Annotated in this window: 47 protein-coding genes and 1 riboswitch; of the genes, 17 read left to right on the top strand and 30 right to left on the bottom strand. The window is 65.6% G+C overall.

The genetic code is table 11. From position 1 onward, the window contains the following. Positions 1–29: 29 nt before the first annotated feature. Both ileS and ACXJMY_RS32300 read right to left on the bottom strand, forming a co-directional pair. The gene (gene ileS, locus ACXJMY_RS32305) at positions 30–3,044 is read right to left on the bottom strand and encodes an isoleucine--tRNA ligase (protein ID WP_456623393.1); all 3,015 of its coding nucleotides are present in this window, start codon (positions 3,042–3,044) and stop codon (positions 30–32) included. Between the two features lie 202 nt (positions 3,045–3,246). Continuing rightward, a complete protein-coding gene (locus tag ACXJMY_RS32300; RefSeq protein ID WP_456623392.1) occupies positions 3,247–4,218 on the bottom strand; it encodes a bifunctional riboflavin kinase/FAD synthetase in 972 nt (323 codons plus the stop codon). A gap of 230 nt (positions 4,219–4,448) precedes the next feature. Between ACXJMY_RS32300 and ACXJMY_RS32295 the strand changes: the two genes are divergently transcribed. Then, complete coding sequence (locus ACXJMY_RS32295) at positions 4,449–4,844, top strand: response regulator (RefSeq protein ID WP_027551917.1); 396 nt, start codon at positions 4,449–4,451, stop codon at positions 4,842–4,844. A 174-nt stretch (positions 4,845–5,018) separates the two neighbouring features. Here the strand turns inward: ACXJMY_RS32295 and ACXJMY_RS32290 are convergent, their stop codons facing one another. The 3 genes from ACXJMY_RS32290 to ACXJMY_RS32280 form a co-directional block, all read right to left on the bottom strand. After that, positions 5,019–5,873, bottom strand: a complete 855-nt coding sequence (locus ACXJMY_RS32290; protein WP_456623391.1) for a TIGR01459 family HAD-type hydrolase — start codon at positions 5,871–5,873, stop codon at positions 5,019–5,021. A 15-nt stretch (positions 5,874–5,888) separates the two neighbouring features. Next, positions 5,889–7,337, bottom strand: coding sequence for an EAL domain-containing protein (locus ACXJMY_RS32285; RefSeq protein ID WP_456623390.1), 1,449 nt, complete (start codon positions 7,335–7,337; stop codon positions 5,889–5,891). A 143-nt stretch (positions 7,338–7,480) separates the two neighbouring features. Beyond that, the gene (locus tag ACXJMY_RS32280) at positions 7,481–9,043 is read right to left on the bottom strand and encodes a winged helix-turn-helix domain-containing tetratricopeptide repeat protein (RefSeq protein ID WP_456623389.1); all 1,563 of its coding nucleotides are present in this window, start codon (positions 9,041–9,043) and stop codon (positions 7,481–7,483) included. Between the two features lie 120 nt (positions 9,044–9,163). On the opposite strand from ACXJMY_RS32280, the gene ACXJMY_RS32275 reads away from it, so the two are divergent. Continuing rightward, positions 9,164–10,003 (top strand): class I SAM-dependent methyltransferase, encoded by an 840-nt coding sequence (locus tag ACXJMY_RS32275; protein ID WP_456623388.1) that lies wholly within the window; start codon positions 9,164–9,166, stop codon positions 10,001–10,003. Here the strand turns inward: ACXJMY_RS32275 and ACXJMY_RS32270 are convergent. From ACXJMY_RS32270 to uvrC, 7 genes are all read right to left on the bottom strand, one after another. Continuing rightward, positions 9,990–11,180, bottom strand: coding sequence for a YihY/virulence factor BrkB family protein (locus ACXJMY_RS32270; protein WP_456623387.1), 1,191 nt, complete (start codon positions 11,178–11,180; stop codon positions 9,990–9,992). The two genes, ACXJMY_RS32275 and ACXJMY_RS32270, sit on opposite strands and share 14 nt — an antisense overlap. Then, a complete protein-coding gene (locus tag ACXJMY_RS32265; RefSeq protein ID WP_456623386.1) occupies positions 11,181–11,780 on the bottom strand; it encodes a phage holin family protein in 600 nt (199 codons plus the stop codon). It abuts the gene before it with no gap. Positions 11,781–11,944: 164 nt separating this feature from the next. Beyond that, positions 11,945–12,904: a 50S ribosomal protein L3 N(5)-glutamine methyltransferase gene (gene prmB, locus ACXJMY_RS32260; RefSeq protein WP_456623385.1), complete on the bottom strand. Its 960-nt coding sequence runs from the start codon at positions 12,902–12,904 to the stop codon at positions 11,945–11,947. Further along, positions 12,904–13,371, bottom strand: coding sequence for a molybdenum cofactor biosynthesis protein MoaE (locus tag ACXJMY_RS32255; RefSeq protein ID WP_456623384.1), 468 nt, complete (start codon positions 13,369–13,371; stop codon positions 12,904–12,906). Before ACXJMY_RS32255 ends, prmB begins: the two co-directional genes overlap by 1 nt. A gap of 4 nt (positions 13,372–13,375) precedes the next feature. Next, positions 13,376–13,627 (bottom strand): molybdopterin converting factor subunit 1, encoded by a 252-nt coding sequence (gene moaD, locus ACXJMY_RS32250; protein ID WP_456623383.1) that lies wholly within the window; start codon positions 13,625–13,627, stop codon positions 13,376–13,378. Beyond that, complete coding sequence (gene pgsA / locus ACXJMY_RS32245; RefSeq protein WP_212484245.1) at positions 13,624–14,241, bottom strand: CDP-diacylglycerol--glycerol-3-phosphate 3-phosphatidyltransferase; 618 nt, start codon at positions 14,239–14,241, stop codon at positions 13,624–13,626. The genes moaD and pgsA overlap by 4 nt, the downstream gene beginning before the upstream one ends. A gap of 98 nt (positions 14,242–14,339) precedes the next feature. Beyond that, positions 14,340–16,403: an excinuclease ABC subunit UvrC gene (uvrC, locus tag ACXJMY_RS32240; protein WP_456623382.1), complete on the bottom strand. Its 2,064-nt coding sequence runs from the start codon at positions 16,401–16,403 to the stop codon at positions 14,340–14,342. 249 nt (positions 16,404–16,652) lie between these two features. On the opposite strand from uvrC, the gene ACXJMY_RS32235 reads away from it, so the two are divergent. Then, positions 16,653–17,276: an outer membrane protein gene (locus tag ACXJMY_RS32235; RefSeq protein WP_456623381.1), complete on the top strand. Its 624-nt coding sequence runs from the start codon at positions 16,653–16,655 to the stop codon at positions 17,274–17,276. Between the two features lie 75 nt (positions 17,277–17,351). On the opposite strand, the gene ACXJMY_RS32230 is transcribed toward ACXJMY_RS32235, so the two are convergent. The 4 genes from ACXJMY_RS32230 to ACXJMY_RS32215 form a co-directional block, all read right to left on the bottom strand. After that, a complete protein-coding gene (locus ACXJMY_RS32230; protein ID WP_008544396.1) occupies positions 17,352–17,567 on the bottom strand; it encodes a cold-shock protein in 216 nt (71 codons plus the stop codon). A gap of 251 nt (positions 17,568–17,818) precedes the next feature. Further along, the gene (locus ACXJMY_RS32225; RefSeq protein WP_456623380.1) at positions 17,819–18,679 is read right to left on the bottom strand and encodes a 23S rRNA (adenine(2030)-N(6))-methyltransferase RlmJ; all 861 of its coding nucleotides are present in this window, start codon (positions 18,677–18,679) and stop codon (positions 17,819–17,821) included. A 151-nt stretch (positions 18,680–18,830) separates the two neighbouring features. Beyond that, entirely contained in the window at positions 18,831–19,523 is a 693-nt protein-coding gene (locus ACXJMY_RS32220) for a ribonuclease T2 family protein (protein ID WP_456623379.1), read from the bottom strand. A 120-nt stretch (positions 19,524–19,643) separates the two neighbouring features. Next, entirely contained in the window at positions 19,644–20,108 is a 465-nt protein-coding gene (locus ACXJMY_RS32215) for a hypothetical protein (RefSeq protein WP_456623378.1), read from the bottom strand. A 182-nt stretch (positions 20,109–20,290) separates the two neighbouring features. On the opposite strand from ACXJMY_RS32215, the gene ACXJMY_RS32210 reads away from it, so the two are divergent. Then, positions 20,291–20,596, top strand: coding sequence for a hypothetical protein (locus tag ACXJMY_RS32210; protein WP_456623377.1), 306 nt, complete (start codon positions 20,291–20,293; stop codon positions 20,594–20,596). A gap of 55 nt (positions 20,597–20,651) precedes the next feature. Next, positions 20,652–21,182, top strand: a complete 531-nt coding sequence (locus tag ACXJMY_RS32205; RefSeq protein ID WP_456623376.1) for a DUF3617 domain-containing protein — start codon at positions 20,652–20,654, stop codon at positions 21,180–21,182. A gap of 208 nt (positions 21,183–21,390) precedes the next feature. Here ACXJMY_RS32205 and ACXJMY_RS32200 read toward each other — a convergent pair whose 3' ends face one another. The 3 genes from ACXJMY_RS32200 to ACXJMY_RS32190 are packed head-to-tail and all read right to left on the bottom strand — an operon-like array spanning position 21,391 to position 24,075. Then, positions 21,391–22,779, bottom strand: a complete 1,389-nt coding sequence (locus ACXJMY_RS32200; protein WP_456623375.1) for an ATP-binding protein — start codon at positions 22,777–22,779, stop codon at positions 21,391–21,393. Between the two features lie 25 nt (positions 22,780–22,804). Then, the gene (locus ACXJMY_RS32195) at positions 22,805–23,536 is read right to left on the bottom strand and encodes a response regulator (RefSeq protein WP_456623374.1); all 732 of its coding nucleotides are present in this window, start codon (positions 23,534–23,536) and stop codon (positions 22,805–22,807) included. After that, positions 23,533–24,075 (bottom strand): MarR family winged helix-turn-helix transcriptional regulator, encoded by a 543-nt coding sequence (locus ACXJMY_RS32190; RefSeq protein ID WP_456623373.1) that lies wholly within the window; start codon positions 24,073–24,075, stop codon positions 23,533–23,535. Before ACXJMY_RS32190 ends, ACXJMY_RS32195 begins: the two co-directional genes overlap by 4 nt. Before the next feature lie 338 nt (positions 24,076–24,413). Between ACXJMY_RS32190 and ACXJMY_RS32185 the strand changes: the two genes are divergently transcribed. From ACXJMY_RS32185 to ACXJMY_RS32165, 5 genes are all read left to right on the top strand, one after another. Further along, the gene (locus tag ACXJMY_RS32185) at positions 24,414–25,496 is read left to right on the top strand and encodes a branched-chain amino acid aminotransferase (protein ID WP_456623372.1); all 1,083 of its coding nucleotides are present in this window, start codon (positions 24,414–24,416) and stop codon (positions 25,494–25,496) included. A gap of 238 nt (positions 25,497–25,734) precedes the next feature. Further along, positions 25,735–26,259, top strand: coding sequence for a YegJ family protein (locus ACXJMY_RS32180; protein WP_456623371.1), 525 nt, complete (start codon positions 25,735–25,737; stop codon positions 26,257–26,259). 204 nt (positions 26,260–26,463) lie between these two features. After that, a complete protein-coding gene (gene hisS, locus ACXJMY_RS32175) occupies positions 26,464–27,984 on the top strand; it encodes a histidine--tRNA ligase (RefSeq protein WP_456623370.1) in 1,521 nt (506 codons plus the stop codon). A 55-nt stretch (positions 27,985–28,039) separates the two neighbouring features. Further along, positions 28,040–28,306, top strand: coding sequence for a tautomerase family protein (locus ACXJMY_RS32170; RefSeq protein WP_456623369.1), 267 nt, complete (start codon positions 28,040–28,042; stop codon positions 28,304–28,306). A gap of 161 nt (positions 28,307–28,467) precedes the next feature. Beyond that, a complete protein-coding gene (locus tag ACXJMY_RS32165; protein ID WP_456623368.1) occupies positions 28,468–28,872 on the top strand; it encodes a thioesterase family protein in 405 nt (134 codons plus the stop codon). Positions 28,873–28,977: 105 nt separating this feature from the next. Here the strand turns inward: ACXJMY_RS32165 and proC are convergent, their stop codons facing one another. Both proC and ACXJMY_RS32155 read right to left on the bottom strand, forming a co-directional pair. Then, positions 28,978–29,805: a pyrroline-5-carboxylate reductase gene (gene proC, locus ACXJMY_RS32160; RefSeq protein ID WP_456623367.1), complete on the bottom strand. Its 828-nt coding sequence runs from the start codon at positions 29,803–29,805 to the stop codon at positions 28,978–28,980. A gap of 212 nt (positions 29,806–30,017) precedes the next feature. After that, a complete protein-coding gene (locus ACXJMY_RS32155) occupies positions 30,018–30,518 on the bottom strand; it encodes a YbjN domain-containing protein (RefSeq protein WP_456623366.1) in 501 nt (166 codons plus the stop codon). A gap of 445 nt (positions 30,519–30,963) precedes the next feature. Next, positions 30,964–31,136: riboswitch (FMN riboswitch) on the top strand. A gap of 77 nt (positions 31,137–31,213) precedes the next feature. On the opposite strand from ACXJMY_RS32155, the gene ACXJMY_RS32150 reads away from it, so the two are divergent. Beyond that, positions 31,214–31,771 (top strand): 6,7-dimethyl-8-ribityllumazine synthase, encoded by a 558-nt coding sequence (locus ACXJMY_RS32150; protein WP_456623365.1) that lies wholly within the window; start codon positions 31,214–31,216, stop codon positions 31,769–31,771. Between the two features lie 90 nt (positions 31,772–31,861). Here the strand turns inward: ACXJMY_RS32150 and ACXJMY_RS32145 are convergent, their stop codons facing one another. The 8 genes from ACXJMY_RS32145 to ACXJMY_RS32110 all read right to left on the bottom strand — a co-directional run bounded on the left by ACXJMY_RS32145 (position 31,862) and on the right by ACXJMY_RS32110 (position 39,522). Further along, positions 31,862–32,896: a D-alanine--D-alanine ligase family protein gene (locus tag ACXJMY_RS32145; RefSeq protein WP_456623364.1), complete on the bottom strand. Its 1,035-nt coding sequence runs from the start codon at positions 32,894–32,896 to the stop codon at positions 31,862–31,864. After that, entirely contained in the window at positions 32,893–33,921 is a 1,029-nt protein-coding gene (locus ACXJMY_RS32140) for a putative zinc-binding metallopeptidase (RefSeq protein WP_456623363.1), read from the bottom strand. Before ACXJMY_RS32140 ends, ACXJMY_RS32145 begins: the two co-directional genes overlap by 4 nt. 174 nt (positions 33,922–34,095) lie before the next feature. Further along, positions 34,096–35,049: a ribose-phosphate pyrophosphokinase gene (locus ACXJMY_RS32135; protein WP_456623362.1), complete on the bottom strand. Its 954-nt coding sequence runs from the start codon at positions 35,047–35,049 to the stop codon at positions 34,096–34,098. 193 nt (positions 35,050–35,242) lie between these two features. Continuing rightward, on the bottom strand, positions 35,243–35,857 hold the full coding sequence (locus tag ACXJMY_RS32130; RefSeq protein ID WP_456623361.1) for a hypothetical protein: 615 nt from the start codon (positions 35,855–35,857) through the stop codon (positions 35,243–35,245). 165 nt (positions 35,858–36,022) lie between these two features. After that, positions 36,023–36,790 carry a peptidoglycan editing factor PgeF gene (gene pgeF / locus ACXJMY_RS32125; protein ID WP_456623360.1) on the bottom strand — a complete coding sequence of 256 codons (768 nt, stop codon included), beginning with the start codon at positions 36,788–36,790 and terminating at the stop codon, positions 36,023–36,025. Further along, entirely contained in the window at positions 36,787–37,905 is a 1,119-nt protein-coding gene (locus ACXJMY_RS32120) for a class I SAM-dependent methyltransferase (RefSeq protein ID WP_456623359.1), read from the bottom strand. Before ACXJMY_RS32120 ends, pgeF begins: the two co-directional genes overlap by 4 nt. 21 nt (positions 37,906–37,926) lie before the next feature. After that, the gene (lgt, locus tag ACXJMY_RS32115; protein WP_456623358.1) at positions 37,927–38,772 is read right to left on the bottom strand and encodes a prolipoprotein diacylglyceryl transferase; all 846 of its coding nucleotides are present in this window, start codon (positions 38,770–38,772) and stop codon (positions 37,927–37,929) included. Positions 38,773–38,787: 15 nt separating this feature from the next. Then, on the bottom strand, positions 38,788–39,522 hold the full coding sequence (locus ACXJMY_RS32110) for a dienelactone hydrolase family protein (RefSeq protein WP_456623357.1): 735 nt from the start codon (positions 39,520–39,522) through the stop codon (positions 38,788–38,790). Between the two features lie 172 nt (positions 39,523–39,694). Between ACXJMY_RS32110 and ACXJMY_RS32105 the strand changes: the two genes are divergently transcribed. The 4 genes from ACXJMY_RS32105 (at position 39,695) to ychF (ending at position 42,835) form a co-directional block, all read left to right on the top strand. Further along, positions 39,695–39,946, top strand: coding sequence for an accessory factor UbiK family protein (locus ACXJMY_RS32105; protein ID WP_456623356.1), 252 nt, complete (start codon positions 39,695–39,697; stop codon positions 39,944–39,946). Between the two features lie 251 nt (positions 39,947–40,197). Continuing rightward, positions 40,198–40,920 carry a 50S ribosomal protein L25/general stress protein Ctc gene (locus tag ACXJMY_RS32100; protein WP_456623355.1) on the top strand — a complete coding sequence of 241 codons (723 nt, stop codon included), beginning with the start codon at positions 40,198–40,200 and terminating at the stop codon, positions 40,918–40,920. A 58-nt stretch (positions 40,921–40,978) separates the two neighbouring features. Next, positions 40,979–41,590: an aminoacyl-tRNA hydrolase gene (gene pth, locus ACXJMY_RS32095; RefSeq protein WP_456623354.1), complete on the top strand. Its 612-nt coding sequence runs from the start codon at positions 40,979–40,981 to the stop codon at positions 41,588–41,590. Positions 41,591–41,737: 147 nt separating this feature from the next. Next, the gene (gene ychF, locus ACXJMY_RS32090; RefSeq protein WP_456623353.1) at positions 41,738–42,835 is read left to right on the top strand and encodes a redox-regulated ATPase YchF; all 1,098 of its coding nucleotides are present in this window, start codon (positions 41,738–41,740) and stop codon (positions 42,833–42,835) included. 94 nt (positions 42,836–42,929) lie between these two features. On the opposite strand, the gene ACXJMY_RS32085 is transcribed toward ychF, so the two are convergent. Continuing rightward, on the bottom strand, positions 42,930–43,223 hold the full coding sequence (locus tag ACXJMY_RS32085; protein ID WP_456623352.1) for a DUF4282 domain-containing protein: 294 nt from the start codon (positions 43,221–43,223) through the stop codon (positions 42,930–42,932). A gap of 157 nt (positions 43,224–43,380) precedes the next feature. Here ACXJMY_RS32085 and ACXJMY_RS32080 point away from each other — a divergent pair, with 157 nt between their 5' ends. Further along, complete coding sequence (locus ACXJMY_RS32080) at positions 43,381–43,833, top strand: MaoC family dehydratase (RefSeq protein WP_456623351.1); 453 nt, start codon at positions 43,381–43,383, stop codon at positions 43,831–43,833. Then, on the top strand, positions 43,833–44,315 hold the full coding sequence (locus ACXJMY_RS32075; protein ID WP_456623350.1) for a MaoC family dehydratase: 483 nt from the start codon (positions 43,833–43,835) through the stop codon (positions 44,313–44,315). Before ACXJMY_RS32080 ends, ACXJMY_RS32075 begins: the two co-directional genes overlap by 1 nt. Positions 44,316–44,388 lie beyond the last annotated feature (73 nt).

Below are 44,388 nucleotides of genomic sequence, written 5' to 3'. Positions count from 1 at the left end.
GTCCCGGCCTTCGCCGGGACGACACAAAATCAGACCCCCACCCCCAGCGCCTTCCATTCGCGCAGCGCCTTGGCATCGCGCGGGGTGACGTCGGGGTACTCAGGGTCTTCGCCGACCGTCGGCGAAATCTTCCAGGAGCGGGCGCATTTGGTGCCGACTGCTTTCTCCACCACGACCGCCACACCGGGCACGGCATCGAGACGGAACGCAGCCGCAGGCGCCTCACTCTCGCGCACCTCGTAGTTCGACGTGATGCAGATTTCGGCGAGATCGACGTCGAACAGCGTCGCCAGCATGTCGCGGTCAGCGATATAGATGACCGGCGAGGCCTCGAGCGACGAGCCGATGTTCTTGGCGGCGCGTTCGAGCTCCAGCGCCCCGGTGACGACGCGGCGGACGTTGCGGATTGCCTCCCACTTCGCGGCGAGCTTGTCATCGCGCAGCTTGTCGAGATCCTCCGGAAACAGCGTCAGATGCACCGAGGGCTCGGCATCGGGCCGGTACATCCGCCAGGCCTCATCCGTGGTGAAGCTCAGGATCGGCGCCAGCCATTTCAGGATCGAATTGCACAGCAGGTCGATCGTCGTCAGCGCCGCCTTGCGCGTCGGCGAGGACGGCGGATCGCAATACAGCGTGTCCTTGCGGATGTCGAAATAGAACGCGGAGAGCTCGCTGTTCAGGAAGGCGGACAGGGTCGCGACCACGGTCTTGTAGTCGAACTCCTGATAGGCCTCGCGGATCGTGCCGGCGCGGACCGCGAGCTCGTGCAGCATCAGCCGCTCGAGTTCCGGCATGTCGGCGTGCGCGACCGCCTCGGCCGGCTTGTAATGATGCAACGTTCCGAGCATCCAGCGCACGGTGTTGCGCAGCTTGCGATAGGTCTCGATGGTGTTCTTCAGGATCTCCGGGCCGATGCGCTGGTCGTCGGCATAGTCGGTGGCGCAGACCCACAGGCGCAGGATGTCCGCGCCCGAATCCTTGATCACCTTCTGCGGCTCGACGGTGTTGCCGATCGACTTCGACATCTTGCGGCCGTTCTCGTCGAGCGTGAAGCCGTGGGTCAGCACGATGTCGTAGGGCGCGCGGCCGCGCGTGCCGGCGCTTTCCAGCAGCGAGGAATGAAACCAGCCGCGATGCTGGTCGCTGCCTTCGAGATACATCACGGTGTCGCTGCCGCCGTCGACCTTGCGGACGATGTTGCCGAGCTGCGGGAAGTTCTGCCGATCCTCGAGCACGAAGGCGTGCGTGGATCCGGAATCGAACCAGACGTCGCAGATGTCGTCGACCTTCTTCCAGTCCTCGTTCGCGCGGGACCCGAGGAAGCGCTCGCGGGCGCCCTGCATGTACCAGGCGTCGGCGCCTTCCTCCATGAAGGCCTCCGTGATGCGCTGGTTGACGATCTCGTCTTGCAGGATCTCGGCCGAGCCGTCGCTCTTCTCGCGCACGAACACGGCAATCGGCACGCCCCAGGCGCGCTGGCGCGAGATCACCCAGTCCGGACGGTTGGCGATCATGCCGTTGATGCGGTTCTCGCCCGACGGCGGCACCCATTGCGTGACCGAGATCGCATGCAGCGCGCGGGCGCGCAGCGTGTCGCCCTTCTTCGCGTGGCCATCCTCGCTGATTTCCTTGTCCATCGCGATGAACCATTGCGGCGTGTTGCGGAAGATCACCGGCTTCTTCGAGCGCCAGGAATGCGGATACTGGTGCTTGAGGCGGCCGCGCGCCAGCAGCTTGCCGGCCTCGATCAGCGCCTTGATCACGGCCTCGTTGGCATCGCCCTTCTCGCCCTTGTCGGTGAGCACGCGCTTGCCGGTGAAGCCAGGGGCCTGTGCGGTGAAGGCGCCGTTCTCGTCGACGGTATAGGGGATGGCGGTCGAGATGCCGCGCGCATCCAGCTCGCGGGTATTGGCCGTCCAGACGTCGAAGTCCTCGCGGCCGTGGCTCGGCGCGGTGTGCACGAAGCCGGTGCCGGTATCGTCGGTGACATGCTCACCGGCGAGCAGCGGCACGGTAAACTCATAACCGCCGCCAAAACCGCGCAACGGATGGGCGCATTCCACAGCGTCAAGCGTATCGGCCGGGATATCGCGCACCTTCTTATAGGCCGTGACGCGCGCCTGCTTGAACACGCCTTCGGCGAGCGCATCGGCGAGGATCAGCAGATCGCCATTCTTTGCCCAATTGTCTGATGGTGCATCGGTGACCTCAAACAGACCGTACGCGATTTTCGGCGAGAAGCTGATGGCGCGGTTGCCGGGCAGCGTCCAGGGCGTGGTGGTCCAGATCACGACCGAGGCATTGGCGAGCGCGCCATGCGCGGGCGACGTGACCGGGAATTTCACCCACACCATGTCGGAGGTGTAGTCCTCGTACTCAACCTCCGCCTCCGCGAGCGCGGTCTTCTCGACCACGCTCCACATCACCGGCTTGGAGCCGCGATACAGCGTGCCGTTGGCGGCGAACTTCATCAGCTCGCGGGCGATCTGCGCTTCGGCGGGATAGCTCATCGTCTGATAGGGATGATCCCAGTCGCCGATGATGCCGAGCCGCTTGAATTCCTCGCGCTGCACGTTGATCCAGTGCGTCGCATAGGCGCGGCACTCTTTCCGGAACGCCACCATCGCGGCGGAGTCGCGGAAATCGGGCTTCTGCTTGCCCTTGGAGCGGTAGTTCTCCTCCTCGATCTTCCATTCGATCGGCAGGCCGTGGCAGTCCCAGCCGGGCACGTAGTTGGAGTCGAAGCCGAGCATCTGCTGGCTCTTGGTCACGACGTCCTTGAGGATCTTGTTCAGCGCGTGCCCGATATGGATGTTGCCGTTGGCGTAGGGCGGGCCGTCATGCAGCACGAATTTGGCGCGGCCTTGGGCTTCCTGGCGCAGCTTGTCGTAGAGGCCGATGTCGTTCCAGTATTTCAGGATCTCCGGCTCGCGCTGCGGCAGGCCGGCGCGCATCGGGAACTCCGTCTGCGGCAGGAACAGGGTTTTCGAATAGTCTTTGGCGTCGGACTTTTGGGCGTCGGACTTTTGCGGCTTTTCGGACATGAGGCTGACTGGCTCGGAAGGGCGCGGGAAAAGATGGCGATGCGGAATCGCGGGGTGGAACGACAACATCCCGGTCTTGCGCCGAGCCGAAGGCTCAGGCGGAAGCCGGGCCGCTAATCCCTATGATGCGCCGCGCAAACATGGGCTCTCCATAGCAGCCGGGCCGGGGAAGCGCAAAGCCCGGCGGGCCGGTCTGGGGCCCTCAATCGATCGCCCCTAGCCTCGGAAACGCATCCGGCGCGGCCGCCAGCATGGCGCGGGCGCGGGCGGAATCGTCGTCCATCTGGCGGATCAGGGCCTCCAGGCTGTCGAATTTCAGCTCCTCGCGGATGAAGCCGATGAAGGCGCAGTCGAGCGCCTGCCCGTAAAGGTCGCCCTTGAAGTCGAACAGGAAGATTTCCAGGAGCGGGGCGCCATTGTCGAAAGTCGGGCGCCGGCCGAAGCTGGCCACCCCGTCGAGGCGCTCCGTGCCGCGGCCGACCCGTACCGCATAGATACCGTGCTTCAACCCACAATTGGCATCCAGCCGGATGTTGGCGGTGGGATAGCCGAGGTCGCGGCCGCGCTTTTCGCCGTGGATCACCTCGCCGGTGATGAACCAGGGCCCGCCCAGCATGGCGGTGGCCTCGTCGAGTTGGCCCTCGGCGAGTGCGATCCGGATGGCGCTGGAGGAGACCGGCCGCTCGTCGATATCGACATGCGGCTGCACGTCGACCTCGATGCCGAGCCGGGGCGCCTCGTTGACCAGGAGGCTCGGCGAGCCGACCCGTCCCTTGCCGAAATGAAAGTCGTAGCCGACCGCAATGCCGCTCACCCCGAGGCGCCCGATCAGCTCATGGTAAATGAAATCTTGCGCGGTGGTCCCGGCGCGGGCCTTGTCGAAGGTCATGACCACGGTGCCGGCAAGCCCGGTGCCGGCCAGGAGCCGCAGCTTGGCAGGCTCGTCCGTCAGGCGGAATTGCGGGGTGTTGGGGCTGAAAAACCGGCGCGGATGCGGCTCGAAGGTCAACGCCAGTGCAGGGCGGCCATGCGCGCGGCCCATTTCCAGGGCTGCGGCGATCACCGCCCGGTGGCCGAGATGAACGCCGTCGAAATTGCCCATGGCGACTACGGCCCCCCTCAGGATCGCGGAATCCGGCGTGGTGTCGCGGATAACGGTAAAATGCGGGGCCATCAGGGGAATTCTCGAGCCGGGCAGGACGGGCCGGGACCGTGGCTTGACCGGCCGGATGAAGTCAAGCGGGGGGATGCGACCGCATTGAACACGATTTCAATCCTGCCAGGGTCGCCCCAGTTAACGGGCTGTTTAACGCCTTGGTGCTAGTCCTTGCATGTGGAACCGCCGGGCTCCGTCCCGGCCGGTCCGATCGTAATATTCCTGGGTTTGCGTTTGGGGGAGTCGAGATGGCGGTTGATTTGTCGATGCCGGTTCTGGTGGTGGACGACTACAGCACCATGATCCGTATCATCAGGAATCTGCTGAAGCAGCTTGGCTTTGATAACATCGACGATGCCAGCGATGGCTCGGCGGCGCTCAACAAGATGCGCGGCAAGAAATATGGGCTCGTGATCTCCGACTGGAACATGGAGCCGATGACGGGCTACGATCTGCTGCGCGAAGTGCGCGCCGATCCCAACCTCGCCACCACGCCCTTCATCATGATCACGGCGGAATCCAAGACCGAGAACGTGATCGCCGCCAAGAAGGCCGGTGTGAACAACTACATCGTAAAGCCGTTCAACGCGGCGACGCTGAAGACCAAGATCGAGGCGGTCTTCCCGGACATGGCGAGCGCGTAAAGCGCGCTCTTCGCCGGACAACAATCTTCCATTGGGATCGTCATGCCCGGGCTTGTCCCGGGCGTCTGGCGTTATCCGCCGTCGTTCCGGGGCAGTGCGTCAGCACTGAACCCGGAATCTCGAGATTCCGGGTTCGATGCTTCGCATCGCCCCGGAATGACGGAAACTAGAAAATCACCACTTCAATTCGCGCATCAGCGCCTTCGGCGGGTGGCCGAACAATTCCGTCACGGAAGCCGGATCGAGCTGGTCGAGGCCCTCGAACTCCTCGGAATGGATGCCGCGGGTGACGAACAGGCAGTCGATGCCGAATTCGCGCGCGCCGGTGAGGTCGGTGCGGACGGAATCGCCGATCGCCAGCACCTTCTTCCGATCGATCTGGTGGCCCTGGCGTTCGCCGGCCAGCGCCATCGCGCGCTCGTAGATCGGCCGGTGCGGCTTGCCGTAGAAGATCACCTCGCCGCCGAGCTCGCGATAGAGCTCCGCGATCGCGCCGGCGCAGTAGATCAGGCGGTCGCCACGCTCCACCACGATATCGGGATTGGCGCAGACCAGCGTCAGCTTGCGCTCGCGGGCCTTCAGCATCATGCCGCGATAATCTTCCGCCGTCTCGGTCTCGTCGTCATAGAGGCCGGTGCAGACGATGTAGTCGGCCTCTTCCAGCGGCGCGGTCTTGGCATCGAGGCCGCGATAGATCGAGTTGTCGCGCTCGGGGCCGAGCCAGAACATTTTTCGTCCGGGGTGCTCGGCGACATAGAGCCGCGTCAGATCGCCGGAGGAGACGATCGCGTCATAGGTCTCGTCGGCGACACCGAGCTTGCGCAATTGCCGCTGTACCGAGTCGGCCGGGCGCGGCGCGTTGGTGATCAGGATCACCGTACCGCCGCGGCTGCGATAGGTGTGCAGCGCCTCGCAGGCCTCGGGGAAGGATTCCAGGCCGTTATGGACCACGCCCCAGATATCGCTGAGCACGACGTCGACGCCGCCCACGAGCTCGCGCAGGCTTTCGGCGAAATGCAGCGTGGTCATGACGCGCGCGGCCGATCAGATGCGGCGCGCAAGCGCCGCGCTGCCGGTGATGCGCTGGGGCGGAGGCGCGGCAGACGTCGCGCCTGAGCTTTGTGTACCGGAGCCATTGGTTCCCTGAGTGTCCTGAGCCTGGGTGGGCGAGGCCCCGCCGGTAGCAGACGCCCCCTCCGGCCGCAATGGCCGGGGCGGCGCGAACAGAAAGCCCTGGCCGAACCGCACGTCATAGTCGAGCAGGTCGACCACCGCGCGCTCGCCCTCGATCCGCTCGGCGATCAGGTCGATGCCGAAGCGGCCGAGCAGGTCCGACAGGTCGGACGGGTGGATGTCGGAGGTCGAGGCCTGCCTGGGGTCGAGCAGCAGGGAGGCGGGGACCTTGATGAAGCGCACGCCGCGGTCGGCGAGCTCGCGCGGCTCGATCCTGAGGTCCGTGACATGGTCGATCGAGAAGCGGAAACCGCGCTGGGCGAGGGCTGCGAGGTTCTCGGTCTCGGCCGGGCCGAGATTGCGGAAGGTCGATTGCTTGAATTCCAGCACCAGCGACGGCGCCAGCGCCCGGTTGGCTTCGAGGAAATCGAGGCACTGCGCGAAGGTGGTGGAGTTGCCGAGCGTGGAGGCGGCGACGTTGCAGAACACGCCGACATCCTTGTTGCGCACCATCAGCCGGCGCAGCACCTGCACACAGCGCAGCATCACCATGTTGTCGATGCGCCCGATCAGCCCGGAGGCCTCGGCGATGCTGATGAAGTCCTCGGCGACGATCAGCTGGTCGCGTTCGTCGCGCACCCGCGTCATCGCCTCGTAGAAGCGCACCTTGCGCTGCGGCAGCGTCACCATCGGCTGGAGGAAGATGTCGATGCGGTTCTCGTCGATGGCGTTGCGCAGCGTGGCCAGCAACTGGGTCTGGTTGCGCCCGCCGGGGGCCTGGACCAGCGGCGGCGCGGGCCGCGGTACTGCCGGCCGCGGGGGCGGCGCAACCGGCCGCTCCTCGACCGCCGCGATCAGGTCGAGCGTCGGCTCCGGTTCCGGCCTGGCGACCGGAGCGGGAGAAGGCGGGGTGCCGTCAGCCAGCAGGTCCTCGTGGGCGGACACGGTGGCGGCGAGCTGCCTCACCAGCCCGCCGAGCTCGTTGATCTCGCCGACCACCGACTGGATCCGGTCGGAGTTGGTCGAATTGGAGGAGACGATGCGCCCTTCCACCGCCGCGAGCCGGCGGCCGAACTCGGCCACCTGGCGGGCGAGGTCGGCGGTGCCGCGCGACAGATCGGCGATCTGGCCGCCGACGTCGCTGCGGTCGCGCAGCCGCATCGACACCGCGTTGTAGAGGATCAGGAAGGTCAGCGCGGTCAGCGCCACGATCGCGGATTYGGTTCCGCTGATGCCTGCGACCGAGTAGAGGACTAGCCCGAGCGAGGCCGCGACCAGAACCATGCAGATGGCGATGAAGATCGTCGAAATGCGAATCATGCCGCGCGTTACGCCTCAAGTGCTGGACTGCCTCACCCCGGGAAAGCACGGGCCTGGTCCGGCGCCGTCACGTCTCATGCTCCCCCAAGCCGCATCACCCTAACATCATTGTTGATTCGAGGGGATAGCGGCTGCTTCGCGGCTTAGGTCAGGCCAGCCCGGCGAAAGCCTTCGAGATAGCGCTCGCGGTCGGGGGCGAGCTTGATCGGCATGAACTCCGCGATCCAGGCGAGCGAGACGTTCGGCTGGGCGCGGCGGAGTTCCTTCAGTGCCGCGCGGGCGATCTCGCCGTGACCCGCCATGCCGGCGGCCGCGGTCAGCACCCGGTGCGCGCCGACGAAGTCGCCGCGCTGGCGCAAGGCCTCCTGTGCGAGCCGGATGGCTTCCTCGTCGTCGCCGCCAAGAAAGCGGGCATAGGCGGCGATGCCGAAATAGACCGGCGCGTAGGGGTCGCGTGGGCTGAGGCGGATGGCCCGGCGCGCGGCCTCGTCGGCATCCTGCCAGCGGCCGCAATAGCCGAGCGCCAGGCCATAATAGCCCTGCGCCAGCGCAAAATTCGGATTGAGCCGCAGCGCGGTCTCGAATTCGGCGAGCGAATCCTCGAACCGCCGCGCGAACAGGTCGACATGGCCGAGCGCATTGTGCGCCCAGGCATCCTCGTCGTCGGCCCGGATCGCGGCCCGCGCCGCGCGCTCGGCGACCGGCATTGCGGCGTCCATCTCCATCCAGCCCATATGTGCCGTGAACATGTAGCTGGTGCCGAGCAGTCCGAGCGCCTTGCCGTAGTTCGGGTCGAGCGCGATGGCTTTTTCGAGCAGGGCCTGCGCAACCATGTGGTCCTGCCGCGTCACGCGCCAGTAATGCGAGAGCGCGCGCATTAGCAGGTCCCAGGCATCCATGCTGCCAGGCGGCTTGCGCTGGGCGCGAAAGCTCTCCGCGGCATAGAGCTGCGGCTCGATCGCCGCGACGATGCGTTCGGTGATCTCGTCCTGCACGGCGAAGACGTCGGCGAGTTCGCGGTCGTAGCGTTCGGCCCAGAGATGGCTGCCGGTGGCGACGTCGTTGAGCTGTGCGGTGATGCGGACGCGGCCGCCTTCCTTGCGGACGCTGCCTTCGACGACATAGCGCACGCCGAGCTCCTCGGCGACCTGGCGCAGGTGAACCGTGCGGCCCTTGTAGACGAAGGAGGAGTTGCGGGCGATGACGAAGAACCAGCGCAGCTTCGACAGCGCGGTGATGATGTCCTCGCTGATGCCGTCGGAAAAATAATCCTGCTCGGCCTCGCCGCTCATGTTGGTGAAGGGCAGGACGGCGATCGCGGGGCGGTCGGGCAGCGGCAGTCCAGCCGCCTCCGCGCCGGCTGGCCCGCCCAGCGCCGCCGGCGTGGTGGCATGAGCGAGCTCGGTCGCCTCGGCGACGAAGCGCACGCCCTTGCGCGCGACGGTGCGGATCAGCCGCTGCTCCTCGCCGGAATCGCCGATTGCGCGCCGTGCGGCGTTGATCCGGCTGGTCAGCGTCGATTCCGAGACGACGCGGCCGTTCCAGATCGCATCGAGCAGATTGTCCCGCGTCACCACACGCTCGCGGTTGCGGACCAGATAGAGCAGGAGATCGAACACCTGGGGCTCGAGCGCGATGAGCGTGTCCGCCCGCCGCAATTCGCGGCGCTCGGGATCAAGCACGAACTCCTCGAACCGATATGCCACGCGTCACCTCGGCTTTCGCTCGGAAATCAAGGTGCTCTCAGCGTAAAATAACGCCCGTCTCAAGGCCAGCGACCCGCATGCGCCCTATCGTCCCGGCGTTTTCAACCGCAGGAGATTGCCATGTCGACATCCGCCGCACTCAAGCCGGTCGCAGCCCAACCCGATCTCGCCGCCGTCAAGCAGCGCCAGCACGGCGCCTGGTCGTCCGGCGACTATGCCGTCGTCGGCACCACCCTGCAGATCGTCGGCGAGCAGCTCTGCGAGGCGCTCGACCTGCGCGCGGGCAGCAAGGTGCTGGACGTCGCCGCCGGCAACGGCAATGCGACACTGGCGGCGGCCCGGCGCTGGTGCGACGTCACCTCCACCGACTATGTTCCCGCGCTGCTCAAGCGCGGCCGCGAGCGGGCGGCGGCGGAGCATCTGATGATCGAATTCCGCGAGGCGGATGCCGAAGCGCTGCCGTTTGCGGATGCGAGCTACGACGTCGTGCTCTCGACCTTCGGCGTCATGTTCACGCCGGATCAGGACAAGGCGGCTGCCGAGCTGGCGCGGGTCTGCAAGCCCGGTGGCAAGATCGGCCTCGCCAACTGGACGCCGCAGGGTTTTATCGGCCAGCTCTTCAAGACCATCGGCAAGCATCTGCCGCCTCCGGCCGGTGTGAAGTCGCCGGCGCTGTGGGGCACGGCGGCACGGCTTGAGGAGATGTTCGGCGGCCAGGCATCGGAGATCGCCGCCGAACCGCGCATGTTCGTGTTCCGCTATCGCTCGCCCGAGCACTGGCTCGACGTGTTCAAGTCCTTTTACGGGCCGATGCTGAAGGCCTTCGCCGCGCTCGACGAGACCGGCCAGGCCGCGCTGCGGCGCGATCTCATGGACCTGCTCGGCGAGTTCAACCATGCCGATGACGGCACGGTCGTGGTGCATAGCGAATATCTGGAGGCGGTGATCAGCAAACGCTGAATTGCCGTCGTGATAGGTCAGGCCGGGCGCCCGGCCTGACCATGGGATCAGATGGCGCGGCGGCGCCGACCGTGTCGGCCGCAACGGCCTCGCGGCCGCCGAGCGGCTTGGGCCGCCCGGTGGTCGTGTCCCGCAATGTCTGCCGTTCGATCTCCGAGTTCAGTTCGGCGCCGAACATGATGACGATCGCCGACATCCACATCCACATCATCAGGCCGATCGCCGCCCCGAGCGAGCCGTAGGTGACGTTGTAGTTGGCGAATGCCGAGAGATACCAGGACAGCAGCGCCGAGCCGGCGATCCAGAGCATGGCGGCCGCCACCGCGCCGATGCTCAGCCATTGCCAGCGCGGCGCGTCGCGGCTGGGCGCGAAGCGGTAGAGCACGGCAAGCGCCGCAAGCAGAATGACGAACAGCAACGGCCATCGCGCGAGAGCGACGATCAGCTTGCTCTCGGGCGCGATGCCGAGATGATCGAGCGCGAGCGGGAAGGCGACCACGGCGCCCACCATCAACAGCAGCGCCGCGATGCCGCCGACCGTGAAGGCGAGCGATATCAAGTTCAGCCGGACGAAGCTGCGCTTCTCGCGCTCCTCATAGGCGACGTTGAGGGCATCGAAGATCGATTTGACGCCGGCATTGGCGCTCCAGACCGCAAGCACGAGGCCGAACAAAAAGGTGACGCCGAGGGCCGTATTGCCGTTCGACACCACGCGCGCGACCTGGTCCTCGACGATCTGGAATGCGCCTTCGGGCAGCATCATCGCGAGCGTCTGAAGGTTGGCGCTGATCGTCTTGGGATCGGCGAACAGGCCGTAGGATGAGACCAGCGCGGTCACGGCGGGGAAGACCGCGAGCAGGCCGAAGAAGACGACGCCACCCGCGGTCGCGAGCAGGCGATCGTCGTCGATGCGCTGATAGGTACGCCAGAGGATGTCCTTCCAGCCTGCCCAGGGAATCGCGAACGGGCTTTTCGAGCGGCGGCCGCGGCCGGGCTCGAGGGCTGCGCCGGCCGGGCTCGTTTCCGGCGAATTCCCCTCGTTGTTCCGGTGGTCTTGCGGAGGCCCCGATCGAATCAGGCGGGAGTCCTGGAAGTAGCGTTCCGCGGTCAGCACGAAGATTGCGGTGGCGGCGACCAGCAGCCAATTGTCGAGCTGCTCGGAGCGCCGCGCACGCATTCAAGCGTCCAATCCACGCCTGCCGCGCCTCCGGCGCGCCGCCGCGAGGCCCAGCAGCCCGACGGCTGCGAGCATCACGCCAAGCTGCACCGGGCGGTTGGCGCGACCCGGCCAGGCCTCGCCGCCATGTCCTCGTTGATGTCCTCGTTCACCGGGCGCGTGCGGCACCAGAGGAATCGTTGTCGCGACCTCCTTCACCGCCTGCTTGACCGTTCCGCGCGGAATGCGCGGGGAGACGATCGCCACGCGCAGGCGGCTGGCAAGCGGCACGATCGGCTTGGTCCGGCGCTTCATCTGAGCCACGGCCACGCCGCCGCAGGCCGCCGCCAGCACCAGCAGCACGGCGCCGACGGCGCCGAGCCCCCAGAATTGTCCGTAAATGACCGCAACCCAGCGGTACAGGGCGATCAGGCCGACGAACAAAGCCGCCAGAACGAACACGCCGGCCACCACGAACAGTCCCGCCGCAACCGCGTATGACGTCACCGTGCCGGTCGCCTGGTCGGCCCGGTCACGCAGATAGGATCGTGTGGCGCGTTTGACGTGATTGAGCTTGAGCGCCACGCCCGCGCGCAGCAATTCGCCCGATGGCGCAAGCATGCGGACATCCTCCGAGAGCGAGACATTCGTCGGGGGATGAACGTGGCGGTATTTGACTTGTTCCGCCGGCGCGCGCCGGCCTTGGTTCCGCCGGCGTGCGCCGGTCTTGGTTTCGCCGGCGTACGCCGGTCTTGGTTTCGCCGGCGTACGCCGGTCTTGGCGGATCAGCCGAGATCGGCAGCCGCGATCCAGAACACCTCGCCCTCGGACTCCTCGGTGTCGAGCCAGAGCAGCGGCAGCTCCGGAAAGGCCTCGTCGAGCAATTCGCGGCCGCGGCCGATCTCGCAGATCAGCCCGCCGTCCGGCGTGAGATGGTCGGGCGCATCGCGCAGGATGCGGCGGACCACATCGAGGCCGTCGGCGCCGCCGTCGAAGGCGAGTTTTGGTTCCGCGCGGCACTCCGGCGGCAGCGCTTCCATGCCGTCCGCATCGACGTATGGCGGATTGGTGATGATCAGGTCATAGCGCGCGTCGCCGAGCGGCGCGAACAGGTCGCCGCGATGGAGGCTGATCCGCTCATCGAGCCCGTGCTCTCCGACATTGCGTGCGGCCACTTCAAGCGCGCCCTTGGAGACGTCGACGGCGTCGACCTCGGCATTCGGGAAATGATGCGCGGCGAGGATGGCGAGGCATCCCGAGCCCGTGCAGAGATCGAGCACACGCTCGACGGCCAAGGGATCGTCGATCAGCGAGCCGGCCTCGCCGTCGCCGCCGAAATGCGAAGCCATGAGCTCGCCGATGAAGGAGCGCGGAACGATGACGCGCTCGTCGACGTAGAAGGGCAGGCCGCGCATGTAGATCTTGTTGACGAGATAGGCGGCCGGCTTGCGCGTGGTGACGCGCTTGTGGATGAGATCGAGGATGGTCTTGCCTTCCGTGGCCGTGACGCAGGCGTGGGCGAAGATCTCGAACTGGTCGGGATGCAGATGCAGGGCTTCGCAGACCAGGAAGACGGCTTCCGCGACCGGGTCGGTCGTGCCATGGGCAAAGGCGAGCTTTGCTTCGACGAAGCGGCTGACCGCGTAGCGGACAAAATCGATCAGCGTGAGAAGCTCGCCGCGGCCCACCTTCGCAAGCTTTGGCGCGGCGCGGCCGCGCGTGGTCTTTCTCGTCGCTCTTGCCATCAGGATTTGACCCAGCGTGCGGCGGCCTCGTCGTCATGCGCCTGGGCCTCGACCCAGCCGGTGCCGGTGGCGCTCTCTTCCTTCTTCCAGAACGGCGCGCTGGTCTTGAGGTAATCCATCAGGAACTCGGCTGCCTCGAATGCCGCCTGGCGGTGTTGCGAGGCGGTCAGCACCAGCACGATGTTCTGGCCGGGCATGAACCGGCCGACGCGGTGGATGACCGTGACGCCGTTGAGCGGCCAGCGCGAAATGGCCTCGTCGACATGGCGCTTGATCTCTTCCTCGGCCATGCCCGGATAATGTTCGAGCGTCAGCGCCGCGATCTTCGCGCTGTCCTCGTCGCCGCGGCAGATGCCGGAGAAGCTCACGACCGCGCCGATGTCGGTGCGGCCCCTGGTCAGGCCCGCGATTTCGCGCGCGATGTCGAAATCGTCCTCCTGGATGCGGATGGTGACGGGGCCGCTCATGGGTCTAGCCGCCGGTCATCGGCGGGAAGAACGCGATCTCGCGGGCGCCCGCGATCGCGGCGTCCGGCCTGACATGGGCGTGGTCGATCGCGGCGCGGATCACCTTCGGCTTCTCGAACGCATAGGCATAGGCCTCGCTTTGGCCGGACAGCCAGGCGATCAGCTCCTCGACGGTGCGCACCGTCGCCGGCGGCTCGACGGTCTCCTCGGCCTTGCCGACGCGCTCGCGCACCCAGGCGAAATATTTCAGCTTCATCCCTCATCCTCCTTGATGAGGTGATGGATGCCGGCGCGGAAGTAATCGTAGCCGGTGTACATGGTGAGGATTGCCGAGGCCCAGAGCAGCGCCAGTCCGATCATCGAGACCACGGGCACCACCTCGTCGCCGGCCGGGCCGGCCAGCAGGAAGCCGATGGCGATGAGCTGAACGGTCGTCTTCCACTTCGCAAGCTTTGTTACGGGCACGCTCACCCGCAGCGCGGCGAGATATTCGCGCAGACCCGAGACCAGGATCTCGCGGCACAGGATCACGATGGCGGCCCACAGCGACCAGCCGTGGATGATGCCGTCGGCGGCCAGCATCAGCAGGCAGGAGGCGACCAGCAGCTTGTCGGCGATCGGATCGAGCATCCGGCCGAATGCCGATTGCTGATTCCAGATCCGCGCGTAATAGCCGTCGAGGTAGTCGGTGACCGCAGCCGCGATGAAGATGGCGACCGCGACCCAGCGCAGCCACAGCGGGCCGTCCATGATCGACTGCGCATAGATGCACCCGACCACGACCGGGATCGCGGCGATCCGGCCGTAGGTCAGGATGTTCGGGAGGGACATCGCGCGGCTGGTCGTCCCTCGTGTGGTGGCGATGTTCATCCGTCCTACCAATACCGCTGCTGCCTGAAGGTCAACCGTCCCGCTCCCCAAATGAGGTGCAGGATACGACGACCATATGACCGCAGCCCCCCTTTAATTCATCCCGGCTGGGGATGGAAATACTCGAAAATCCTGCGGGCGCTTTCGGCGCTCACTCCCGGAACCTTGCCGAGATCGACGATCGAGGCCCGCTCGATCTCCTTCAGGGTTCCGAAATGATGCAGCAAGGCACGTTTGCGTGACGGGCCGATGCCCGGAATCTCCTGCAATCCGGCCTCGCGGATGTCCTTCTTGCGCAGCTTGCGGTGGGAGCCGATGACGAAGCGGTGGGCCTCGTCCCGCAGCCGCTGGATGAAGTAGAGCACGGGGTCGCGCGGCTCCAGCTTGATCGCCTCGCGCTCCGGCATGAACAGGGTCTCGCGGCCGGCATCCCGGTCCGGTCCCTTGGCCACCGACATCAGCGACACCTGGGTCAATCCGAGGCCAGCGAAGATCTCGCGGACGGCGTTGAGCTGGCCGCGGCCGCCGTCGATGATCACGAGGTCCGGCCATTGTGGGAAATCATCGTCCTTGGCCTTGGCCCCATTGTCCTCGGGCGGATTGATGAGGCGCTTGAAGCGGCGCTCCAGCACCTCGCGCATCATGGCGTAGTCGTCGCCCGGCGTGAGCCCTTCGGACTTGATGTTGAACTTGCGGTACTGGTTCTTCACGAAGCCATCGGGCCCGGCGACGATCATGGCGCCGACCGCGTTGGTGCCCTGGATGTGGCTGTTGTCGTAGACCTCGATGCGCTTCGGCGCATGCGGCAGGCTCAGCGTCGCGGCCATCGCCTCCAGCAGGCGGCCCTGGGTCGCGGTGTCCGCGAGCTTGCGGCCGAGCGCCTCGCGCGCATTGGTCAGGGCGTGGGTGACGAGTTCCTTCTTCTCCCCGCGCTTCGGAGCCGTGACCTCGATCTTGTGGCCGGCCTTGATCGACAGCGCGGTGGCGAGCAGCTCGCTTTCCTCGATCTCGTGCGAGAGCAGGATGACTTTCGGCGGCGGCTTGTCGTCATAGAACTGGGCGAGGAACGAGCCCAGCACTTCCTCCGGCGTATAGCTCTTCTCCGCGCGTGGAAAATAGGCGCGATTGCCCCAGTTCTGCCCGGTGCGGAAGAAGAACACCTCGACGCAGGAGAAGCCGCCCTCCTGGTGGATCGCGAACACGTCGGCTTCCTCCACCGTGCGCGGATTGATGCCCTGCTGCGACTGGATTGCCGAGAGCGCGGCGAGACGGTCGCGGTAGAGCGCCGCGCTCTCGAATTCGAGCTCGCCGGAGGCCTTCTCCATCTCGGCGGCCAGCTCCTGCTTCACCGCCTGGCTCTTGCCGGAGAGGAAGTCGGTCGCTTCGCGCACCAGCGTCGTATAGCCGGGGAAGTCGATCTCGCGGGTGCAGGGGCCGGCGCAGCGGCGGATCTGGTAGAGCAGGCAGGGCCGCGAGCGGCTCTCGAAGAAGGAATCGGTGCAGGAGCGGATCAGGAAGGCGCGCTGCAAGGCCGTGATGGTGCGGTTGACGGCGCCGGCGGAGGCGAACGGGCCGAAATAGCGCCCGGGGCGGGTCTGCGCGCCGCGGTGCTTCAGGATCTGCGGCGCCCAATGGTCGCCGGTGATCAGGATGTAGGGAAACGACTTGTCGTCGCGGAGCTGCACGTTGAAGCGCGGCCGGAGCTGCTTGATGAGGTTGGCCTCGAGCAGCAGCGCTTCGGTCTCGGTCGTGGTCGAGACGATTTCCACGGAGACCGTGGCGGCGATCATGCGCAGGATGCGCGCCGGCTGCGGCGCACTGAGGCGCGCGTAGTTGGACAGCCGCTTTTTGACGTTCTTGGCCTTGCCGACATAGAGCACGTCGTTGTTCGCATTGAGCATGCGATAGACGCCGGGCGAGGTGGGGGCGAGCCGGACCGCGCGCTCGATCGTCTCATGGCCGCTCGCCAGCGGGCCCTCGCCGACCGCGCCGCTCTCTTCCAGGATGTCCGGCAGCCGCCCATCGTCCTCGTCGTCACCGCCAGCCGTGGCGGGATCGAGGTCCGGCGGCGCCAGCCCCTCGGGCGGGGCGTCCGGTGCGGTCCGGTGCGGCGATTTACGTGCGCGTGCGTCGTCCGGATTGTCGGGGGAATCGTGAACCATGGGACGAATTTAGGCGCTGGGGGTGCCGATTTGAAGTTCCGGCCACGCTGCATGCACCGGATAGCGCACCCAGTTCCCGGTAACGCTTCCTTAAGTCTGTTAAGCGCGCGGTAACCGGACTTAACAGCCCTTTAACTTAAAACTCTCGATAAATCCTACGCGAAAAGTTCTTGGTTCCGTAACCATGCGGCACGCCTTGCGCGGCGGTGCAGGCATCGCACGGCTGCGGCAGTTGCGTTGGAGAGTGTGATGAAGAGGCTCATGGTGGGCGCGGCCGCGTTGGTTGCCGCCGGCTGGACGGCTTCGGCAGAGGCCGCCGATCTCAGCTACGGGCAGCGCGCGCCCTATACCGTCAATCAGCCGCTGAATGCCTATAGCTGGGCCGGCCCGTATCTCGGCGCCAACATCGGCTATGAATGGGGTTCGGTGAGCAACACGCCCGTGAAGCCCTCCGGCTTCGTCGGCGGCGTCCAGGCCGGCTACAATTTCCAGAACGGTCCGTGGGTGTTCGGCGTCGAAGGCGACATCCAGGCCGCCGGCGCCGACGACACCTTTGCGCCGTGGAAGTTCTCCAATCCCTGGTTCGGCACCCTGCGCGGCCGCGCCGGCTATGCCTTCAGCAACGTGCTGTTCTACGGCACCGCCGGTCTCGCCTTCGGCGAGCTGCGTGCGCAGACCTTCGGCTGGACGGAGTCGCACACCAGCGCCGGCTGGACCATCGGTGCCGGCGCGGAAGTCGGCTTCGCGCCGAACTGGAGCGCCAAGCTCGAATATCTCTACATCGATCTGTCGACGAGTCAGTTCGCGATTACAGGCGTGTCAAACGGCTATAGCGCCAGCGTTGTGCGCGCAGGCGTGAACTATCACTTCTGATAGCCAAAGAAGAAAAGACCGGACACCTTCAACCTCCCGGCCGCAAGCGGCCGGGATTTTTTTTAATCAGGTGCGCTAGGAGAGGATGACTAAATTGACCGCCTTCGGCCCCTTCCCCTTCTTGTCCGGTTCGACTTCAAATGTAATACGCTGTCCTTCGGCAAGGTCCTTCAGTCCCGCTCGCTCCACCGCAGTGATGTGAACGAAGACATCGCGACCGCCGTCGTCCGGCTTGATGAAGCCGTAGCCGCGCTCGCCGTTGAAGAACTTGACCGTTCCCGTCATGGCCATCGGGAAACTCCCCCTCATTGCTCCTCCGCCGCGACGCAGACGCGCGTCACGGCATGACCGGGCTTTACGAAGCCCGGGAGCTGGCCATCCTTGGGCAGACCATTCGGTCCGACCGGATCTTTCTTAGGGCCTTCACTCCGCCGCAACCATTCGCGGAAGCGGAACGTAAAGCCAGTCACGGAAACAGCATAATACGGTTCATCGCAGATTGACTACCGCTCCTGCATATTTTTCCCAAGAATGCCGGAGTGTTACGGCTTTGGGACTTCCAGCCTGAAGCGTGCTGGTCCGCCCTGGCCGAGCGGTACTTCCAGCTCGGGGAGGATCGTCTTCAGCTCGCCGTGCAGCGTGAAGGGCGGATTGACGATCAGGAGCCCGGTGGTGGCGAGCGGTGCGCCATCAACCTGCGGCGACACGCTGAATTCGAGCCGCAGGCATTTTCCAGGCGGTTTTGCTGCAGCTGCGGCGCGCGCCACCAGTTGCGCCAGTGCGTCGGTGGCGCGCCGGCTCTTGGCCGGATACCAGATTACATAGATACCGGTCGGCCATTTCGCGAAGGCTGTGGAGAAGGCCTCGCCCAGCCGTTCGAACTCGTCCTTCGCCTCGAAGGCCGGATCGATCAGCACGAGCCCGCGCCGCTCTTTCGGCGGCACGAAGGCCGGCAGCGCGACCCAGCCGTCGAGATCGACCACCCGGGCCTGTTCGTCGCGCCGCAGCACATTGATCAGCGCCTTGCGCGCCTTCGGCTCGAGCTCGCAGGCGACGAGGCGGTCCTGCGGCCGCATCAGGCCGCGCGCGATCAGCGGCGAGCCCGGATAGGCCTTGAGCTCGCCCTTCGGATTGAAGGCGCGGACGATGTCGAGATAAGGCTTGGTCAGCGCGACGGTCTCGTTCGACAGGCGCGCCTGCATCAGCCGCGCGATGCCCGTCAGCCATTCGCCGCCGCGCCGCGCCTCGTCGCTTTCGAGATCATAGAGGCCGGCGCCGGCATGGGTGTCGATGACGCGGAACGCGCCCGGCTTGTCCTGCAAATAGGTCAGGATGCGGGCCAGCACGATGTGCTTGATGACATCGGCGAAGCTGCCGGCATGGAAGGCGTGGCGGTAGTTCATGGCGCAGAGTTACGACATCGCGCGATGAAAGTAACTGCTGTCATTCCGGGGCGGTGTGTAGCACCGAACTATGGTGCGCAATTGCGCACCTGAGAATCTCGAGATTCCGGGTTCACGCTTCGCGTGCCCCGGAATGACGGAGCTGATTTAGCTACCCACCCCTGATCGGCGGCATCGTCACCTGATCGCGGCGGCAGGCGCGGCGGTCGGTCTCCTCGCAGGCGCGGAATTGCAAGTCCTTGCTGAGGCAGATGCGGACCTCGGAGAGCCGCGTCCGGTTGCAGGTGACCGAGACGGCGGCATTGCTCAAGCCCGGATTGGCCTTGATGAAGGCCTCCTCGACCTCGGCCGGCGCCACCGTCTTGGCCTGCGTCAGGTCAAGATATTCGGCCGGAATCTTGATTGCGGCACGGGCCTTCCGGATCGTCTCGAAATAGCTGCGGTCGGCGAGACCCGAGCAGGTGCCGTGCTTGTCCCATTCGTTGAAGATCAGGCCCGGCGCCGGCATCAGGTCGAGCATCGAGGAGACGATGCTGCGGTTCAGCCGCGGTGCCGGCCGCTGGCAATATTCGGGGAAGCCGTTCTCATATTGCGGCCACAGCCCGTGCACCACGAAGGCGAACGGCCGCCCGCCGCACTGGATCTGCGAGCGTCCGCCGCGTTCCGCCGCTTCTTCGCAGAAGGAGGGCGACCAGGACAGCGACAGAACGTAGAAATCGAACTCGCCCGGCGTGTTCTGCCGCTTGTCCTGCGCTCGCGCGCCGCCGGCGGCCGAGACCAGCCCGGCAGCGAGGGCGAGCGAGATCATCAGGCGGGAAAACCGACGCAATCTGGAATGAAACATGGCAAAGCCCCTCAACTAGACTGTGCAATCGAGCCTAGCAGGCGACAGGAACATTTCAAGAACAAAATTCGAGCGGCGCCGGTTCCGGACCAGCCGGCCGCGAATCAGGGCTTGTCGAAATTATTGCTTAGCGGCCCGGCAGGCCGGGTTGTAGGCCCAGTTGCGGTCGAGCCCGACCACGCACCATTCGACGCCCTGGCCGTAGCCGGCAAAGCCGCCGTCCTCGATGATCGAGAAGTGCACCTTGCGCATCTTGCCGTCATTGAGCATCGCTTCGCCGGTGCAGTAACGGCGCGGGATGTTATCGGACGCCCAGGGCCGGAACGCGGTCTCGTGAACGGCCGAGAAGCCTGTGATTTTCAACGAGGAATTCCAGAACGAGCTTTCCTTCTCCCAGAACTGGGTCGCGATCGTCGGCAGCGCCTTGTCGCAATCGGCGACATTGCCGTCATAGCGCGGCCCGCTGAGCCAGAAATTCAGCTCCAGCGGATTGGCGGCCCTCGCCTCATTGAGCGACAGCGCCCCGAGCATGAGGCCGAGCAAAGCGGCAAAGCGGAGCGATGTCAGGGACGAGAGGGCGCGCATGGGCAATCCAGACAGCATGATCTGAGAGGGACTGACGGTGCCGCGAAGGCCGGGGGAGGTCAAGTGCAGCGCGGCAACACTTGCCGACGAGTTGAGCGTGATGACGCGGCAGACGGCCCTTCCGTTCTTTCCACGGTCGCGCCGGCACCGTAAACTGGCGCCAACCAATTGGAGTGACGGGAATGCGAATCATTGCGGCCGCGGGCCTTGTTGTCGGCCTGGTTGTCTCGGGACTGCTGGCAAGCCAGTCGGCGCGTGCCGATCTCCTGCCGGTGCCRCCGTTCAAGGGCAACGACACCGGGGGCATCATCGCCTATTCGATGGCGACCCAGGTCGATGCGCGGCAGGTCGCGGTCGATCACTGCGCGCGGTACGGCAAGGTGGTCAAATTCCTCGCGGTGCAGGGCTACGAGGGCGGCTACATCTCATTTTCCTGCCGCTGGGTGCCCTATGGGGCCGCCGACCGGCCGATCCGCACGCTCTACTGAGGCGTTCTCCTGACGCCAGGATAAGGTCAAGTCATCTCAGCCGGGAGCCTCTCGCATGACGCGCAAGCTCGCTTTGCTCGGTTCAGCCGTTTGCCTCGTGTTGTCGGCAGGCAGCGCCTGCGCCGACGACCTTCCGGTGCGCAAGGCCGGCCTGTGGGAATTGAAGATGGTCAGGAGCGGCTCGGCGATGCCGGACATGACCATGCAGCACTGCACCGACGAGACCGTCGACAAGGAGATGAACAACAACGTCTCCCCGATGGCCAAGCAGATCTGCGCCAAGCAGGACATCAAGAAGACGGCGACCGGCTATGTCAGCGATTCCGAGTGCAACGTCGCCGGCATCAGCACGACCTCTCACGCGGAGATCGTGGGCGATTTCAATTCGGCCTACACGGTCAAGACCACCTCGCACGCGCAAGGCGGCCCCGTCGGCGCGGCAGGCCGCGATACCACCATGACGCTCGAAGCCAAATGGCTGGGCGCCTGCAAGCCCGACCAGAAGCCCGGCGACATCGTGATGCCCGGCGGCTTCAAGATGAACGTCCGCGACGTCGATAAGCTGAAGGCGCTGCTGCCGAAGTAGGTTGTCTTCCCCTCTCCCCTTGCGCTCGCCGCGAAGCGGCGAGACGGGTGAGGGGCATCTCACCGCGTGTGACACTCTTACTTCTGAATTCGTTGAAGCAACCCCTCATCCGGCGCCATAGCCGAAGCTTCGCTTCGGCGTTCTTAAGAACGGCGGCCGAAGGCCGCCTACGCCACCTTCTCCCGCAAGGGGAGAAGGAAGATCGCGGCTACACCGGTATCCGCACACTCGCCCTTAATCCGCCCATCGGGCTGTCGCCGAGCGTGATGTCGCCGCCATGCGAGCGGGCGATGTCGCGGGCGATGGCCAGCCCGAGACCCGTGCCGCCCTCGTCCTGGTTGCGGGCGTTGTCCAGCCGCAGGAACGGCTTGAACACCTCTTCGCGCAGATGGGCGGGAATGCCCGGCCCGTCGTCGTCGACGGTGACGGTCAAATATCGGTGATCGCGCTGGCCGGCGATGGCGATGGTCCTGCCGTAGCGCGCCGCGTTGGTGACGAGGTTGGCGAGGCAGCGCTTGAACGAGGCCGGCTTCACCGTGACCACGGGCAGGCCGTGGAACGCGACGGTCGCGGCGTGGCCATGGCGTTCGGCGTCGCTGCGCAGCTCTTCGAGCGCCTGCGCCATGTCGGTCGGCTGCGACTGCTCGCCGGAATCGCCGCGGGCAAAGGCGAGATAATCCTCGAGCATCATCGACATCTCGTCGACGTCCTTGCGCATGCCCTCCAATTCGGGATTGTCGCCGATCAGCGCCAGCTCGAGCTTGAAGCGGGTCAGGATGGTGCGCAGATCGTGGCTGACGCCGGCGAGCATCGCGGTGCGCTGCTCCATCGTGCGCTCGATGCGGGACTTCATCTCGAGGAAGGCGACCGCCGCGCGCCGCACCTCGCGCGCGCCCCTGGGGCGGAAGTTCGGCGCCTCGCGGCCCTTGCCGAAGCTTTCGGCGGCGTCCGCAAGGCGCAGGATCGGCTTGATCTGGTTGCGCAGGAACAGCACCGCGACGATCAGCAGGATCGAGGACGTGCCGACCATCCAGAACAGGAAGATCTCCGAGTTCGAGGCATAGGCGGCGCTGCGCTGCGCGAACACGCGCATCACGGCATCGTCGAGCTGGATGCGGATCTCGACGACGTTGGAGCGGCCGACCGTGTCGATCCAGAACGAGCGTCCGATCTGGCGGCCGAGCTGCACCGACAGCGTCTGGTCGAGCAGCGAGAAGAACGGCTTTGGTCCGGGCGGCGGCATGTCGCCGGCGGGCAGGAAATCCACCACGAGGCCGAGGCGCTGCTGGGCGATGCGACGGATCTGGTCGCGGTCCTTGTCCTGCGGATAGCCCTTGTAGACGTCGATCAGCGCGGCGATGTCCTGCACCACCGCGGCCGACAAGCGGCGCGTCACCGTGTTCCAGTGCCGCTCCATGAACACGAAGGCGACGACGGATTGCAGCACCACCATCGGCACGATCATGATCAGCAGCGCACGGGCATAGAGGCCGGTCGGCATCCAGCCCTTGAACGCGTTGCCCATCCAGCCATTGGCGGCTGAGACGCGGCCGGCGGCGCTTCGCAGCAGCGTCAGGCCGGTATCGATCGTGCTCATCGGTCGCGCTTCACTGCTCTGGATTTTATGGCGAGGCCACCAGCCGGTAGCCGATGCCGCGGACCGCCTGGAGGAACAGCGGATTGGCGGGGTCGGTCTCGATCTTGCGCCGCAGGCGATTGATCTGCACGTCGACGGCGCGCTCGTTGACGCTGCCATTGCCGGTCAGCGCGCTACGCGGCACGGTCTCGCCCGGCGTCTCCGAGAGGATCCGCAGCATCTCGCGCTCGCGGTCGGTGAGGTGAATGACTTCCTCGCCCTGGCGCAGTTCGCCGCGATCGAGATGGTAGATGTAAGGACCGAATGCGATCTTCTCCACAGTCGCAGCCTGCGGCGGCGGCGCGGCGCGCTTGAGGATGTTGTTGATGCGCAGCGCCAGCTCGCGCGGCTCGAACGGCTTTGCCACGTAATCGTCGGCGCCGATTTGCAGGCCCTCGATGCGGGCCTCGGCTTCGTGCCGCGCCGTCAGCATCACGATCGGCACCGATGAGGACGTCCGGATGAAGCGGGCGAGATCGAAGCCGGTCTCGCCGGGCATCATGACGTCGAGGATCAGCAGGTCGAAATGCAGCCCCAGCAGCTTCGAGCGCGCGTCGCCGGCGCTCGCGGCGGTGGTGACGCGATAGCCTTCGCTGGCGAGAAAGCGCGACAACAGATCGCGGATGCGGCGATCGTCGTCGACCAGCAGCAGATGCGGGGCGTCGTCGGCCGGCTGTGCGGGCGGGCGCGCGAGCGTGGCAGCGAGCGGCACGGTCACTCCTTTGCGTCTTGATTGACGGTGGCGAAGATCGTCTCCAGCACCTTGTCCGGATCCTCGCGGTCGATCATCGCGCGCAGGAAGCGCTTGACGGTCTCGGCATCCTGCGGCGCCATCTCGGCAAGCGCCTTGGTGATCCGCGTGGTCTGGAGGCCGGCGAGCTTCTGCACCAGTGCCTCGCCCTTGGGCGTGGCGTAGAGCAGGCGCTGGCGACGGTCGTTGTCGCCGGTCTTCTGCACGATGTAGCCCTCGTCCAGCAGCTGCTTGAGCACCCGGCCGAGCGATTGCTTGGTGATGCGCAGGACGTCGAGCAGATCGGCGACCTTGAGCCCGGGATAGCGGTAGACGAAGTGCATGACCCGGTGATGGGCCCGGCCGAAGCCGAAAGCCTCCAGCTCCTGGTCGGGGTCGCCGACGAAATCACGATAGGCGAAGAACAACAGCTCGATGATATCCCAGCGCAAATTGCCTCCGTCGCCTGCCGCCGGCCGTGGCTCGGCAGCGTCTTGAGGGGGAGTAGCGAAATTTATGTCAGGCATATTGACGTATCTTGGGTTCAATGTTACAAAACGATTAGCCGGCACGAAATTTTAGATCGTTTCGCGTCGGGTGGCATCGTCGAGGACGGCCGGGGAAAGCCGGACAGGCGGCGACGGCCGGATCAGGTCTACCGTGCGATTGTCGAGCGGCATTTCGGCAAAACATACTGGACTTCTGCCTTCCGCAAAAGCATGTCCTCCGCGGCATGCTGGCTACGGAAACCGGCCGTAACATGGCTGGCGGTGGTTCAGCCAGAAACCTAATCGAGCCAGCCGGGCCCGAAAGAGGGTAGGCCGGCGCCAGGACGGCGCCGCCACCGGCAGCGGGAGGCAAGGAAATGAGCATGAAATTCGAGATCCAGCCCGCATCCAATCCTACTCCAGAGAAGGACCGCGTGGCCAAGCTGGTGGACCCCGGCTTCGGGCGGGTCTTCACCGATCACATGGCGATCGTCCGCTACAACCAGGCCAAGGGCGGCTGGTACGAGGCGCGGATCGAGGCGCGCGCCAATTTCCAGCTCGATCCGGCCGGCGCCGTCCTGCACTATGCGCAGGAAATTTTTGAAGGCCTCAAGGCCTACAAGCGCGACGACGGCGGCGTGAACCTGTTCCGCCCCGACGCCAATGCGCGGCGCTTCAAGGACTCCGCCGACCGCATGGCGATGGCGCAGTTGCCTGAAGACGTCTTCATCGAGGCGGTCGAGCAGGTCGTGCGCATCGACCGCGCCTGGATGCCGGGCGGCGAGGGCAGCCTTTACCTGCGGCCCTTCATGATCGCGAGCGAGACCTTCCTCGGCGTGAAGCCGTCGTCCGAATACATCTTCGCGGTCATCGCCTCGCCGGTCGGCTCCTATTTCAAGGGCGGTCCTGCGCCGGTGTCGATCTGGGTGTCGGAGAACTACACGCGCGCCGCGATCGGCGGCACCGGCGCCGTCAAGTGCGGCGGCAATTACGCCGCGAGCCTGCGCGCGCAGGCCGAGGCGATCCAGCATGGCTGCGATCAGGTCGTGTTCCTCGACGCGGTCGAGCGCCGCTATATCGAGGAGCTCGGCGGCATGAACATCTTCTTCGTGTTCGAGGACGGCTCGCTGTCGACGCCGCCGCTCGGCACGATCCTGCCGGGCATCACCCGCGACTCGATCATTGCGCTCGCCCGCGATGCCGGCAAGACGGTGCGCGAGGAACCGTACTCGCTCGACCAATGGCGCAAGGATGCAGGCTCCGGCAAGCTGAAGGAGGCGTTTGCCTGCGGCACCGCCGCCGTGATCTCGCCGATCGGCAAGGTGCGCTCGGTGAGCGGCGATTTCGACATCAGCGGCGGCGCCGCCGGGCCCGTCGCCATGGGCCTGCGCAAGCAGCTCATCGACATCCAGTACGGCCGCACCAACGATCCGCACAGCTGGATCAAAAAGGTGTTTTGAGATCTCGTGTCCCGGACGCGGCGCAGCGCTTCTTCAGCGGTGCGCCGCAGAGCCGGGACCCATCTCGCCGCGGATGGACCCCGGATCGGCAGCGCACCACGCCGCAAGCGCGGCGCGTTGCGCAGCATCCGGGGAACGCCGGTTGGCAGACATGCCCATGAACGCCCCGCCGCGATCGCGCGACATAGTCCAAGACCTTGAGTACCTGGACATCAAAAGCATCCTGGACATCGCGATCATGGCATCCAAGCTCTCCCAGCCCCTGAAATGGGCCGTTCTCGCCGCAATCACCGGCATCACGGTCTTCGGCATCCTGACCGTCGGCCCCAAGCCCGAGGTCGCGGCGCAAGACCGCTCGCCCGTCATCGACGTGCGCACGGCGGATGCGGAGATGAACGCCGCGATCGCGCGCGCCCGCGGCACGCTTCCGACATTCTGGGCCTCCTTTGATGCGCCGAAGCCGACCGAGGACGGCCACTCCCTGAAGGTGCGCTTCCCGACCCACAAGGGCGCCGAGCACATCTGGATGGCCGAGGTGAAGAAGCTGCCGAACGGAGCCTATTCGGGCCGCTTCGCCAACGAGCCGCGCGATCTGCCCGGCAAGCGGGCAGGCGACCTGGTCGAGTTCGCGCAAGCCGACATTTCCGACTGGATGTTCATGCGCAACGGCAAGATCGTCGGCGGCGAGACCATCAAGCCGCTGCTCAAATCCATGCCGAAAGCGGATGCCGCCGCGCTCCGGGCCCGGATGGAGCAGCCGTAAATTCTCTTCCCCTCTCCCCGCCTGCGGGGAGAGGTAGGGTGAGGGGGAGTCTCCACGGGGGTGGTGACAATTGGACTCGCGGAGAGTCCCCCTCACCCGGAATCCGCGCGTTCCGCGCGCAATCCGACCTCTCCCCGCAAGCGGGGCGAGGTGAAGAGCACTCGCCGGGTTGCCGCTTCGCGCGTCGGCTGGTAAACGCCGCGCATGGCCGAAAAACCCAAAAAACCCCAGAAACTGAAGGCGCGCCTGCCGCGCGGGCTCGAGGATCGCGATCCCGCCGCGATCCGGGCGACGCGCGAGATGGTGGAGAAGATCCGCGCCGTCTACGAGCTCTACGGGTTCGAGCCGGTGGAGACGCCGGCGATGGAATACACCGATGCGCTCGGCAAGTTCCTGCCCGACCAGGACCGCCCGAACGAGGGCGTGTTCTCGTTCCAGGACGACGACGAGCAGTGGATCTCGCTGCGCTACGATCTGACCGCGCCGCTCGCGCGCTATGTCGGCGAGCGCTACGGGACCGACGGTCTGGTCTTGCCTTATCGCAGCTATCGCGTCGGCTATGTCTTCCGCAACGAAAAGCCTGGCCCCGGCCGCTTCCGCCAGTTCATGCAGTTCGATGCCGATACGGTCGGCTCGGCAACGCCGGCGGCGGACGCGGAAATTTGCATGATGGCAGCCGACACGATGGAGGCGCTCGGCATCGCGCGCGGCTCCTATGTCGTGAAGGTCAACAACCGAAAAGTGCTCGACGGCGTCCTCGAAGCCATCGGGCTCGGCGGTGACGAGAACGCGGCACGCAGACTGACTGTGCTGCGCGCAATCGACAAGCTCGACAAGTTTTCCGCCGACGAAGTGCGCAAGCTGCTCGGTCCCGGACGATGGGATGGCGGCGAAGAGGGTAAGGGCGACTTCACGAAAGGCGCCAATTTGAGCGCGGCGGAGGCCGACGTTGTTCTGGCCATCACCAAACCGCGCGACGACTGGAAAGAGGCCATTGCGGCGGCAGAAACCTACCTCGCCAAGAGCGAAGTCGGTCAGGCCGGCGTGAGTGAGCTGGAAGAGATTGCCAAGCTGGTCACAGCGTCGGGTTATGGTGCGGATCGTATCCGCATCGATCCCTCCGTCGTGCGCGGCCTCGAATACTACACCGGTCCCGTCTACGAGGTCGAACTCCTGCTGGAGACCAAGGACGAGAAGGGGCGTCCCGTGCGCTTCGGTTCCGTCGGTGGCGGCGGACGCTACGATGGTCTCGTCTCGCGCTTCCGCGGCGAGCCGGTGCCGGCGACCGGATTTTCGATCGGCGTGTCGCGGCTCCAGGCTGCGCTGACGCTGCTCGGCAAGCTCGACACGCGGCCTGAATTCGGGCCCGTCGTCGTCACCGTGTTCGACCGCGACCGCGTCGCCGACTACCAGAAGATGGTCGCGTCCTTACGTACCGCCGGCATCCGCGCCGAACTCTATCTCGGCAATCCCAAGAACATGGGCAACCAGCTCAAATATGCCGACCGCCGCAACGCGCCCTGCGTCATCATCCAGGGCTCTGACGAAAAGGCGCGCGGCGAGGTGCAGATCAAGGATCTGATCGAGGGCGCGAAGGCGGCGGCTGCGATCGCCTCCAACCAGGAATGGCGCGAGAGCCGCCCGGCGCAGTTCTCGTGCAGCGAAGCCGACCTCGTCGCCAAAGTGCGCGAGGTCTTGGGCCGCCATGACGTAACGTGGGGATAGCCATTCCGGCAGGCCGTCATGCCCGGGCTTGTCCCGGGCATCCACGTCTTGTTTGATGGGAAGGAACGTGGATGGCCGGGACAAGCCCGGCCATGACGAACGCAGCAGGGAGAAGACAATGCCTGAGATCACCGTCAGCATGGCCGTGGGCCGCACCGATGAACAGAAGGCCGGCATGATGCGCGACATCACCCAGGCACTGGTGAAGAATCTCGGCGTCGACGCCGACGCCGTCGTCATCCAGATCAACGAAGCCCCGCTCGCACACAAGATGAAGGGCGGCAAGACCTTCGTGGAGCGCGCGGCGGCGGCGAAGAAATAGCGGCGGCTGTTGCAACAACCACAACCGTCGTCCCGGCGAAGGCCGGGACCCATACCCCCAGGGAGAAGTTGCGGCGCGAGCCGGTAACTCCGAGTCTTCGCCAAACCCTATCCTGTGGTTATGGGTCCCGGCCTTCGCCGGGACGACGTTGGGGAGACACCATGGACGCACGCGACTTCATCACAATCGGCATGAGCGCCGAGCGCACGCTGGTGGTGCCGGCGGAGCGCACGGTCGGGCATTTCGTGCCGGGCATGCCGTTTGTCTATGCGACGCCGATGATGATCCTCGAGATGGAGATGACCGCGGGCGACGCCATCCGCGCCGCGCTCCAGCCCGGCTGGGTCACTGTCGGCACCGAGGTCGACATCCGCCATCTTGCGGCAGCGCGCGTCGGCGCGACGGTGCGGACCACCGCAAAAGTGGTCGCGGTCGAGCGCCGCGTCATCCGCTTCGAGGTCGAGGCGTTCGAGGGCCCGCGCAAGCTCGGCGAAGGCCGCCATGCGCGCGGGCTCGTCAATGTCGAGATGTTCAACAAGCGTTTGGGTGCGGGCCCGACTTCGTAGTGCCGTAGGGTGGGCAAAGGCGCGAAGCGCCGTGCCCACCATCCTTCCTCGATCGCGAAATGAAGTTGGTGGGCACGCTTCGCTTTGCCCACCCTACGCAGTTTGCTACTTCGCCAGCTCCTTCGACCGCGCCGTTGCGGCTGCGATCGCGCGGATCATCAACTCGCGCAGGCCGGGTTCGCCCATCAGCACGCCGAGGGCCGCGGCGGTGGTGCCGCCGGGCGAGGTGACGTTCTGGCGCAGCGTGCTCGCGGCAAGCTCCGATTGGTGCAGCAGCTCGCCGGAACCGGCAACCGTTTCGCGCGCGAGCCTGGTTGCCAGTGCTTCGGGCAATCCCGCTTCGACGCCGGCGCGTGCAAGCTCTTCGGCGAGCAGGAACACATAGGCCGGGCCCGAGCCGGAGACCGCGGTCACCGCATCCATCAGGCTTTCGTCGTCGACCCATTCCACCGAGCCGGTGGCGCGCAGCAGGGCGTCGGCCACCGCACGCTGTCCGGCGCTGACGTTGTTGGCCGCGACGGCCACCGTGATGCCGCGGCCGATCGCGGCCGGCGTGTTCGGCATCGCGCGCACCACGGCGCCGCCGCAGACGTCCTGGAGCGCGGCGATCGTGGTGCCCGCCATGATCGACACCACCGCGGTCTTGTCCGAGACGAACGGCTTCAGCCCGGCGCCGGCTTCGCGGAAATATTGCGGCTTCACCGCGACGACCAGCGTCTCGACCGCGCCGGTGGTCTTCGCATCGGGATTGAGCGCAACGCCCTTTGCGCCAAGCGCGCTGATCTCGGGCGACATGTGCGGATCGATCACCGCGACGCGGCGCGGATCGAGCCCGCCCGAAAGCCATCCGGTCAGCATCGCGCCGCCCATCTTGCCGGCGCCGGCAAGCAGGATGGTGCCGGTGATGTTTTGAAGGGTGTTGTTGCTCGTCATAGCCGTCGCCACAAACTCGGTGTCGTCCCGGCGAAGGCCGGGACCCATAACCACGAGTGGTTTTAGTGGATGGAGGTGTTGGCAACAAGCATCGCGCGATACGGTGAAATCACGCGGTATGGGTCCCGGCCCCCCCGTGCGCAATTGCGCACTAGGCCGGGACGACGATGAGGAGAGCCGCGGCCTCCTCACGACGTTGGGGAGGCGAAATCCTACGCCTCGCCCACCGTGTCGAACATCGCCGCGTCCATCGCTTCCGTCGTGGTCTTGCCCGCCCACACCACGAACTGGAACGCGGGGAAATAGCGCTCGCTGGCGTGGATGGCGCCGGCGAGCATGGCTTCGCATTGCCCGGTCGAGGCGGTGAGGCCGCCCGGCAGCACCAGGGCCTGGCGGTGCATGATCATGCCGGTGTGGGTCCACAGATCGAAATGCCCGACCCACAATTGCTCGTTGATCGCGGCGACGAGTCGCTGGACCTCGGGTCGGCGCGCGACCGGAATCTTCATGTCGAACGCGCAGGCCAGATGCAGCGCCTCGATCTCGCCCATCCAGGTGAACGAGAGCTGATAGTCGGTCCACTGTCCCTTGGAGACGATGGTGAGCTCGTCCTCGCCGGAGCGTTCGAACGGCCAGTTATTGCTGGCAGCAATATCCTCGACCACCGCGAGCGGATGGTTTCGGGAATCGATTGTGCTTTCGAGCAGGGACATGCCGTCTCGACCTCTTGCCTTTTTGTTGTCGTTGATACGCACGCGGTTGGTCCGGCGCGCGCTCCCTTCATATCGCTAGGGCGATCCCCTCGGAGTCGCTCTCGCGATCCCCTCGGAGTCGCTGTTGCGATCCCCTCGGATCAGCGCGGGCTTGTCGCGGATCAAGTGATGTGATTTGCGGAATCTGCGCAACTGGGTCCCGAGTCCGTCCACAAGTCAGGACTCGTTCGTCCACAGCTCATCTCCGCCACAATTATTAACGAGAAGAACAAATCGGAATCGGACTTGCTGACCTCGCCCAATCGTTAATTCCGCCCGGCGAGGGCCGGACCGCCAAGAGGACCTCCAAGTCGGCATGGGACCATGCGGATTCCCCATGCGGAACACGCTTGCTGCGGCCGCTCACCGGCGTCATATTTCCGTCAGGCCGTTCATTCCGAACGGCCGATGTTCTCAGGGCGGGGTGAAAGTCCCCACCGGCGGTAAGGGCCGAAAGGCCTAAGCCCGCGAGCGCCTTCCCCAAGGGCTTTCCTGAAAAGGAGTTCCCGAAGGGAAGGGTCAGCAGATTCGGTGCAACTCCGAAGCCGACGGTTAAAGTCCGGATGAAAGAGAACGGTCGGTGGCAGACGCATCGCAGGATGCGGCTGCTTGTCGTTCCGTGTGCCCTGATTCTGGTCCTTAGAAAGAGGAAAGCCATGAATCAGATGTTGCAAGATCCCCAAGCCGAGACTTCGGAAGTCACCCAACCGCCGGTTCCACAGGATCCGGCGACCGAGCATCCGCGCTTCGCAAAACCGCAGCGGGTGGCCTTCGTGCAGGCCTGCTGGCACCGCGACGTCGTCGAGGAGGCCCGCATCGCCTTCGTCAAGGAGGCGGAGCGGCGCCACCTCACCCATGTCGACGTGTTCGAGGTGCCGGGCTCGTTCGAGATCCCGCTGCATGCGCAGATCCTCGCCAAGACCCGGCGCTACACCGCGATCGTCGCGGCGGGCCTCGTCGTCGACGGTGGCATCTACCGCCACGAGTTCGTTGCCGACACCGTGATCAAGGCGCTGATGGACGTGCAGCTGCGCACCGAGGTGCCGGTGTTCTCCGCGGTGCTGACGCCGCAGCAATTCCACGAGACCGAGGTGCACTACGATTTCTTCCGCCGGCACTTCGCCATCAAGGGCGTCGAGGTCGCGGAAGCCTGTGCCAACACGCTGCTCGGGCTCGAGCGCCTGCGCGGCCAGGTCGCGGCGGGGATCGTCTAACCCAGCGCAACGACCATCACCCCTCATCCCTGGGCGCGCGTAGCGCGTCTCGAAGGATGAGGGGGTACTCTACGATCGCTGGGCCTTGCATCACCCCAGCGACACGCCCGCCTTGGCCCGGCTTATTCCGAGAGCCAGGATGCGCTGCAGGAGATCCGGATATTTGAGCCCGGCATGTTGAGCCGCCGTGGCGAACTCCTGGCTCTTGGCGATCTCGGGATTGGGATTGGCTTCGATGAAATACGGCGTGCCGTCGGCGGCGAGACGAAAATCGATACGCGCGTAGCCGTCGAGGCCAAGTGCCCGGTAGATGCGCTTCGCGGCGCGCTGGATGCGTGCGGTGACTTCGGGCGCGAGGTCCTTCGCCGGCCCGTCGACGATGCCGACCTTCTCCTGATAGTCGGTGTCGTGCTTGGCTTTCTCCGTGGCGATGTGCCGTGATCTGCGCCCGCCCATGCTGCCGAATTTCAGCTCCCAGACCGGCAGGACGCGCAGCCGGTTGTTGCCGATCACGCCGACATAAAGCTCGCGCCCCTCGATGAACTGCTCGGCGATCGCGGCGGATTCGACCCGCTCGTGGATGAAGGCGACCCGTTCCGCGAGCTTCTCGTCGGTATCGACGATTGATGCCTGCGAGATGCCGAAGGACCCGTCCATGTTCAGGCTCTTGACGATCAGCGGCAGCGCAAGGCGGGTCGGGCGTTTCACCTTGCGGCGCATCGGGAAGACGGCGAAGGCCGGCGCCGCGATCCGGCGGTAATGTACCAGCGTCTTGGACAAATCCTTGCCGCGCGCCAGGATCAGGCCGCGCGGATTGCACCCGGTATAAGGGACCCTCATCAGCTCGAGATAGCTGGCGATGTGCTGGTCGTAGGCGACGTTGTTGTGGAATTCCTCCAGCAACGTGAAAACCACGTGCGGCTTGAACTCTTCGATCGCCTCGCGCACCGGCTTGATTTCGTCCTGCGCGCCGAGGGCGCGAACCTCGTGGCCGGCCGCGCGCAAGGTGCTCACCACGTCGTATTCCGTTTTCCACGCGTTGATTTCCTGCGCGGTGTATCCCTCGCTTGAGTCCGGAGGCATGAAGTCCGGATGCATCAGGACCAGAATGCGCAAGCGTCTCATAGCGCGATCCATTTGCGCCGAGACGGGCCAAACAGCGCGTGCATCGTCTTGGCGGTCACGAGGACGGTGAAATCGAGAACGAGCTTTTGTTCGGGGCCGACGGCGCGCAGATCGAGCTCACGGCAGCGGGAGATCATGTCGTCGAGCACGACATCGAGCGTGAGCTGGTTCTCGCCCGTCCACCGCGCGACCAATTGCCTGATCTGGGCGCGGTGCCGCCTGATCAGGCTCGAAGCCGGCTTTGACCGATAATGCCGCGGATCGGCGGAGAAGAGCCTCGAGAGGTCGCGGTCGTAGGTCTTCGGCGGCGTGAAGGCGTAGAACGCCTGCTTCTTCTTGTAGTGGTCTTCGAGGGTCTGGCCGAGCTTGCTCAACGGATCGACACGCTCTCGTGTCGTGATAAGCGGCCGCTTTCCCGCAATCTCGCCCATCAGCTCGTCGACATATTCGAGCTTCTTCAGTGCCGGCCAGCCGGCATATCGTGTCCGCCAGTTCGAACGCGGCCGCAGCCACACCGCAAAGGTCTCGGCGAAGTCTTCGTCAGGATGGCTCTGCGCGTACCAGAGCCGAAGATGCTGGACATAGCGCCGGCTCGCCGGATTGGGCCGGTAGTAGCGCGGATAGTGCTTCGACGAAGGGCCGAACAGCTGCTGCCAGCGCCGGCGGCGCTGCAGCTGATAGCCGTGCTGGATGGCATGGCCCGCCTCGTGACGGAGGATGGCCATGCACTCGCGCCAGGTTCCGCCCTCGACGTCGAACATCATCTTCTTCTCGAGCTTCATCAGGCGGGGATGGGCGAGATAGAAGGGGATGGCGATGCCCGGCACATCGCCCGGACTGAACCATTCGCTCGAGATCCATGTGTGCGGCCGCAGGCGGATGCCCCGCTCTTCGAGCTCCTCGTGGAGCGTGCCGACGCAATCCTCGAGCCAGGTGCCTTCGACCGTAACCCTCAGGCTAGAGAGACGCTGCCCGAGCAGTTCGGCATCCGACAGCTTCTCCCAGGCAAATTTCCGGCGTGGCATCAGGCATCCAGAGGGCAGAGATGACTCGGCGACCGGATGATGTCATGGGCCGCAATTGGCAACAACCCGTGGGGGCGGGCGCGGTGTGCCGCGGCGCATCGGACCGTAAGGGTTAGCCCGCGGCCGCGCGCAGCACGGTCCGCAGGGCTAACCCACCCTACGAAGCCAGCTTGTTCAGTCGAACAGGCTCGACACCGACTCTTCCGCGGCGGTGCGCGCGATCGCGTCCGAGATCAGGCTGGCGATCGGCAGCGTGCGGATGTTCGGCGCCTTGGTCACCGCTTCCGTCGGCAGGATCGAGTCCGTGATCACCAGCTCCTTCAGCTTCGAATTCCCGATGCGGGCGGCCGCGCCGCCGGAGAGGACGCCGTGGGTGATGTAGGCGTAGACGTCCTTGGCGCCCTTGGCGATCAGCGCATCGGCTGCGTTCACCAGCGTGCCGCCGGAGTCGACGATGTCGTCGACCAGGATACAGGTGAAGCCGGCGACGTCGCCGATCACGTTCATGACCTCGGACTCGCCCGGACGCTCACGGCGCTTGTCGACGATCGCGAGCGGGGTGTTGATGCGCTTGGCGAGGCCGCGCGCGCGGGCCACGCCGCCGACGTCCGGCGAGATCACCATCGTCTTGGAGAGATCGAACTTGTCCTTGATGTCGCGCACCATCAGCGGCGCCGCGTAGAGATTGTCGGTCGGGATGTCGAAGAAGCCCTGGATCTGGCCGGCATGCAGGTCGAGCGTCATGACGCGGTCGACGCCGGCCTGCGTGATCAGATTGGCGACGAGCTTGGCCGAGATCGGCGTGCGCGAACCCGATTTGCGGTCCTGCCGGGCGTAGCCGAAATAGGGCAGCACCGCGGTGATGCGGCGCGCCGACGACCGCCGCAGCGCGTCGGTGATGATCAGCAGTTCCATCAGATGGTCGTTCGCGGGGAACGAGGTCGACTGGATGACGAAGGCATCCGAGCCGCGGACGTTCTCCTGGATCTCGACGAAGATCTCCATGTCGGCGAAGCGCCGCACCACCGCTTTGGTCAGCGGCAGGTCCAGACCCTGCGCGATGGCTTGTGCGAGTGCCGGATTGGAGTTGCCGGCGACAAGCTTGATGGAGCCGTTTTTGGCCGACATGGACGCTTCCTCCCGCGCTTTGCTGGATACGACGTTCAACATCTGGGAATACCCACTCGAAGCACGGTTACGACGGGCGAGGAAATATCAGGCCGAAGGCTGCAATGGCAACCCGGGATGCTACGTTTTCCCTCCGAAATCCTGAGTCGGGCCAACGGTTTGGCGGCAAGTTGGGGCCGTGGTTTAGCGGGGGTTATCGCTCGGCATAGCCGAGCGCCGTGGCCGGCAGGTCCACCGCTTGGGTGGGCGACGGGAGGCTCGCCACCGCCGGTCCCCGCAAGGCGGGAGCGGAGCCAGGGGCATCCGGCGTCCCGTTGATCATGTTGGAAAGTCCGCTGAATCCGGCCTGGGCGATCTTCCGCAGCACCAGATCGTCGGCGGCGCCCCACGGGTCGCGGCCGCCCTTGCCGGAGGTCGGTTCCTCGCCGGAGAGGCGCAACGCCCGCTGCTGGTTGGCGTCATAGACGTCCCAGACCCAGGCGATCACGGTCTTGCCGCGCACCACCTGGGCGGAGAGGTAGCTGCGCACGCGGTAGGCGGCGGTGCCTTCGCGGGAGACCACGGACAGGCTGCGCAGCTTGGATTCGCTGTCGAGCACGCCGACCATGCGGTCGAACACCTGCGGCGGCGGCCCGTCGATGGATTCGAAGGCGACCGTCGCCCCAGAGCCGGCGCTCGGCGCCATCGCATAGGAGTTGGCGGCACCACCGCCGCCGGCGCAGCCGCCAAGCGCGGTCGCCGCCGCCAGCAGCATGACCGCCAGCACGCGCGAAGCCGCGCGGCCCAGGATGAATGACGCGTCCCTCATTATGGAGGGCAGCGATATCGTTAAAACGCATTAACGTCTAGGGCAGGGGCGACATAGATCACCGTCATTCCGGGGCGTTGCGCAAGCATCGAACCCGGAATCTCGAGATTCCGGGTTCTCGCTTCGCGAGCCCCGGAATGACGATTGTTAATGTTGCTCTTGTGTTCACGCTTCGAGCGCGATCGCGTGAATGTGCCGGCCGTAATCCGGCTCCTTGCGATGCACGGAGCGGCGATAGCTGAAGAAGCGCTCGTCGGCATAGGTGTCGAGACCGAGGTCGTCGATCATCAGAATGCCGGCCGCCTCCAGCCGCATCCGGATGAAGCCTGCGAGATCGAACATGGCGTGGCCTTCGCGCACCGACGGAATGAAGAAGACCGCGTTGTCCGCATCCGCCTCGATGAAGCGCGCCACGAACTCGTTGCCGACCTCGTAGCTGTCCTGGCGGATCAGTGGGCCGATCGCCGCGATGATGCCGCTGCGTGTGGCGCCGAGCTTCTCCATCGCCGATATCGTCTGCTCCAGCACGCCGGTCAGCGCGCCCTTCCAGCCGGCATGCGCGCCGCCGATGACGCGCGCGTCGGGATCGACGAACAGCACCGGGCCGCAATCGGCGGTGGAGACACCGAGCGCGATGCCGGGCGTTTTGGTGACCAGCGCATCGCCCTTCGGCCGCGGTCCGCTCGGCCATGGCGTTTCGGCGACGAGCACGTCGGGCGAGTGGATCTGGTGCAGGCTGATGAAGCGCTCCGGCGCGACGCCGACATGCTCCGCCATGCGGCGGCGGTTTTCTGCGACATGGGCCGGATCGTCGTTGGAGCCGAGCCCGCCGTTGAGCGCCGTATAGATGCCGCCGGAGACACCACCTTCGCGGGTGAAGAAGGAATGGCGCAAACCGGGCACCGCCGACAACAGCGACGAAGCAAGAGTCATGAGGCCTCTCCAGCCTGTTCGAGATCGCTGAGGCCGGCCATTCCGGTCAGCCGCGGTTCGGAGATGCCGATCACCTTGAACATCGAGCCCATGCCGCTGCGCCCGGTATCGGTCAGGCGCTTCAGCGCCACCGAGATGTCGGTGGCGACCTCGGGCGTCGCCTTCTGCATCAGCGCGGCCGCGCGGGTGTCGATGCCGATGCGCTTGAGGAAATCGCCCTGCGTGACCGGACCGTGCACGCGGGCGCCCACATCCTCCGCCGCGCGCGTCAGCGCCTGGAAGTCGACATGGGCGGTGACATCGGCCTGGCCCGGCGCCTTCAGCGGATCGGCGAAGGTGTGGCGCGCGATCGCCTGGAATGTGTCGCCGGCATCGCTGCGCAGATGGCCGTAATCGATGATCAGCGCCGCGCCGTCCTGGTCGCGCACGCGCGTGGCAAGCTTCATGATCTCGGAATCGGGCCGCCATTCGAACACGGCCCCGACCGGCGCCGCGCGCACCAGAGGCGGCAGCAGCACCTCGAAGCGCGGCGTCGGCTCGGAAGCCGCGCCGAACTCGAGCTTGCCGTTGGGATCGACCTCGATCACGCGCTCGTGCCAGCCGTTCTCGCGCCTGACCATCTGGTGGATCGGCAGCACGTCGAAATATTCGTTGGCGAGGATGATGCTCGGGCCTTCCGGCACCTCGTCGATGCTGTCGTGCCAGGCGATGTTGCGCACGCCCGACAGCGTGGCGTTCTGCCGCTCGCGCAGCACCGGATTGACCTCGACCATGTGGATATGAAGCGCCTGGTAGAGCGGCGGCAGCACGCGCAATGCGCGCAGCGCATCCGACATCATGGTGCCGCGGCCGGGGCCGAGCTCGATCAGCCGCAGGAACTGCGGCGAGCCCATCTGCTTCCATACCGACGCGGTCCACAGGCCGAGCAGCTCGCCGAACATCTGGCTGACCTCGGGCGCGGTGGTGAAGTCGCCCTCACGGCCCAGGGGATCGCGCGAGACGTAATAGCCATAGCGCGGATGCATCAGGCACAGCTCCATGTACCGCCAGACCGGCATGGGGCCCGAGGATTTGATCAGCGCCTTGATCTCGTTCAACAGCGGCGAGTCGGTCACGGCCTGCCTTCTCGAAATGAATTAACGAACAGCCTCGACGGGCTTCGGCGCACCGCGCCGCATTGCCAATACAATAAGTACGAGGCCTACAATAAGCATCGGGATCGACAACAGCATGCCCATGGTTAATCCGCCCCAGAGGAAGCCGAGCTGGACGTCCGGCTCGCGGAAATGCTCGCCGATGATCCGGGTCAGGCCGTAGATCAGGATGAAGCTGCCGAGGATCAGTCCCGGCCGCTTCAAGGCACCGAGGCGGATCATCACCGCCAGCACCGTGAACAGCACGATGCCCTCCATGCCGGCTTCGTAAAGCTGGCTCGGATGGCGCGGCAGCTGCGTCGGATCGTTGGGGAAGATCATCGCCCAGGGCAGCTCCGGATCGGTGGCGCGGCCCCACAATTCGCCGTTGATGAAATTGGCGATCCGTCCCAGCAGGAGCCCGATCGGCCCGACCGCCGTGGTGATGTCACCGAGCGACAGGATCGGGATGCCGTTGCGGCGGGCAAACCACATCACCGCGACGACGCAGCCGAGGAAGCCGCCATGGAACGACATGCCGCCTTCCCACAATTTGAAGATCGCGGCGGGGTGCTCGATGAAGAAGGGCAGGTTGTAGAACAGCACATAGCCGCTGCGGCCGCCCAGGATGATGCCGAGCGTGACCCAGAGGATGAAATCGTCGATCTGGAGCAGCGAGATCGGCGCAGGCCCGCCCCACAGGCGCTCGTTCTTCAAAAGCGATCGGGCATAGAGCCAGCCGAGCACGATGCCGCCGATATAGGCGAGCGCGTACCAGCGAATGGCGAACGGCCCGATCTCGATCGCGATCGGCTTGAAGGCGGGAAAGTCGATGAGCAGGAAGAGCATTGCGCCTTCGAAAGGTTAGACGAGATTGCGGCGATAGAGTGCGAGCAGCCGCTCCCAGTGCCGCTCGGCGGCGTCGCGGTCATAGACCGGGCGCTTGGGGAAGGCGAAGCCGTGATGGGTGCCGGGATAGATCTCGACCTCGGCCTTGGTGGCGCCGCTCATGCCCTGCTTGACCTTCTCGATGATCTCGGCCGGAGCATAGATGTCGGTCTCGGCACAGGCGAAATAGAGCTCGGCCCTGGTCTTGCCGGCGGCGAGATGCGCGCTGTCGTCCTGGTCGGTCGCAAGCTGCGTGCCGTAGACCGAGGCGGCGGCCTTGACGCTGTCGGGAAAATGCGTGGCGGCATTGATGGCGTAGCGGCCGCTCATGCAGTAGCCGACCGTGCCGATCAGCTTGGTGTTCGCGGCCGCCTGGCCCTCGGCATAGGTGAGCAGCGCCCTGGTATCGTCCATGATCATGGGAATGCTGAGCGAGGCCATGAACTGGAACATGCGCTTGCGCTCCGGCGCGTTCGGATCGGCCGGCAGCGCCCCGAGCTCCATCACGCCGCAGCGGTAATACAGGTTCGGCAGCATCACGTAATAGCCCGACGTCGCGAGCCGGCGCGCCATGTCACGCAGCTCCTCGCGGATCGCGGGCGCATCCATGTAGAACAGGATCACCGGGAACGGGCCGCCGCGCTCGGGATGGGTGATGAAGGTTGCGGTGTGGCCGTCCTTGGTGGGGATTGCGATCTGCTGGTCGATCATGTGTTGCGTTCCGCCTTGTGATTCTTGTTATGCCGGGACGTTGAATACGATTGCAAGGAAACCGGGGCATGACAAGGATACCGCCGCGCGGCCCTTGAACCGGCCTGCTCGGATTGCCATTGTGTTTCCGAGAGTTCGCGCAAAGTTTATCGAAGGCCGCCAGGAGACCGAAATGACCCAGACCAGCAACCGGTTTTTCGACGAGATCGGCCGCCTGATGAACGATGCCGCCGGCGCCGCCCAGGGCGTCAAGCGCGAGTTCGACACCGTGTTGCGCACCCAGGCCGAAAAATTCCTGCGCGACATGGATCTGGTCAAGCGCGAGGAGTTCGAGGCGGTCAAGGACATGGCGCGCCTGGCGCGTGAGGAGAACGAGGCGCTGAAGACGCGGATTGCGGCGCTGGAGGCGAAGCTCGGCGGGTAACGACGGTCCCGTAGCCCGGATCGAGCGCAGCGCAATCCGGGGTGGTTCCGCTGGCACTGAACCCGGATTACGCTGCGCTCCATCCGGGCTACCCGTTCCCGCCCGGCCGCCCATTCTCCTTGTCATTTCCGCATCTTCCGGGTAAAAGCCCGCCAAGTTCGCGGCCCCCGCACCCCTGGAGGCTTGCTGTGAACTGCACCATGGGCCGCCTTGCGGCCCATTAACTTTTGCAAAAACAAGGACTTACGACTATGGCGACCGTCAAGGAATTGAAGGCGACCGCACGTCCGAAGAGCGGCAAGGGGGCCGCCCGGGCTGAGCGTCGCGCCGGGAGAGTGCCCGGAGTGATCTATGGCAACAACCAGCCCCCGCTGACGATCTCGATTGCAGATCGTGAACTGCGCCAGCGCATCCTCGCCGGCCGGTTCCTGACCACGCTGGTGGACATCGATCTCGAGGGCAAGAAGCACCGCGTGATTCCGCGCGACTTCCACCTCGATCCGGTCAAGGATTTCCCGATCCATGTCGACTTCATGCGCCTGGGCGAAGGCGCCACCATCCGCATCAGCGTGCCCCTGCACATCGTGAAGGCGGAAACCTCCCCGGGCGTGAAGCGCGGCGGCACCGTCAACATCGTCGCCCACGCGATCGACCTCGAGTGCTCGGTCGAGAACATCCCGCAGTTCCTCGAGGCCGACGTCGGCGCGCTCGAAATCGGTTACTCGCTGCATCTGTCGGACATCAAGCTGCCGGCTGGCGTGAAGGCGATGACGCGCGAGGACGCGACCCTCGTCACCATCGTGCCGCCGTCCGGCTACGCCGAAGAGCAGAAGGCGGCGGCTGCGGCCGCGGCCGGTGGTGCGGCTCCGGCTGCGGGCGCTGCTGCTCCGGCGGCTGGTGCGGCTCCGGCTGCTGGTGCTGCTGCTCCTGCGGCGGCTGCCAAGGCTCCCGCCGGCGGCGACAAGAAGAAGTAATCTCTCACAGCCGGCGCGCGGTCCCTGACCGCGCGCCGAGCGAGGGGCGCGCCGCGTCATGCGACTCTTTGTTGGGCTCGGCAATCCCGGCGCGAAATACGCACGTAATCGGCACAATATCGGCTTCATGGCCGTCGACGAGATTGCGCGGCGTCATGGTTTTGCACCATGGCGCCGCAGGTTTCAGGGCGAGACCTCGGAAGGCGCGCTCGGCACCGAGCGCGTCATCCTGCTCAAGCCGACGACCTATATGAACGATTCCGGCCGCAGCGTTCAGGAGGCGGCAGGCTTCTTCAAGATCGCGCCCGGCGACGTCACCGTGTTCCATGACGAGCTCGAACTGCCGCCGGGCAAGGTGCGTGTGAAGATCGGCGGCGGCATCGCCGGCCATAACGGCCTGCGCTCGATCTCCGCGCATATCGGCAACGAGTACCGCCGGGTGCGGCTCGGCATCGGTCATCCCGGCGTCAAGGAAATGGTGCACGGCCATGTGCTGTCGGACTTCGCCAAGGCCGACAACGAATGGGTGGCGACGCTGTGCGACGAGGTCGCCGAGCACGCCGCACTGCTGGCCAAGGGCACCGACGCGACCTTCGCCAACAGGGTGCATCTCGCCATGCAGGCGAAGGGATTTTTGACCAAGGACGAGAACGGCGAGAAATCGAACTGATCTCTCTCCGTCATGGCCGGGCTTGACCCGGCCATCCATCGCTTCGACGAGGATGAATGCGTAGGGTGGGTTAGCCGAAGGCGTAACCCACCATGTCACAAGGAAATTGGTGGGTTACGCTTCGCTAACCCACCCTACGAGGACACGATGGGATTCAAATGCGGGATTGTCGGGTTGCCCAATGTCGGCAAGTCGACCTTGTTCAATGCGCTGACAGAAACGGCCGCGGCGCAAGCCGCGAACTATCCGTTCTGCACCATCGAGCCGAATGTCGGCGAGGTCGCGGTGCCGGATCCGCGGCTGGAGAAGCTCACGGCGATCGCCAAATCGGCGCAGATCATCCCGACCCGGCTGACCTTCGTCGACATCGCGGGCCTCGTGCGCGGCGCCTCCAAGGGTGAGGGTCTCGGCAACCAGTTCCTCGCCAACATCCGCGAGGTCGATGCCATCGTGCATGTCGTGCGCTGCTTCGAAGACTCCGACATCACCCATGTCGAGGGCAAGATCGCGCCGCTCGCCGACATCGAGACCATCGAGACCGAACTGATGCTCGCCGACCTCGACAGCCTCGAGAAGCGCGTCGACAACCTCACGAAGAAGGCCAAGGGCAACGACAAGGACGCCAAGGAGCAGCTCGACCTCGTCAACCGCACGCTGGTTCTGCTCCGCGAGGGCAAGCCCGCGCGCCTCGTCGAGCGCAAGGCCGAGGAGGAGCGCACCTTCGGGATGCTCGGCCTGCTGTCGTCGAAGCCCGTGCTCTATGTCTGCAACGTCGAGGAAGGCTCGGCCGCCACCGGCAACGCCTTCTCCAGGGCCGTCGAGGAGCAGGCGGCGAAAGAAGGCGCGGTTGCCGTCGTCATCTCGGCCAAGATCGAATCCGAGATCGCGACGATCTCGCGTGAGGAGCGCACCGACTTCCTGGAGACGCTCGGCCTCGAAGAGGCCGGCCTCGATCGCCTGATCCGTGCCGGCTACCGGCTGCTCGAACTCATCACCTATTTCACGGTGGGGCCGAAGGAAGCGCGTGCCTGGACCATCCATCGCGGCACCAAGGCGCCGGGCGCGGCCGGTGTGATCCACACCGATTTCGAGAAGGGTTTTATCCGCGCCGAGACCATTGCCTATGACGACTACGTCGCGCTGAACGGCGAAGCCGGCGCCCGCGACGCCGGCAAGCTGCGGCTCGAAGGCAAGGAGTACACCGTCGCCGACGGCGACGTGATGCATTTCCGGTTTAATACGTAAGCTCCACACACCGTCATTCCGGGATGGTCCGAAGGACCAGACCCGGAATCTCGAGATTCCGGGTTCGCGCTTTGCGCGCCCCGGAATGACGCCGTTACCGCGCCCCGCCCTGGTCCCGGATCGCGCCGAGATGCTCGTTGATGCGGAAGATGATCAGGATCAGTTCGGCGGCGATGCGCGAGAACACGATGCCGACGACGACGCCGGCGATAGACTCCAGCACCACCAGGAAGCCGCCGAACGGGCTGATCGCCATCGTGGTCAGGCCTGCGAAGATGCCGGAGAGTCCGAACAGGCAGATCACGCCGATTACCAGCCAGTAGAAGGTCTTGATGATCGTCGGCGTGATGAAGCGGTCCCACTGAAACAGATCGCTGAATGAAAACATTGCTCTCCCCCGGGCAAATCGGGCCTCCAGCCACGTCAATCGACTTGAGGCAGGTCCGGCCCGACTCGTCGAATGTAGCACGAGCCATGCGGGCCGGCGGGTTGAGATTGCCGCAAAGTGCGGCCACAATCTGTCATTCCCGCAAAGCTATCCCAAGATGACCCTGACCTTCGAAGATTTCCCACCCGGCCGGTTCGGAACGTTCGGCCCGCGCCATGTCAGCCGCGACGAGATTTTGGCTTTCGCCGCCGAGTTCGATCCGCAGCCGATGCACCTGGACGAAGCGGCGGCGGCCAAGAGCATGCTGCGCGGCCTGTCCGGCTCGGGCTGGCATCTCTGTTCGCTGATGATGCGGATGATGGCCGACGGCTTTATTGCCCGCGCCGCATCGCTGGGGTCTCCCGGCGTCGATGAGGTGCGCTGGCTGTCGCCGCTCAGGCCCGGCGACGACCTCATGCTCGACGTCGACGTCATGGAGGCGCGCAGCTCGAAGAGCCGGCCCGAGCTCGGCATCGTCAAGTTCAAATGCACCGTGCGCAACGCCACGGGCGAGGCGCTGTGCGAGATGACCTCGCCGATCCTGATCAAGCGGCGCGAGGGGGCGGTCTGATGCGGTTCTTCGAGGAGATCGAGATCGGCCATCGCCGCGAGATCGGCGCCTACATTTTCACGGCCGAGTCCATCAAGACGTTCGCCGCGAAATTCGATCCGCAGCGTTTTCACCTCGACGAGGAGGAGGGCAAGAACTCGCTGTTCGGCGGGCTCGCCGCCTCGGGCTGGCATGTCGGCTCGGCCTGCATGAGTCTGCTTGTCGCGGATGGCCAGCGTCTGGCGCGTGAGGCCGCTTCGCGCGGCGAGGAGGTCGCGGTGTGGGGGCCATCGCCGGGCTTTCGCGACCTGCGCTGGCTCAAGCCGGTGCTCGCCGGCGACAGCGTCAGCTTCGTCAACGAGGTCGTCGACAAGCGCACCTCCGGCTCGCGCCCCGGCTGGGGCATCTTGACGGCCCGCACCACCGGCACCAACCAGCGCGGCGAGCAGGTCTATTCCATCACCGCCACCGCGTTCGTGCCGATGCGAGCGAAGGGCGCGTAATTTAGAATCTATCGAGGCGGCCGCTCTGTCTTAACCTCTCCCCGCTTGCGGGGAGAGGTCGAATTCGATCGCA

This window comes from Bradyrhizobium sp. P5_C12 (assembly GCF_054049735.1).
The sequence above is the reverse complement of the archived record's forward strand: the minus strand, read 5'-3'. Positions and strand labels throughout refer to the sequence as shown.

What these genes read in the sequence shown, in the direction of transcription:
- ileS (WP_456623393.1), bottom strand. Translation starts at nt 3,044, where the DNA reads ATGTCCGAAAAGCCGCAAAAGTCCGACGCCCAAAAGTCCGACGCCAAA.
- ACXJMY_RS32300 (WP_456623392.1), bottom strand. Translation starts at nt 4,218, where the DNA reads ATGGCCCCGCATTTTACCGTTATCCGCGACACCACGCCGGATTCCGCG.
- ACXJMY_RS32295 (WP_027551917.1), top strand. Translation starts at nt 4,449, where the DNA reads ATGGCGGTTGATTTGTCGATGCCGGTTCTGGTGGTGGACGACTACAGC.
- ACXJMY_RS32290 (WP_456623391.1), bottom strand. Translation starts at nt 5,873, where the DNA reads ATGACCACGCTGCATTTCGCCGAAAGCCTGCGCGAGCTCGTGGGCGGC.
- ACXJMY_RS32275 (WP_456623388.1), top strand. Translation starts at nt 9,164, where the DNA reads ATGTCGACATCCGCCGCACTCAAGCCGGTCGCAGCCCAACCCGATCTC.
- ACXJMY_RS32270 (WP_456623387.1), bottom strand. Translation starts at nt 11,180, where the DNA reads ATGCGTGCGCGGCGCTCCGAGCAGCTCGACAATTGGCTGCTGGTCGCC.
- ACXJMY_RS32265 (WP_456623386.1), bottom strand. Translation starts at nt 11,780, where the DNA reads ATGCTTGCGCCATCGGGCGAATTGCTGCGCGCGGGCGTGGCGCTCAAG.
- prmB (WP_456623385.1), bottom strand. Translation starts at nt 12,904, where the DNA reads ATGGCAAGAGCGACGAGAAAGACCACGCGCGGCCGCGCCGCGCCAAAG.
- ACXJMY_RS32255 (WP_456623384.1), bottom strand. Translation starts at nt 13,371, where the DNA reads ATGAGCGGCCCCGTCACCATCCGCATCCAGGAGGACGATTTCGACATC.
- moaD (WP_456623383.1), bottom strand. Translation starts at nt 13,627, where the DNA reads ATGAAGCTGAAATATTTCGCCTGGGTGCGCGAGCGCGTCGGCAAGGCC.
- pgsA (WP_212484245.1), bottom strand. Translation starts at nt 14,241, where the DNA reads ATGAACATCGCCACCACACGAGGGACGACCAGCCGCGCGATGTCCCTC.
- uvrC (WP_456623382.1), bottom strand. Translation starts at nt 16,403, where the DNA reads ATGGTTCACGATTCCCCCGACAATCCGGACGACGCACGCGCACGTAAA.
- ACXJMY_RS32235 (WP_456623381.1), top strand. Translation starts at nt 16,653, where the DNA reads ATGAAGAGGCTCATGGTGGGCGCGGCCGCGTTGGTTGCCGCCGGCTGG.
- ACXJMY_RS32230 (WP_008544396.1), bottom strand. Translation starts at nt 17,567, where the DNA reads ATGGCCATGACGGGAACGGTCAAGTTCTTCAACGGCGAGCGCGGCTAC.
- ACXJMY_RS32225 (WP_456623380.1), bottom strand. Translation starts at nt 18,679, where the DNA reads ATGAACTACCGCCACGCCTTCCATGCCGGCAGCTTCGCCGATGTCATC.
- ACXJMY_RS32220 (WP_456623379.1), bottom strand. Translation starts at nt 19,523, where the DNA reads ATGTTTCATTCCAGATTGCGTCGGTTTTCCCGCCTGATGATCTCGCTC.
- ACXJMY_RS32215 (WP_456623378.1), bottom strand. Translation starts at nt 20,108, where the DNA reads ATGCGCGCCCTCTCGTCCCTGACATCGCTCCGCTTTGCCGCTTTGCTC.
- ACXJMY_RS32205 (WP_456623376.1), top strand. Translation starts at nt 20,652, where the DNA reads ATGACGCGCAAGCTCGCTTTGCTCGGTTCAGCCGTTTGCCTCGTGTTG.
- ACXJMY_RS32200 (WP_456623375.1), bottom strand. Translation starts at nt 22,779, where the DNA reads ATGAGCACGATCGATACCGGCCTGACGCTGCTGCGAAGCGCCGCCGGC.
- ACXJMY_RS32190 (WP_456623373.1), bottom strand. Translation starts at nt 24,075, where the DNA reads ATGCCTGACATAAATTTCGCTACTCCCCCTCAAGACGCTGCCGAGCCA.
- ACXJMY_RS32185 (WP_456623372.1), top strand. Translation starts at nt 24,414, where the DNA reads ATGAGCATGAAATTCGAGATCCAGCCCGCATCCAATCCTACTCCAGAG.
- ACXJMY_RS32180 (WP_456623371.1), top strand. Translation starts at nt 25,735, where the DNA reads ATGGCATCCAAGCTCTCCCAGCCCCTGAAATGGGCCGTTCTCGCCGCA.
- hisS (WP_456623370.1), top strand. Translation starts at nt 26,464, where the DNA reads ATGGCCGAAAAACCCAAAAAACCCCAGAAACTGAAGGCGCGCCTGCCG.
- ACXJMY_RS32170 (WP_456623369.1), top strand. Translation starts at nt 28,040, where the DNA reads ATGGGAAGGAACGTGGATGGCCGGGACAAGCCCGGCCATGACGAACGC.
- ACXJMY_RS32165 (WP_456623368.1), top strand. Translation starts at nt 28,468, where the DNA reads ATGGACGCACGCGACTTCATCACAATCGGCATGAGCGCCGAGCGCACG.
- proC (WP_456623367.1), bottom strand. Translation starts at nt 29,805, where the DNA reads ATGACGAGCAACAACACCCTTCAAAACATCACCGGCACCATCCTGCTT.
- ACXJMY_RS32155 (WP_456623366.1), bottom strand. Translation starts at nt 30,518, where the DNA reads ATGTCCCTGCTCGAAAGCACAATCGATTCCCGAAACCATCCGCTCGCG.
- ACXJMY_RS32150 (WP_456623365.1), top strand. Translation starts at nt 31,214, where the DNA reads ATGAATCAGATGTTGCAAGATCCCCAAGCCGAGACTTCGGAAGTCACC.
- ACXJMY_RS32145 (WP_456623364.1), bottom strand. Translation starts at nt 32,896, where the DNA reads ATGAGACGCTTGCGCATTCTGGTCCTGATGCATCCGGACTTCATGCCT.
- ACXJMY_RS32140 (WP_456623363.1), bottom strand. Translation starts at nt 33,921, where the DNA reads ATGCCACGCCGGAAATTTGCCTGGGAGAAGCTGTCGGATGCCGAACTG.
- ACXJMY_RS32135 (WP_456623362.1), bottom strand. Translation starts at nt 35,049, where the DNA reads ATGTCGGCCAAAAACGGCTCCATCAAGCTTGTCGCCGGCAACTCCAAT.
- ACXJMY_RS32130 (WP_456623361.1), bottom strand. Translation starts at nt 35,857, where the DNA reads ATGAGGGACGCGTCATTCATCCTGGGCCGCGCGGCTTCGCGCGTGCTG.
- pgeF (WP_456623360.1), bottom strand. Translation starts at nt 36,790, where the DNA reads ATGACTCTTGCTTCGTCGCTGTTGTCGGCGGTGCCCGGTTTGCGCCAT.
- lgt (WP_456623358.1), bottom strand. Translation starts at nt 38,772, where the DNA reads ATGCTCTTCCTGCTCATCGACTTTCCCGCCTTCAAGCCGATCGCGATC.
- ACXJMY_RS32110 (WP_456623357.1), bottom strand. Translation starts at nt 39,522, where the DNA reads ATGATCGACCAGCAGATCGCAATCCCCACCAAGGACGGCCACACCGCA.
- ACXJMY_RS32105 (WP_456623356.1), top strand. Translation starts at nt 39,695, where the DNA reads ATGACCCAGACCAGCAACCGGTTTTTCGACGAGATCGGCCGCCTGATG.
- ACXJMY_RS32100 (WP_456623355.1), top strand. Translation starts at nt 40,198, where the DNA reads ATGGCGACCGTCAAGGAATTGAAGGCGACCGCACGTCCGAAGAGCGGC.
- pth (WP_456623354.1), top strand. Translation starts at nt 40,979, where the DNA reads ATGCGACTCTTTGTTGGGCTCGGCAATCCCGGCGCGAAATACGCACGT.
- ychF (WP_456623353.1), top strand. Translation starts at nt 41,738, where the DNA reads ATGGGATTCAAATGCGGGATTGTCGGGTTGCCCAATGTCGGCAAGTCG.
- ACXJMY_RS32085 (WP_456623352.1), bottom strand. Translation starts at nt 43,223, where the DNA reads ATGTTTTCATTCAGCGATCTGTTTCAGTGGGACCGCTTCATCACGCCG.
- ACXJMY_RS32080 (WP_456623351.1), top strand. Translation starts at nt 43,381, where the DNA reads ATGACCCTGACCTTCGAAGATTTCCCACCCGGCCGGTTCGGAACGTTC.
- ACXJMY_RS32075 (WP_456623350.1), top strand. Translation starts at nt 43,833, where the DNA reads ATGCGGTTCTTCGAGGAGATCGAGATCGGCCATCGCCGCGAGATCGGC.